This window comes from Paraburkholderia piptadeniae (genome assembly GCF_900007165.1).
GTDB classification, from domain to species: domain Bacteria; phylum Pseudomonadota; class Gammaproteobacteria; order Burkholderiales; family Burkholderiaceae; genus Paraburkholderia; species Paraburkholderia piptadeniae.
The window spans coordinates 56,234-113,630 of sequence record NZ_CYGY02000017.1 but is presented as its reverse complement, the minus strand read 5'-3'; the positions used below and the strand labels follow the sequence as shown (position 1 = coordinate 113,630).

Sequence of the window (57,397 nt, the reverse complement as noted above, 5' to 3'; positions counted from 1 at the left end):
CACCTGCTTCCATTTCAGCTTGCCGAAGCGCTTCTGCGCCTCCCACATCCCGGCGACGGTGCCCGGCACCGCCACCGCACGATGCCCGACGAGGCTCAGGCCAGGGATCACATTGCCCTTCTCGTCGAGATACATGTCGCGCGTCGCGCGCTGCGGCGCTGTCTCGCGGTAGTCGAGAAAGTACGGCTTGCCGTCCACGTACAGCGTCATGAACCCCCCACCGCCGATATTGCCCGCGTCCGGATACGTGACGGCGAGCGTGAACGCGATCGCGACGGCCGCATCGACGGCATTGCCCCCCGCCGCAAGAATCTGCTGCGCGGTATCGGCGGCATAGCGGTCGGGCACGGCGACGGCCGAGGCGTCGAGCACCGCCTTCGGTTGCGCCGTCTTTGCGTCGGCGACGGGCGCGGCGACGAAGCCGGCTGTCAGCACAGCCGTCAGCGACAGGGCCGTCGCGACACTCGCGGCACGCGCGAGGCGTGCGGAGCGCCGGATCACGTTCGCGCGGGTGTCGGAACAGGTCCGGGCGTCAGCATCGGCGCGGCTATAGGCGCGGTTATCGCCACGCTCATCGGCATCAAAAAGCGCGCGAAATGCGCGCAGCGTCGGAAAAGACATCCGAGAAACTCCGGGATCGGTGGACCTGTCTCGCGCGTGCGCGACGGCAGAGGCTTCTTCAAGGCTCAAGGCGAGGACAGATCGCATCATGCGGCTGGACCAGCCGCCGCGTCACCCGGGCGAAGCACGCCCGGGTCCGGGACAGAATAACGGAAACGCGGCGCCGGCCGGAAAGACGGCGCCCAGCGCGAAGCGAAGGCCACGCGAATCAGATCGTGCACGGCCAGCACGCGATGGCGCGCGTCGCATCCTAAGCGCCCGCCGCCTGTGGCGCCAACGCGATTTACCTCCTGTTACAGCACCCGTTGCTTCCCCAAAAAGCGCCGATCCCTCGCGATGTGGACCGCGCGCCGCACCACGCAAGCCTGAAGAATGTCGTCGAATGTGTCGTCAGGTAGAATTGACAGACCAACGGACGCATATAGTGTCCAGGACCGACTTTTTCCTTCTCGCATGAACAACGAACGCAAAGACGCCGAGCGCAACGACGCGCCGGTTTCCAACTTCATCCGCAATATCATCGACGACGACAACCGCTCCGGAAAGTGGGGCCAGCGGGTGGAAACGCGCTTCCCGCCGGAGCCGAACGGCTATCTGCACATCGGCCATGCGAAGAGCATCTGCCTGAACTTCGGCATCGCGCAGAGCTACGGCGGCGTCTGCCATCTGCGCTTCGACGATACCAACCCGGAAAAGGAAAGCTTCGAGTACGTCGAGTCGATCATCGACGCCGTGAAATGGCTCGGCTTCGAATGGAACAAGGAAGGCAACGAGCACCTCTACTTCGCGAGCGACTACTACGACAAGCTCTACGAGTTCGCCGAACTGCTGATCACGCGCGGCAAGGCGTATGTCGATAGCCAGACGGCGGAAGAGATGCGCGTGAACCGCGGCTCCGCGACGGAAGTCGGCAAGCCGTCGCCGTTCCGCGAACGCAGCGTCGAAGAGAACCTCGACCTGTTCCGCCGCATGAAGGCAGGCGAGTTCAAGGAAGGCGAGCACGTGCTGCGCGCGAAGATCGACATGTCGTCGCCGAACTTCAACATGCGCGACCCGGTGATCTACCGCATCCGCTTCGCGCATCACTACCGGACAGGCGACAAGTGGTGCGTGTACCCGATGTACGACTACACGCACTGCATCTCGGACGCGCTCGAAAACATCACGCACTCGCTGTGCACGCTCGAGTTCGAAGACCACCGGCCGCTCTACGACTGGATCCTCAACGAGCTCGCTGACGCCGGCATCTTCACGCGTCCGCTGCCGCAGCAAATCGAGTTTTCGCGTCTGAACCTCACGTACGCGATCACGAGCAAGCGCAAGCTGCTGCAACTCGTCAACGAAGGCCACGTGGACGGCTGGGACGATCCGCGCATGCCGACCATCGTCGGCGTGCGCCGGCGCGGCTTCACGCCGGACGGCATCAAGCTGTTCTGCGAGCGCATCGGCATCACGAAGGTCGATTCGTGGATCGACATGAGCGTGTTCGAAGGCGCGCTGCGCGACGATCTCGACGAAAAGGCGCCGCGCGCGACGTGCGTGCTCGATCCGCTCAAGCTGATCATCGACAACTATCCGGAAGGCCAGACGGAAGCGTGCAACGCGCCCGTCCATCCGCATCATCCCGATCGCGGCGTGCGCACGTTCCCGTTCTCGCGCGAACTGTGGATCGAGCGAGAAGACTTCAACGAGGCCGCGCCGAAGGGCTACTTCCGCCTGTTCCCGGGCAACCGCGTGCGGCTGAAGTACGGCTATGTCGTCGAATGCACGGGCGCGGACAAGGACGAGAACGGCAACGTGATCGCCGTGCACTGCAACTACTTCCCCGACAGCCGCTCGGGCACGGAAGGCGCGAACAACTACAAGGTCAAGGGCAATATCCACTGGATCAGCGCCAGCGAGGCCGTGCCCGTCGAAGTGCGCATCTACGATCGCCTCTTCAAGGAAGCACAGCCCGACGCGGGCGGTCGCGACTTCCTCGAAGCGCTCAACCCGGATTCGAAGCGGATCGTCAATGCGTACGTCGAGCCGGGCCTGCGCGACGTCGAGCCGGAGCAGCGCTATCAGTTCGAGCGTCACGGCTACTTCGTCGCGGACCGCTACGACACACAGCCGGGCAAACCCGTATTCAATCGCATCGTCAGTCTGCGCGACAGTTGGGGAAAGCCGGCGTAAGCCACATGTCTGGCCACCCGTCGCGCGTGTCGATGATCCGGCACTGCCCAGCATGCTGCGCCCGGCGCGCACGCATGCCGGCAAGCTGACGCTGCGCACGACGACACGCGGCGAGCGTCACGTTGCAGCCGGGTGATCGCCGCCGGCCCAGGGGGAACGATGAAGGTTGCAATCAAGAAAAAGCTGGTGGCGATCGGGACCGTGGCAGCCGTGGCGCTGGCGTCGCTCGCACCGTCCGCGCACGCTGACGAACTCACGGGCACGCTCAAGAAAATTCACGACGACGGCACGATCGTGCTCGGCGTGCGCGAAGCGTCGATCCCGTTCTCCTATGCGAACGGCGACCGCACGATCGGCTATTCGCAGACGATCGCACTCGCCATCGTCGACGAAATCAGGAAGACGCTCGGCGTGCCGAACCTGCGCGTGCGCGAAGTCACGATCACGTCGGCGAACCGCTTTCTGATGCTGGTCAACAATCAGATCGACCTCGAATGCGGCTCGACCACGCACACGCGCGAGCGCGAAAACGTCGCCGCGTTTTCGAACAGTTTCTTCCAGTACGCAGTGCGGATGATCGCGCGCCGAAACGCGGGCATCACCGATTTCGCCGATCTCGCGGGCAAGCCGGTCGTCACGACGGCGGGCACGTCGGACGAACGCCTCGTGCGTCAGCTGAACAGCGACAAGCAGTTGAACATGCGCATCGCGAGCGTCAAGGATCATTCGGATGCATTCGCCGCCGTGAAGTCCGACCGCGCGGTCGCTTTCGTGATGGACGAACCGATCCTCTATGGCTTTCGCGCCACCGACCCGCGCCCCGACGACTTCATCGTGACGGGCACGCCGCTCGGTTACGAAAGCTACGCATGCATGTTCCGCAAGGGTGACGAGCCATTCCGCGAGCTGGTGAACCGCGTGATCGCGAAGATGCAGACATCGGGCGAGGCCGAGCGCCTGTACAACGTCTGGTTCACGCAGCCGATTCCGCCGCGCGGCATCAACCTCAACTATCCGCTGTCGGCGGAAATGCGTTCGCTGTTCGCGCATCCGAACGACAAGGCGCTCGACTGACGCGCTCCTGCGTGAAATGACTGGTGTGTGCCTGAAGACGCGGTTATGCCGCGTCGAGTGTCTGGTGCAGTTCGGCGAGCGATAGCGTCGTCTGAAAGAGCCGCGTGAGGCTGCGGCTCGCGTAGTGCTCGACTTCATCGGGCGCGCACCAGCGGAACGCGTCCATCTCGGGGATCATCGTGCCGTCGAAGCGGCGCGGAAACATCGACGTGCACGTGCAACGCGTGAGGTCGAGTTCGTCGGCGCGGGCGCGTGCTGCGAACAGATGCAGATCCTTGTCGCGCCGGTAGACGAAAAGGCCGAGATCCTTCAGACGCCCGGCCGCCACGACGATGCCCGTCTCCTCTTCCAGTTCGCGCAGCGCGGCAACGTGCGGCGCTTCGCCCTCTTCGCCCTGGCCTTTCGGAATGTCCCAGTGACTGGTTTCCGTGGCGTGCGCCAGCAGCACTCGACCGTCCGGGTCGAGCAGCACGACGCCGCACGAAACAGTGCGCGCGCTCAATGCTTCTTCTGCAGCACCCACGAGCCGCTGCCTTCGCGGCAGTACTGCGGGTTGAGGTTCATCGACTGCCCCTTCGCGCTCAGCACGACGCGCAGCGAGCGGCAGGTGCGGTCGCCCGTTTTCGAGGTGGCGTCGGGCGTGATCTGCGCATCGATCTTCGTGCTGTTGCGCAGGCCGTCGTTGTTCCATGCGGCCGTTTCGCTGTCCTGCTTCTTGTTGAGCGCGTCGATGGCGGCCGCTCTCAACGAGTCGATATCGGCCTGCTTCATGTACGACATCGGCGTGTCGTTCAGAAAACCCAGATTGGCAGCGTACGCGCCGACTGCGCTCGCGAGCAGCAGCCCGCCCAGGGAAAGGTGAAACGCGGCTCGGGTTCGCATCGACATGAAGAGTCTCCGGAGAAGATCAGATTCGGCAGCAATTGGCGGCCATGCTAGCGGCGCGCGATCTGGACCTCAAAAGCATAGCACGCGCGGATAGCTCGCCGCCGACACGCACGCTGCATGCGGACGGCCATAGGCTCGATCTGATCGAGCTTCGCGCGTAAGCGATAACGAGATGGCGTTTTCGGCGTCGCGCCTATGCCAGTCAACGTCTTGAGCGCAATTTTAGGACACGTCTCATAGGCGCTGGAGCGGGCGATCCCTAACATGAGCCGCATCAAATCCCGCAGCCGTTTCCGCTTACGCGTCGAGACTCACGCTCATGGACCTCTTGTTCGCTCTCCAGTTTTTTGCCGCGATGCTGACGCTGATCTGCGTCGCGCTCGGCATCATCGTGATGCGCATCGAACCCGCGCCGATGCCGATTGTCGTGCGCATCCAAGGCATGCGCCGCAGCAAGTGGCCGTGCGTGGTGACGCGGGCAGGCCTGGTATGTCTGCTCGCATCGTTCGCGTTGCTGGTCGGCGGCTGCTATTTGCTGCTGACGAGATGAGCGTCGGCGTGCTGCTCGGGCGCATCGGGCTGATAGCCATCCGTCAGCGTCTTAAGAAACGCGACCACATCCTTGATCTCTGACTCATCCAGTGCCGGCTTGTCGCCCGGCTTGCGATCGAACGGCGGATCGGTATTCAGATTCGCCCAATACTTCTTCGGCAGATCGTCGAACTTCTGTACCTTCCCCTTCACGACCGGATAGAACTTCTCCGGATTCGTATCGCGTTGCGCGTAAAAGCGGACCACGTCTTCGAGCGAGTGATAAATCCCGTTGTGGAAGAAAGTCTTGCGTAACGCGACGTTGCGCAGCGTGGGCGTACGGAAGATTCCGCAGTACTCGTCGCGTCCCTTCAGATCCGTACGCTCGGGACCACACGCGCCCAGATCGTAGAAATGCGAATCGCGGTTCGCCGGGAGCGCGCGATTGCGCGGCACGCCGATCGCGATCAGGCCAAAGTCGGTGAACGCGGGCGGTGCGCCGTCGAGTGCGCGCTGGCTCAGATGACAACTCGCGCAGTTGCCCTTCTTTTCGTCGTTGAAGAGTTGCAGGCCGTGCATTTCGGCCTTCGTCAGCTGCGCCTTGCCCGCGAGATATGCGTCGTACTTGCTCGAATACGGGTAGAACAGTTCCGGCGTCTGCTCGAAGACTTCGAGCGCCTGCAGCACGGCCTTGAACGTCGCTTCGTCGCTGTCGAAGACATGCTCGCCGAACGCGTCGCGGAACTGGTTCGCATACGGCGCGGCCTTCACGGCCGCCGCCACTTTCTGCGGATTACTGCCCATTTCGAACGACGACGTCAGCGGAAAACGCGCCTGCGCATGCGCGCTGTTCACGCGGCCATCCCACATCAGGCCGCCCGTCGGCCCGGCGTCGACGCTCTCGTCGCCTTCGTCGTCCGAATCGTGGTAGTGCTCGGTGAACGCCGGCACGTTCTGCAGATACTTGATGTTCGGCGCGGCGCGCAAACCCTGCTGACGCATGTCGTGGCCGCCCAGTTGCACGGAGAGCGCATTCGGCGGGCCGAACGCATGCTGCGGAGTATGACACGACACGCATGCAAGTTTGCCCGAGCCCGATAGCGACGGATCGAAGAATAGCTGCTTGCCGACAGCCGTCATTTTCCTGACGGACTCGAACACCTGGGCGCGCGTCTGACCGCCTGCGGGCACGGCAGCAGCGCCATCCGCAGACGACACTTTCTGCGTGTGCGCGCCGCTCGCGTTCTCCACCGCTCCCGCTGTCTTGGTCGACCCGGCCGCGCCGTCCGCCGATGTCCCGCGCGCATCGCACGCCGCCAGCATCACGGACAGGCAAGCCACGCCGATCCATCCGGCACGCCGCGCCCCTTCCTTCGACAACCACTCTTTTCGAATCCCCGTCACATCGCGCCACATGGTCTTGTTACCTGCTCGTTAAATCGACGGGACGAGCGTATTTCACGGTCATGTCGCTCAAATGACATAAAGCCGACGCTGCATGAAAAATGAAAAGCAAAACAGAAGTTATATGTAAGAAATTAATCGTTCTGTCAAAAACGCTTGCGACACTCTCGCCGCCGGGCGTCCGACAAGGACTCGCCGCCGGTCCCCCTACGCGAGAGAGAGAAACCATGAACAAAAAACTGATCTGCGCGACGCCTATTGCGCTCGCCGCAGCTGTCGGGCTGTACGCATGTGGCGGTAATTCGGATTCCACACCGACGCTTTCGTCGGTCAAGAACGTCGTGGTCATCTACGCGGAAAACCGCAGCTTCGACAACCTCTACGGGAATTTTCCGGGCGCCAACGGTCTGCAGAACGTGACGGCCGCGAACTCGCGCCAGCTCGACCGCGACGGCTCCGTGCTCGCGACGCTGCCGCAGGTCTGGGGCGGCCTGACGATCGCGGGCGTGACGCCCGTCATCACGCAGGCGATGACGGCGAACCTGCCGAACGCACCGTTCGCGATCGACGATCCGAACGGCTTCAACGTGCCGCTCAACGTCACGACGCGCGACCTGTATCACCGTTTCTACGAGAACCAGATGCAGATCCATGGCGGCAAGAACGACATGTTCGCCGCATGGGCCGATTCGGGTGGCCTCGTGATGGGCCACTACACGGCCAACGCCGACAAGCTGCCGCTCTACAAGCTCGCGCAGCAATACACGCTCGCCGACAACTTCTTCATGGGCGCGTTCGGCGGCTCGTTCCTCAATCACCAGTGGCTGGTCTGCGCGTGCACGCCGTTCTATGCGAACGCGAATACGAGCCCGGCGAAAGGCTCGATCTCGGCAGTCAATGCGGACGGCGTGAGCCTGACGCTCGCGGCGACGTCCGCAGCATCGGCGCTGACAGACAAGCCGACCTTCGTCAACTCGGGCAACCTCACGCCGGATTTCTACGCGATCAACACGATGCAGCCGCCGTATCAGCCGAGCGGCAACAAGGCGGCTACTGGCGGCGACGCGACGCTCGCCGATCCCTCCAGCGCGACGACGCTGCCGCCGCAGACCAGCCAGCACATCGGCGATCTGCTGAACAACGCGGGCATCTCGTGGGCGTGGTACGGCGGCGCATGGGGCCAGGCGCTGAGCGCCGCACAAAACGGCACGTCGGGCGTGATCTACGGCGCGAACAACAGCGCGCCTAACTTCCAGCCGCATCACCAGCCGTTCAACTACTTCGCCGATCTCGCACCGGGCACCGACAACCGCGCGAAGCACCTGCTCGACGGCGGCGTGAACGGTACGGAGTTCATCAAGGCCATCGACGCCGGCACGCTGCCGCAAGTGACGTTCTACAAGCCACAGGGCAACCTGAACGAGCACGCGGGCTACACCGACGTCGCGCAAGGCGATCAGCACATCGCCGACGTGATCGCGCATCTGCAGAAGAGCCCGCAGTGGAACAATATGGTCGTGATCGTCACATACGACGAGAACGGCGGCTTCTGGGACCACGTCGCGCCGCCGAAGGGCGACCGCTGGGGTCCGGGCTCGCGGATTCCCGCGATCATCGTGTCGCCGTACGCGAAGAAAGGCTTCGTCGATCATACGCAATACGACACGACGTCGATCCTGCGCTTCATCACGCATCGCTTCAATCTGCCGACTCTGCCGGGTCTGACGGCGCGCGACAACGCGCTCGTCGCCAGCGGTGGCCAGGCGATGGGCGACCTGACGAACGCGCTCGACATCAAGAACTAATCACGCAGGCAGGCCCGTCACCGGTAACGGGCAACGCAACAGTCGCGCACTCATCCACGTTCGGTGCGCAACGCTTCGGGGCAGCTTCGGCTGCCCTTTTTTGTGGGCGCTCATTGCTCGCGATGGATGCGGTGCGTGAAGGGACTGAACTTTGGGAGAGAATTGGCGCCGAACGTCGCAAGGACTCGATGGCCCCCCCACGAGGAATCGAACCTCGATTTCAGGTTTAGAAGACCCGTGTTCTATCCGTTGAACTATGGGGAGGCGAAACCGGAATTTTAACCTGGCCAACGACGGCGGGTTGAGGGCCAGGCGTGCATCGGATGCATCGCGCGACGCGAACCCGATCATGCGCGCGCCAAGCGGCACACGCGTTGTCGGCAGTGCGCTTCGACACACGGAATGTTGCGAAACGACGCGTCACCCGAATACAAAAAGGCCCGGCGTCACCGCCGGGCCCGCGATTATAACCGATCGCTTTAGCCGATCGCAGCGGTCGTCAGACCGGCTGCGGGTGGGTCATGAACCAGCCGAGAAACGCAACGCCCGCGATCACGCAGTAGACGCCGAACGACGCCAGCCGCCCGCGCCCTTCGAAATAGCGCATCAGGAAGCGCACGCTCAGATACGCGGCGACGGCCGTCAGCACGCCGCCGAGCAACGCGTCGGCGAGCTGGCCGGGCGCATGGAAGAGCTTCGGCAGTTCGAGCACGCCCGCCGCGAAGATGATCGGCGTGCCGAGCAGGAACGAGAATTCGGCCGCCTTCTCCGCGGTGAGTCCCGCGCCGTTGCCGGCGATCATCGTCAGGCCGCTGCGCGAAAAACCAGGGATCAGCGCGCCGATCTGCGCAAGGCCGACCAGAAACGCCTGCTTGAACGTCAGCTTCTCGGGCGGACGATGCGCGCGCGAGCGCTGCAGCCGGTCGCCGAGCCACAGCAGAATGCCGTTGACGATCAGCGCGATCGCCACGATCCGAAGATCGTGGAAGATGCGTTCGAGCCGCTTTTCGAGCACGAGACCCACCAGACCCGCCGGAATCGTCCCGATGATGAGCGCCCACATCATATGGCCTTCGTCATTGCGGCGGCCCGACAGCGACGCGAAAAAGCCGCTGAAAAGGGCAATCCAGCGCTCACGGAAGTACCACAGCAGTGCGAACGCGGTGCCGAGATGCAGCGCGACGAGGAACGGCAGCAGTTGAGGCGCATGCTTGTCGATGTGCATGCCGAAGACAGCGGGAACGAGCAGCGTGTGACCAAGACTGCTCACGGGAAACAGTTCCGTGACGCCCTGCAGCACGCTCAAAAAGATCAAAAACGACAGGCTCACTCGTCGGTCCTTTTGAAAAGTTGGGAAGAAAACGGCACGCCGGAGTAAGTGTCCGGTGTGCGAAGGCGGGTCCGATTATGCCGGTGCGACCTGGTCGCGCCAAGGACAAAAGTTCGCCTTTACGCGAACTTCGCCGCGCCGCAACAACTTCGAAAGGCATATTACGGCAATGAAAGCAAAAAGGCCCGCCTGGAAGGCGGGCCCGTGTGCGGAGGCTGCGTGGACCGTCGGTTCGTGCCGACGGCTCAACGTGGAATCTCGTCGCCCCGTTTCAGCGTGTAAATTTATAGAAGAAATAGATCGTACTGCCCGTAAACATGCCGAACAGTGCCACGCTCATTGCCATTGCGAGATCCATCGCCCCTCCCGAAAACCGAGTGTTCGCAACCGACGGCTGCCCGTCGCAATACACATTATTGATTGCACCGACTGTGCGGTAACACCCGCAATTTCCCCAGAAGGGTTTCCCCGTAGCCCAAAGGGGCGCAAAATCGGCGTTCGCCGCGCCGCTGTGTCGGAACCGTGCACGCCGACTCCTGTCTCAACCGCTTTCTATCGCCCATTGCCATGCCTCAATTCCAGCAACAGGACATCACCGAGATCGTCAGGGACGGCTCCCTGCTCCGCTTCGCGCCGCAGGCGGGCGGCCGCCTGCTGTCGTGGGACATCGACGGCCAGTCGGTGATCTTCTGGCCCGAGCGCGCCGACTGGAGCCAGCCGGCGCGTGTGCGCGGCGGCAATCCGCTGCTCTTTCCGTTTCTCGGACGGCATTTCGTCGACGGCCAGATCGGCCGCTGGAAAGACGCGCAAGGCACCGTGCGCGATCTGCCCATGCACGGCTTCGCGCGCGATCTGCCATTCGAGGCGACCGTCGACGAAACCGCCCGCTCGATCAGCATGACGCTGACCGACAGCGATGCGACGCGCGCGGGCTATCCGTTCAGCTTCCGCTTCGAAGCGGAGTACACGCTCGTCGACGCGCACACGCTCGACGTCGATTTCGTCACGACCAACACGGGCGCCGCCGGCAGCGCGCCGCTGCCCTACTACGCCGGCCATCACTTCTATTTCACGCTGCCGCATGCGCAGCGCGGCGAGACCGTGCTCGAGCTGCCGCGCACGATGCGCCGGCATCAGGAGCCGGACGGCTCGCTCAGCGCGGGCGAAGCGGGCCAGCCGGATTACCGGCTCGACGATCCGGGCATTCTGGACCGCTTCCATTGCCTCGACGGCGCGCCTGACCATCTCGTGCGCGTGGTTGCGCTCGGCCTGAACCGCAGCATCACGATCGATCTGCAACGCCCAGCCTCCGTGCCCTGGTTCGCCGTCACGACGTGGACCGAAAAGCCCGAATCGGATTTCTTCTGCGTCGAGCCGTGGCTGGGTCTGCCCGATGCGATCCACAATCATCAGGGCCTGCGCTGGCTGGAGCCAGGCGAGACGGAAACGGCCTCGCTGCGTATCGTTGTCGGCACGCTGCCCTGAGCGCGCCACGCTACGGCGCGGCCCGTTCTTCGCGCCGCGCTGCGGCCGAAAATGCGGCATGCCTTGCAAACCCGTTAGAATTGTGCGTTTTTGCATCTGCCGCGTGATCGGGATCGTGCGCGGCGGCGTCTTGCGAGGTCCAATGTTGACAACAAGAATCAGACGGCTGGTCTGCGTGTCGATGATCGCAGCACTGGCCGCATGCGGCTCGGCCCCCGTGGGTCCGGGCTACTATCGCGTCGAACGGGGCGACACGCTGTACAAGATCGCGCGCAGCAACCGCACGTCGGTACAGAGCATCGCACGCTGGAACAACCTGTCGAACCCCGACTCGCTCGAGGTCGGCCGGGTGCTGCGCGTCGCGCCGCCGCCCGGAACGGCAACGGCGGGCACGGGCTCGACAGGTTCGGCAAAGAGCAGTGGCAGCGCGGCGGCTTCGGCAGGCTCGCCATCGACGTCGACGCGCAGCGCCGCCGACGAGACGCCTTCGACACCCGCGTCGTCGATTTCGCTGATCTGGCCGGCGAGCGGCAATGTGATCCGCAGCTTCGACGGCACGAACTCGAAGGGCATCGACATCGCGAACGTCGCGGGCACGCCCGTGTTCGCCGCGGCGGGCGGCACGGTCGTCTATGCGAGCAATGGTCTGCGCGGCTACGGCAACCTGCTGATCATCAAGCACAACGCGGACTATCTGACGGCGTACGCCCATAATCGCACGCTGCTCGTGAAGGAAGGCGAGACGGTGCAGCAAGGCCAGAAGGTCGCCGAGATGGGCGACTCCGACAACGACCGCGTGATGCTGCATTTCGAGCTGCGCTACGACGGCCGCTCGATCGATCCGACGCGCTCGCTGCCGCAGCGCTGAGCACGCAGGCGTGCATGCGATGCAGCGCATAACGCGTCGCGCGCAAGCATGGGGCTCACGTGGCATACGGGTTACGGGTTAAGGGCCAGGCGCCAAGACCCACGTCAAAGACGCGTAACCGCGCGCACCGCGCAAGGGAACCCGGCGGCCCTTGCGCGGCTCCATCAGTCAGCCAGGCACGCGGGCACGTTCCGTGCCACGCGCGCCGGCACCGCGCGAATGCGCGCAACGATACAGAGAGGACATTCCGATGAAAAACGCCCTTGAGGCAATTCGAGCGGTGGCGGCCGGCGCCGCGATCGTCGCGTTGGCCGGCCTTGCGGGCTGCGCCAGCTCCGGCTCGACAACGCTTACCTATCTGCCGAACGGCGACACCGGCTTCGCGATCAACTGCAGCGGCAGCGACGCGAGCCAGAACTGGGGCGAGTGCTACAAGCGCGCCGGCGAAACATGCGGCGCGTATGGCTACGACGTGATCTCTAAGGACGTCGACAACGGCGCGACGGCGGGCGGCTCGCTCGGCGGCGTGCTCGGCGCGAACGTGAAGAACCGTTCGATGGTGGTTCGCTGCAAGCAGTAGCGGCTAATGCGTTAGCCGTCACTATATTGTTGTCTGATGTTTATAGCGCATGGCAAAAAAAGGCCCGGCGCAAAGGCCGGGCAAACGGGGGTTCGGCGCATATCGGCAAAGGACCGGTTCACCATGCGCCGAGACGAAATCTAGCAACGCGCCTATAGCCACGCAATCGATTAATTGTGCGAATAGTGTGAGTCGGCGCACGGTTTGAAGTCGAACTGAATGAAGCGGCACTCAGTTTGGAAACCGAATCAACTCAATTCCCTTAGTCGGATGGTTAGTCCGCGCAATGGCCAATTGGCCGCAAACCCACGCATAGCGGGCCTTTCAGAAGTTCATAAAAATAACGCGTGCGAATCGGCCGACATTGGCGCATTGCGCGGATTCACGCATTTCACTTCGATGATGACATGCATGAGACTTGGTGCGCCAACGCACCCTTCCGTTGCGATTCTTTGCGGGATTTTTGTCAGATTTATTGAATGAAGTTCGAGCGCCATTAGGCCATTCTCGTCGTTTATCGGAGCGGTATTAAAGCGCAAACGTCCGGCGATTAACCGGCTTGTTGACGTCGCGGTTCGAGCATCGCGCGAAACTGGCGTCGATATTGCACGGCACTTCATGACGGCAAGGAAAAGCCGCGCGGCCAAAAGGTCGATCGTCGCCTATGGTTTATAGTTACGCCCGCCCGTGTCGGCGCTCGCCGCCCGCATGCCCCGTCACACCATGCTGTTCAACGATCGCCATGACTTCCTCCGATACGCCACAAAGCCCGCTCTACCAGAAACTGCTCGGTGAAACCGCGAAGATCGGCTGGACGGAACTCGAACGCTTCTTCGCGCGCGGCATGCTGCTGCGCGTCGCGCGCGATCTCGATCTCGTGAGCGTCGCCGAGGCGATCGCCAACGACGATACGACGCAGGTCACGCAATGGCTTTCGGCGGGCCTCGTCGAGCGCGTGCAGTCGGAAACGGCCGCCGACTTCGCCGCACGCGATCCGGACTTGTGGGCCGTCGTCGTGTCGCCGTGGGTTTGCGTGCAGGAACGCGGTTGAACGATCGCGCGAACGATCGCGCCGAAGACGCTCCGTCCGCGTCCGCCGTGCCCGTGCGCTGGCATCGGCGCGTGCTGACGCTCGCGTTCCCGATCGTCCTCGCCAATCTGACCCAGCCGATTCTCGGCGCCGTCGATACCGCCGTCGCCGGGCATCTGGACAGCGCGTCGTATCTTGGCGGCGTGGCCCTGGGCGGACTCTTCTTCAACTTCGTGTTCTGGGGATTCGGCTTTCTGCGCATGGGCACGACGGGGCTCGTCGCGCAGTCGTTCGGCGCCGACGATCAGGCCGGCCTGCGCATGAACATCGTGCGCGCACTGCTGCTCGCATTCGCGATCGGCGTGGTCGTGCTGGCCCTGCAGGTGCCGCTGATCGACTTCGCGGTGCGCACGATCGGCGGCAGCGATGAAGTGCAGCGCCATGCGCGCACCTACTGTCACGCGCGCATCTGGGCCGCGCCGCTCGCGCTCGCGAACTATGTCGTGCTCGGCTGGCTACTCGGCACGCAGCGCGTGCGGGTCGCGCTCGTCACGCAGGTGTTCATCAACGCCGTGAACATCGTTGCCGTGCTGCTGTACGTGTACGCGTTCCATTGGGGCGTCGCGGGCATCGGCGCGGCGACCGCGACAGCCGACGCGCTCGGCCTCGCGTTCGGCGCCGTGCTGCTGTGGCAGATGCGTCCGCGTGGCCTGCCGCCGCTCGAACGCGCGGCGCTGCTCGATCGCGATGCGTTGACGCGCATGGTCGCGATCAACCGCGATATCTTCGTGCGCACGATGTGCCTGCTCGGCACGTTCGGCTGGTTGGCGCATCTCGGCGCGCGGCAAGGCGACGCCACGCTCGCCGCGAATGCGCTGCTGCTCAACTTTCAGACCTTCATGGCGTACGGGCTCGACGGCTTCGCGCACGCGGCCGAGGCCCTGGTCGGCGCGGCGATCGGCGCGCGCAATCGCGATGCGTTCCGCCACGCTGTCAAGGTGGCGATGCTCTGGTCGGCGCTCGGCGCATTGTGCTTCGCGATCGTCTACTGGGCGGCGGGAGCATCGATCGTCGAAGGGCTCACCGACCAGCCCGCCGTGCGCGCGACGGCGGAAGCCTTCCTGCCATGGACAGCGCTTTCGCCCGTCGTTTCGGTGTGGGGCTTTCTGCTCGACGGCGTGTTCATCGGCGCGACGCGCACGCGCGAACTGATGACGTCGATGATCGTGTCGCTGGGCGTGTTTCTCGCGGCGTCATGGGCGCTCGTCGGCACGCACGGCAACCATGGCCTCTGGGCTGCGCTGCTGCTCTTCATGGCCGCTCGCGGCCTCACGCTGGCACGCTTGCTGCCGCGTCTCGCGCACGACGTCGGCCCGGATAGCGGGCCAGACACAGCGGGCCGTCACGGCTAAGCGGCGTCTGCCTCAGGTCGATGCAAGTCGCGCTCCCGGAGCGCGCGCTTCATTTCGGTGCGGCGGGCGCGTCGATCATCGCGGGCGGGCGATCGTCGGTCGGCACGCCGTGATAGTCCGCCGGGTCCTTCGGCGGCACGCGATGATGAATGGTCGTATCGTCGGCACACGCCGACAGGGCGAACAGCGAAAACAGCGAGGCAGCCAGCAGGAAGCGGTTCATAAACATGTCGAACGGGTGTGAACATCGACGAATGACGTTGGGGCCACGAGTCTACCCGCAAAGCGCATTCTGCGTCGCGCAAGCGGTCTTCATCCGCTTTGCGCCAACTGGCGGCGGTTGTTCTACTATGTAGCCATGGTTGCAGTCGCCGAAGGAGACAGCCATGGATGCCGAATCGATCGCAGGCCTGATTGGACTCGCCGTGGGATTGCTGGTGCTCGTCGCACTGTCGGTTTTCGAATCGCGCACCTATCGCCGCGAACATCACGGCGAAGGGATGATGCACCACTGGCTCGCCGAGCATCACGTCTTCGACAAGATGCGCCGCAGGCACTGAGCTCTACGCGCCGCGCTTGCGGCGCGCGTTTTATGTTCGCCTGAATTTTCGCCGGGCGCGTGCGTCGGTCTGACGGGCGCACGGCGTCTGCACACGCGCGTCGGCGCTTGCCGAGCGCGGCGTTTATGCACGTTCGACGCGCTTTCCTCCCGCATTTCGCCCCTCTCTCCCGTCGTCTCCGCTACTAGCCGGGCATATGCCTTGCTGGTTTGTAAGGCATGAAACGCGCATCGTGCGCGTTCGACAACCGGCCGGCGCGCGTCGTCATGCTGCTTTCGCGCGCGTCGAGCGGTCTCCATTCGTGGCCCGGCCATATAAGGAGAGATAACGTGACCCTCGGAACCATTCTGTTGATCGTCGTGATCCTGCTCCTGATCGGCGCCCTCCCAAGCTGGCCCTATAGCAGCGGGTGGGGCTACCGTCCGACGGGGCTCGTCGGCGTGGTGCTGATCGTCGTGATCGTGCTGCTGTTGATGGGACAGATATGACCGTCAGGCGGGAGCGATCGATGCGAAGTGGTCCGTCGCCATCCCGGTCGCCTAGTCCGCTTTGCTTTGTGGGCTCGTTGCGGTCGAGATTGACGGGCGAACACCAAAACGGATAGAATCTCTGGCTCGCGTCGGAGCGTAGCGCAGCCTGGTAGCGCATCTGATTTGGGATCAGAGGGTCGTAGGTTCGAATCCTATCGCTCCGACCACCAATAAAGCTGTCGAAAAAACCCGTGTCACCTTTGGTGCCACGGGTTTTTTCTTTTCGGCGTTGTCTGCACGCGACGCTCCAGGCCGCCAGGCACGCGGCCGATGCCCGCCAACCGCATTCCCGAAACCACCGCTCCATAAAACAAAACTCCCCTCACCCCGCGTTGTCCATACTGTCGATATCAGCCGATACGAGCCCTGGAGACATCGCAATGAACCTGATCCTCTGGCGTCACGCCGAAGCCGAAGACGTCGCGTCGAGCGACCTTGCCCGCCAGTTGACGGCGCGCGGCCGCAAGCAGGCGCAGGCGTCCGCGAAATGGCTGCGCGCGCGCCTTCCCGACGATGCCGTCATCCTCGCGAGCCCCGCCACGCGCACGGTGCAGACGGCCGAATCGCTGACCGACCAATACCGGGTCGTGCGCGAAATCGCGCCGGACGCCAGCGCCACCGATGTCCTCGCGGCCGCCGGCTGGCCCGACGGCATCGCGCCCACCGTCGTCGTCGTCGGCCATCAACCGACGCTTGGCCATGTCGCCGCGCGCCTGCTCGCCGATAGCGGCGCGAGCTGGTCGATCAAGAAATCGGCGATCTGGTGGCTCGAAAGCCGCAACCGCGGCAACGACGAACAGGCCGTCCTGCGCGCGATGATCGGCCCCGACTTTCTGTGATCCGCGCCGCGTGCCGGAAAAACAGCGAATGACCGTCGAAGGCGCCGCGAAAGCGTCGGCCTTACGACACGTCATCGAATCGTCATAGCATTGCCACGTGAGCGTCACCGGGCATTACTACATTGGCGTCGAAGCGAATTTCACATTTTCGACCAGGAACGCCAATGCGAGAACTGCCGACGCCAACCCTGCCCTTCGCATCGATCCTCGAGCCGCGGCGCCGTCTGCCGCGCACGGAAGAAACGGTCACCGCCCAGCATCGTCTGCAAGTGTCGTGGGCGCGCACCGACGAGGAGCTTCGTGAAGCGCAGCGTCTGCGTTACCGCGTCTTCGCCGAGGAAATGGGCGCGCGCCTGTCCGGTCCCGCCGGCCTCGACGTCGATTCGTTCGACGCTTACTGCGATCACCTGATCGTCCGCGATCTCGACACGCTCAAGGTGGTCGGCACCTACCGCGTGCTGCCGCCACACCAGGCAGCGCGCATCGGTCGCCTGTACGCCGAGGGCGAGTTCGATATCTCGCGCCTCACGCACCTGCGCTCGAAGATGGTCGAAGTGGGCCGCTCGTGCGTGCACCCCGACTATCGCAGCGGCTCGGTGATCATGTCGCTGTGGGCGGGGCTCGGCTCGTACATGCAGCACAACGGCTACGAAACGATGCTCGGCTGCGCGAGCGTCGCGATGGCCGACGGCGGCCACTTCGCGGCGAACCTGTACACGTCGCTGCAAGACGATGCGCTGACCGCGCCGGAATATCGCGCGTTCCCGCACACGCCGCTGCCTGTCGACGAATTGCAGACGGGCGCGAAGGTCGCGCCGCCGCCGCTCGTCAAAGGCTATCTGCGCCTTGGCGCGAAGATCTGCGGCGCGCCGGCATGGGACCCCGACTTCAATACGGCTGACTTCCTGACGCTGTTCCGCCTGTCGGAGATCAACTCGCGCTACGCCCGCCACTTCCTCGGCGACGCGCTGCCGCGCTGAACGCCTTCGCGAGCGTATTGCGCGATTCGTGCCGCGAAATACGCAATACGCGGCCATCGCGCCGCGTTCGCCGCATCGCAGCGATACATTGAAGCGATAAAACAAAAGAGCCCGGTATCGACCGGGCTCTCTTGCTTGCAGCATGATGAGATGTGATGCACGCAACTTCCGCATCGAAAGCGCGTGCAGCGTGAGCGGTCAATCGTCCGTATAGACGACGCGATACGGCGTGCGAATCTTCTCCCACTCCGCTGCTTCCTGGATCAGGCTGTAGTCGGTCAGCGGATTGTTCGCGACCCATGAATTGGGAAGGCGCACTTCGTAGCCGCCGTTTGCTTGCGCGACGTGGATCTCCGGCAAGCCAGCGTCGGCACGGCGGCGGCAAAAAAGCGCCGCGAGCCGCAGACAGAACAGCAGCTTCCATTCGAGATCGCGCGTCTGCGCAAGCTTGCCGAGCTTGCCCGCATGACCGACGACGAGCGCCGCAAGGCGTGCCTGATCGGTGCGCGAGAAGCCGGGCATGTCCGCGTTGCTCGCGATATACGCCGAGTGCTTGTGATACGCACTGTGCGAAATCGACAGCCCGATTTCATGCAGCGCGGCGGCCCAACCGAGGAACATCCGGTTCTCTTCGCGCACTTCCGCGTCGGGCTCGTCGAGCTGATCGTAGAAGTTCACGGCCAGTTCGCCGATACGGCTCGCCTGCGCGCGATCGACGCCGTAGCGCCGCATGAAGCCTTCGACCGTGATCGTGCGCATGTCCTGATGCTGCGAGCGGCCGAGCAGGTCATACAGCACGCCCAGGCGCAATGCGCCGTCCGTCGTATCGACGTAGTCGACGCCGAGTTCGTCGAACACGGCGATCATGATCGAAAGCCCGCCCGCCAGCACGGGCACACGGTCCGGCTTCAACGCGACGAGCTTGAGCCGGTTGACGTTCTCCGCCTTGATCAGCGCGCGCTTCAGGCGCTCGAGGCCGCCGCGCGATATGCCATGCGTGACGCCCGGATCGTTGAAGCCGTTGGCTTCGACGAGTTCAGCCAACGCACGCGCCGTGCCCGACGAACCGATGCCCTGGTCCCAGCCCGTCGCCTTGTAGTCCGCCGAAATGATCTGGATTTCGCGCGAGGCCGCGAGTTCGGCCTGACGCATCGTGTATTCGTCGACGTTGCCCGACGGGAAGAACTGCCGGCTATGGCTCACGCAGCCGATATACAGGCTCTCCATCCTGATCGGCGTGTAGTGCGAACCGATGATGAATTCCGTCGAGCCGCCGCCAATGTCGACGACGAGCCGCTTGCCCGCGTTCGCCGGCACCGAATGCGCGGCGCCCGCGTAGATCAGGCGCGCTTCTTCGCGGCCTGCAATGACTTCGATGGGAAAACCGAGCGCCGCTTCCGCTTCGCCGAGAAATTCCTGTGCGTTCTTCGCGACGCGCAACGTATTGGTCGCGACGGCGCGCACATGATCGGGATGGAAATCGCGCAGACGCTCGCCGAAGCGCTTCAGCGCATCCCAGCCGCGCACCTGCGAAGCACGGTCGAGCATTTTCTCGCGCGACAGGCCGGCTCCGAGCCGCACCGGTTCGCGCAGCGCGTCCACCTGGTAGATCTGGCTGCCCGCATCGGTTTCTTCGACGCGGCCCACGATCAGGCGGAAGCTGTTCGAGCCGAGATCGACGGCGGCGAGTAGTGGCGGAGTATTGACCATCGGGAAGGGGGACCTCATGCGCGCAGATGCTGCGCCCCTGGCGGGCACATTTGTCACCGCGTTGTTCAAAGTCGCCATTTTAAGCGTACTGGACATCGCGCCGTCACCTCCGCCGTTGTCGTGCGCTATCGTCACATATAGTTACGTCATATTTACGACACGCGGAGTCAAAAGCGTAAAATTACGAAAACCTCAATTCACGCACCTGTCATCATACTGTGAGAATTTCCGAGCGTCCTTTCGAGTCACCTCCCGATCTCTCATTCTCACCGCCGATGTCCAACCGCTACCCTCTTTTGAATCGCGAGCTGGGCATTCTGGGATTCAACGAGCGTGTGCTCGCACAGGCCGCGGACCCGGCTGTACCTCTTCTGGAGCGCTTGCGCTTCATCTGCATCACCAGCAGCAACCTCGATGAATTCTTCGAAGTCCGCATGGCAGGTCTTCAGGAACAGATGCGCGACAACCCCGGCGCGCTGTCACCTGACGGCATGTCGCTGCAGCATGTGTACGATCTCGTCGTCGAGCGCGCGCAGAAGCTGGTGCATCGTCAGTACACGATGCTGCAGGACACCGTGCTGCCCGCGCTCGAAGACGAAGGCATCTACTTTCACGGCACGGAAGCATGGAACGAAGCGCAGACGCACTGGGCGCGCGACTACTTCTTCGATGAACTGCTGCCCGTCCTGACGCCGATCGGCCTGGACCCCGCGCACCCTTTTCCGCGCGTGCTGAACAAGAGCCTGAACTTCGTCGTCGAGCTGGAAGGCAAGGATGCGTTCGGACGCCAGGCCGTGATGGGCATCGTGCAGGCGCCGCGCGCGCTGCCGCGCCTCGTGCGCATGCCGCAGGAACTGTCCGGCTATCCGCATGGCTTCGTGCTCCTCAGCTCGCTGCTGCAACGCTTTGTCGGCGAGCTGTTTCCGAATCTCGTCGTGCGCAGTTGCAACCAGTTCCGCATCACGCGCAACAGCGAGCTGTTCGTCGATGAAGACGAAATCACGAACCTGCGCGTCGCGCTGCAGGGCGAACTGCCCGCGCGCCATCTGGGCAATGCGGTGCGGCTCGAAGTATCGGCGGAAACGCCCGCGCATCTCGTGCGGCGTCTCCTCGACGAAAGCGGCCTCTCGCAGAAGGACTGCTATTACGTCGATGGCCCCGTGAATCTCGTGCGTCTGATGCAATTGCCCGAGATGGTCGACCGGCCCGATCTGAAGTTCGTCCCGCATATTCCCGCCACGCCGCCGCAAATCGCCAACAGCGCGAGCCTCTTCGACGTGATCGATCAGGGCGACGTGCTGCTGCATCATCCGTACGAGAGCTTCCAGCCGGTGCTCGAATTGCTCTTGCAGGCCGCGAAGGACCCGAACGTCGTCGCGATCAAGCAGACCATCTATCGCACGGGCACCGATTCGCCGCTGATGGATGCGCTGATGCAGGCTGCGCGCAACGGCAAGGAAGTGACGGTGGTCGTCGAACTGCTCGCGCGCTTTGACGAAGAGACGAACATCAACTGGGCGTCGCAGCTCGAAGCCGTCGGCGCGCATGTCGTGTACGGCGTGGTCGGCCACAAGTGCCACGCGAAGATGATGCTGATCGTGCGGCGCGTGTCGGAAGGCGGCAAGTCGATTCTGAAGCGCTACGCGCATCTGGGCACGGGCAACTATCATCCGCGCACGGCACGGCTCTATACCGACTTCGGGCTGATGACGGCCGACCAGAAAATCTGCGAAGACGTGCACCACGTGTTTCAGCAACTGACGGGCATCGGTGGCGAGTTGCCGCTGCATGAGCTGTGGCAGTCGCCGTTCACGCTGCATCCGAAGCTCGTCGACGCGATTCGTGCCGAGGCCGAGCATGCGCGAGCGGGCAAACGCGCGCGCATCGTCGCGAAGATGAATGCGCTGCTGGAGCCGACCGTCATCGCGGAACTGTACGAAGCCTCGCAAGCGGGCGTGAAGATCGATCTGATCGTGCGCGGCGTGTGCTCGCTGCAACCGGGCGTCGAAGGGCTGTCGGAGAACATCACGGTACGCTCGATCGTCGGCAGGTTCCTCGAACATCACCGCATCTTCTACTTCCACGACGACGGCCGCGAACAGGTCTATCTGTCGAGCGCCGACTGGATGGACCGCAACTTCTTCCGCCGCGTCGAAGTCGCGTTCCCGATCAACGACCGGCGCCTGAAGCGTCGTGTGATTGCGGAAGGCCTGTCGGCATTCCTCGGCGACAACCAGGCCGCGTGGCTGATGCAAAGCGACGGCCACTATCGCCGGCGCCGTCCGGGCAAGTCGTCGCGCAATGCGCAGATGAGTCTCCTGACGAAGTTCTGCTCATAAGCGCCGTGCTCCGCAATCAGGCAGACACGCAAAAAAGCCCGCAATGGCGGGCTCTTTCGTTTCAACGAGCGTGTTGCTGCTGGACGTTCGACTGAGTCTCAAGCGGCCGTCGTATGGAGCATCGCCGTGCGCGCGGCCGGAAAGCGCACAGTGAACGTGCTGCCGCGCCCTTCTTCGCTCTTCACTTCGAGCTGCGCGTCGTGCCGTTGCAGCACGTGCTTGACGATCGCGAGCCCGAGGCCCGTGCCGCCCGTGTCCCGCGAACGGCTGCGATCGACGCGATAGAAACGCTCCGTCAAACGCGGAATATCCGCAGCGGGAATGCCGAGGCCGCTGTCGGCGACGATGAAAGTCGCCTGTCCGCCTTGCGCACGCCAGCTCACGTTGATCGAACCGCCATCGGGCGTATAGCGGATCGCATTCGTGACGAGATTGCCGAACGCGCTGAGAATTTCCGTTTCGACGCCCGTGACCGTGAGCGCTTCGTCGGCATCGAACGAGATCCGATGGCGTCCCGCCGACAGGCTTTCCGCATCTTCCCGCAGATGCCTGACCACCGCGCGCATATCGACCATCTGGTTGCTAGGCGGCTTGTTGTCGCCTTCGAGCGTCGCGAGCACGAGCAGATCGCTGACGATGTGCTGCATCCGCTGCGCCTGCTGCATCATCAGGTCGAGGTAGCGCGCGCGTTCCTCGTCGTCGAGCGGAATATCGCGCATCGTTTCGAGAAAACCGGCGAGCACCGTCAGCGGCGTCTTCAGTTCGTGCGAGACGTTTGCGACGAAATCGCGGCGCATCGCGTCGGTGCGCTCGAGCTCGGTGATGTCCTGCGACAGCACGAGCTTGCGGTTCTCGCCATACGGGAACACCTGCACGGAGAGCACGTTCTGCCGCTTGTCGCCCATGCCGCGCATGATCAGCATCTCGTCATATTGATGCGAGTTCAGGTAGCGGACAAAATCGGGATGACGCACGAGATGCGTGATGTGCTGACGCAAGTCGCGCTTGGCGTCGAGACCGAAGTGCTGCTCGGAGATCGCGTTGCACCACTCGATCTGGTCGTGATCGTCGAGCATCGCTACGCCGTTCGGCGATGCCTGGATCGCCTGAATGAAGCGCGAATGCTGCTGCTCGACCTGGCGCACCTGCGCGTGCCAGCGCTTCGCGAGCTTGTGCAGACGGTAGTAGATTTCGCCCCAGATGCCTGGCGCGCTCGGCACTTCGCCATAGACGGGCGCATCGAGCAACCGCCACAGCCGCTGCTTGTGGAACGTGCTGAAGATGCCCTGCGCGAGCAGCGCGATTACGGCGAGGCTCAGCGCCGCCTTCGTGTTGACGAATACGCCGACCGCCACGCACAGAACAGCGAGGAGCACGAGCGATACCAGGGAGCGCGCCCAGATGATGTTCATGTGTTCCTGCGACGTTAGAGACCTAACCTTGAGACATCAGAGACAACAAAGCGCGCTGCGGTGATGCCTCGCAGCGCGCTTCGTGTTGCCGGCCAGTGTACCTTATGCGCTCTTGGCCAGACGATAGCCGCTGCCACGCACCGTCTCGATCATCGCATCGCAACCCGCGGGCTTGAGCGCCGCGCGCAGCCGCTTGATATGCACGTCGACGGTGCGCTCTTCGACGAACACGTGATCGCCCCACACCTGATCGAGCAATTGCGTGCGGCTGTGCACGCGCTCCGGATGCGTCATGAAGAAATGCAGCAGGCGGAATTCCGTCGGACCGAGATCGAGCTTGATCTCGTTGCCTTCCGCATGCGCCGCGACACGGTGCGTCGCCGGATCGAGCTTCAGACCGTTGATCGCGACGACGTCTTCCGTCAGTTGCGGCGCGCGACGGCGCAGCACCGCCTTGATGCGCGCCATCAGTTCCTTCGGCGAAAACGGCTTCGTGACGTAATCGTCGGCGCCGATCTCGAGGCCGAGCACCTTGTCCTGCTCGTCGCCGCGCGCGGTCAGCATGATGATCGGGATGTGCTTCGTGCGCTCGTTGTTGCGCAGGTCGCGCGCGAACGCGATGCCCGATTTGCCCGGCAGCATCCAGTCGAGCAGCACGAGATCGGGAAGCACATCGCTGATCAGGTTCTGCGCCTGTTCGGCGTTGTACGCACGAATCGGACAATGGCCCGCGTGTTGCAAATTGACCGAGATCAGCTCGGAAATCGCGGGTTCATCTTCGATAACGAGAATACTGCTGGGCATCGGCGCCTCTTGATAAACGTAATGCTATGGGAACGGTTTGCCGGATTCGATCGACTGCGTATCAAAGGCACATTTCAGCTGAGCGCTTCGCGCTCGAGCGCGTCGCGCCCCTTGTGGCGCACGTCAGTGCCCTTCACGACATAGATGATGAATTCGGCGATGTTCTTCGCGTGGTCGCCGATCCGCTCGATCGCCTTCGCGATGAAGAGGAAATCGAGGCCCACGGAAATCAGCCGCGGATCTTCCGTCATGTACGAAATCAGCTTGCGGACGAAACCGCGGAATTCCTCGTCGATCGCCTTGTCGTCGCGCACGATCTGCGCGGCGGCCACGGTGTCGAGGCGCGCGAACGCGTCGAGCGCGCGGCGCAGGATGCTCACGGCCATCTCGCCCGACAGCTTGATTTCGGCGATGTTGATCGTGCGCGACGCGCCATCTTCCGCGAGGCGCTTCGTGCGCTTCGCGATCTTTTCGGCTTCGTCGCCGGCGCGCTCGAGATTCGTGATCGTCTTCGAAATCGCCATCAGCAGACGCAGGTCGCGTGCGGCCGGCTGACGGCGCGCGATGATGTTGCTGCACTCTTCGTCGATCTCGACTTCCATCGTGTTCAGGCGGTCTTCGGCTGCGATCACCTGATCGGCGATGCCCGTGTCGAATTCGTTCAACGCGTTCATCGCGGCGACGATCTGCGCCTCGACGAGGCCGCCCATTTCGAGCACCTTCGAGGACACCAGATTCAGATCGGCGTCGAACTGGCTGGACAGGTGTTTATCCGTCATGTCGTACTCCCTAAGCTCGTGCGCGTGCGCTTAGCCGAAGCGGCCCGTGATGTAGTCTTCCGTTTCCTTGCGGACGGGCTTGATGAAGATCTTCTCGGTGTCGCCGAATTCGATCAGCTCGCCGAGGTACATATATGCAGTGTAGTCCGAGCAGCGCGCGGCCTGCTGCATGTTGTGCGTGACGATCACCACCGTATAGTCGCTCTTCAGTTCGGCGATCAGCTCTTCGATGCGGCCCGTCGAAATCGGGTCGAGCGCCGAGCACGGCTCGTCGAGCAACAGCACTTCAGGACGGATTGCAATGCCGCGCGCAATGCACAGGCGCTGCTGCTGGCCGCCCGACAGGCCGTAGCCGCTCTGGCCGAGCTTGTCCTTCACTTCGTTCCACAGCGCGGCCTTCGTCAGCGCCCACTCGACGCGGTCGTCCATCTCCGAGCGCGACAGCGTTTCGAACATCTTCACGCCGAATGCGATGTTGTCGTAGATCGACATCGGGAACGGCGTCGGCTTCTGGAACACCATGCCGATGCGCGCGCGCAAGAGCGAGATGTCGCGCTTCGACGTGAGCAGGTTTTCGCCGTCCATCAGGATTTCGCCTTCGGCGCGCTGCTCCGGATAGAGCGCGTACATCTTGTTGAACGTGCGCAGCAGCGTGGACTTGCCGCAGCCCGACGGGCCAATGAACGCGGTCACCTTGCCTTCGGGAATCTGCAGGTTGATGTTCTTCAGCGCGTGATACTTGCCGTAGAAGAAGTTCAGGTTGTTGACTTCGATTTTCGGTTGCGCGGGCGCTGCCGCATGACCGCTCTGGGCCGGGTCGAAACCAGCGGGTGACGCCGGGCGCTCGATGGGGTTCAGGTGACTTTCTGCCATGTTCATCGGATCGCTCCGCCCTTACTTTTTCGAAAAGATCGTACGCGCGAGGATGTTGAGCCCCAACACCCCGAGCGTGATCAGGAATACGCCAGCCCACGCGAGCGACTGCCACTGCGCAAACGGGCTCATCGCGAACTTGAAGATCGTAACCGGCAGGTTCGCAACCGGCTGATTCATGTCCACTGTGAAGAATTGATTCGACAGCGCCGTGAAGAGCAGCGGCGCCGTTTCGCCGGCGATACGCGCGATGGCGAGCAGCACGCCCGTGACGATACCCGCCACCGACGCCTTCAGCGTGATCGACAGCACCATCTTCCATTTCGGCGTGCCGAGCGCGAAGGCCGCTTCACGCAGCGCGTTCGGCACCAGCTTCAGCATGTTCTCGGTCGTGCGGATCACGATGGGAATCTGCAGCAGCGCCAGCGCGATCACGCCCGCCCAGCCGCTGAAGTGGCCCATCTTCGCGACGACGAGCGCATACACGAACAGACCGACGACGATCGACGGCGCCGACAGCAGAATGTCGTTGATGAAGCGCGTGACGCTCGCGAGCCAGCTCTTCTGGCCGTATTCGGCGAGATACACGCCCGCCATGATGCCGATCGGCGTGCCGACGAACGTCGCGAGCACGACGAGCAGCAGGCTGCCGACGATCGCGTTCGCAAGACCGCCGCCGTCCGTGTTCGGCGGAGGCGTCGATTGCGTGAAGAGTTCGACGGACAGGCCGCCGATGCCCAGACGCAGCGTCGTATAAAGAATCCACACGAGCCAGATGATGCCGAACGCCATCGCCGCGAGCGACAGCGTCAGCGCGACCACATTGACGGCCTTGCGGCGGCTTTGCAGCTTGTTGCGCATCGCTTCGAGCGCCGCGATGTCGGTGCTGCCCGGCATATTCAACGAGGGCTGGGTCATTTCGCGCCCTCCCCTTTCTCGAGGCGAAGCAGCATGATTTTCGAAATCGCCAGCACGATGAAGGTAATCACAAACAGGATCAGGCCGAGTTCCATCAGCGCCGCCGTATGGAGCCCGGGGCTCGCTTCCGCGAATTCGTTCGCGAGCGCCGACGTGATGCTGTTACCCGGCGAAAACAGCGAAACGTTATCGAGCAGGTTCGTATTGCCGATCACGAACGTGACGGCCATCGTCTCGCCGAGCGCGCGGCCGAGTCCGAGCATCACGCCGCCGATCACACCCGTCTTCGTGAACGGCAGGACGATCTTCCACATCACTTCCCACGTCGTGCAGCCGATGCCGTATGCCGATTCCTTCAGCAGCACGGGCGTGACTTCGAACACGTCGCGCATCACCGAAGCGATGTATGGAATGACCATGATCGCGAGAATGACACCCGCGCACAGGATGCCAATGCCGATCGGCGCACCCTTGAAGAGGGCACCGATGACCGGCATGCCGGAGAGCAGCGAGCCGAGCGGCTTTTCGAACCACGTCGCGAAGATAGGCGCAAAGACGAGCAGACCCCACATGCCGTAGACGATCGACGGAATCGCGGCGAGCAGCTCGATCGCGATGCCGAGCGGCCGACGCAGCCAGGCGGGCGACAGTTCAGTCAGAAAGAGCGCAATGCCGAAGCTCACAGGCACTGCGATGATGAGTGCGATGATCGACGTCGCAATCGTGCCGTAGATGGGCACCAGCGCGCCGAACTGCTCCGAAGGCGGGTCCCAGTCTGAGGTCCACAGGAAGGCGAGACCGAATTTCTGGATCGTCGGCATCGAAGCGACGATCAGCGACACGATAATGCCGCCGAGCAGCAGTAACGTAACGATGGCGGAAAGCCGTGCGAGGCCGCCGAAAATAATGTCGCCGGCTCGGCTGGGCGCCTTTTGCGCCGTGCTGCCGGGCGGAGTCGACCGGGCCGCGTCAGAAGAGAGAGGGAGGTCGGACATGGGAGCTGATAAACCTGTTTCCGCGTTTCCGGTTGCCGCATGGCGTATGCCAGACGGCCAGTACTACGGCCGCCGGGCTTCATCGAAGCCGGGCGGCCGGCCGCGCGCAACATGCACATCACATGCGCGCGGTAGATGCTGCTACGAGGTGAGGATTACTCGGCGAGCGACTTGCCCGATGCGTCCTTGACCTTTGACTTCCATTGCGTCTTGATTTCCGACACGACCGATTCCGGCAGCGAGATGTAGTCCAGATCGTTTGCAGCCTGGCCGCCGTTCTTGAACGCCCAGTCGAAGAACTTCAGCGTTTCCGCGCCTTGCGGACCCTTTTCCTGCGTCGTGTGCAGCAGCACGAACGTCGCGCCGACGATCGGCCATGCGTTCTTGCCCGGCTCGTTCGTCAGAATCTGGTAGAACGACTTCGACCAGTCAGCACCCGCTGCCGCTGCCTTGAACGTTTCCGTCTTCGGCTCGACAACTGCGCCCGTCGAGTTCTTCATGTCGACGTAGATCATGTGGTTCTGCTTCGCATACGCCCACTCGACGTAGCCGATCGCGCCCGGCAGACGCTGCACGAATGCCGCGACGCCGTCGTTGCCCTTGCCGCCCGTCCCCGTCGGCCAGTTGACCGTCGTGCCTTCGCCGACCTTCGACTTCCACTCGGTGTTGACCTTCGACAGGTAGTTCGTCCAGATGAAGCTCGTGCCCGAGCCGTCAGCGCGGCGGACCACGGCGATGTCCGTATCCGGCAGCTTCGCCTTCGGGTTCAGCGCGGCGATAGCCGGGTCGTTCCACTTCTTGATCTTGCCGAGGTAGATGTCGCCGAGCACTTCGCCCGACAGCGTGATTTCGCCAGCCTTCACGCCCGGAACGTTGACCACGGGCACCACGCCGCCGACGACCGTCGGGAACTGGAACAGGCCGTCCTTGGCCAGTTCGTCGTCCTTCAGCGGAGCGTCCGAGCCTGCGAAGTCGACCGTCTTCGCGACGATCTGCTTGATGCCGCCCGACGAGCCAATGCCCTGGTAGTTGACCTTGCCGCCGCCCGTCTTCTGATAAGCGTCAGCCCACTTCGTGTAGATCGGTGCTGCAAAGGTGCTGCCCGCGCCAGTGATGTCGGCGGCTTGCGCTGCGATCGCGAAGAGAGCGCCAGCCATGCCAGCGAACGCGGTTTGCATCAGTTTCATGTTTTCTCCGGTTGGTATGAGCGTGTGACACGACACCGCGAAGAATAGTGGCCGATTATGACGGTACTGTGACTATCCGTGACTTTACCGTGACAGTCTTATTACGTACCCGAAAGGCGTTATGCCAGGGTTTCCACTGCCAAAACGGATGCGCCGCGAATGGGCGATTTCTGGCTCGAAATTGGCGAGCGACAACGTTTGCGCATTCGGCGTATCGATTGCGGCGCCGCCCCGCGGTTTACCGACAGGCGGACACAAAAAAGGGCGGCATGTGGCCGCCCTTCCGGTTGAAACGCTGCGGCCGGAAATCAGGCGGTCGCCTGCTTCACCACTTCGGCGATCGTTTCGGCGTGGTACAAGGCATCTTTCTCGCGCGCGGCCTCGACCATCACACGCAGCACGGGTTCGGTGCCCGACGCACGGATCAGCACGCGGCCGCTGCCGTCGAGCGCGCCCTCCGCGGCGCTGATCGCGCGGCGAATCGCCTCGCTGCCCTTCCAGTCCGCGCCCGGCTGCATGCGCACGTTGATCAGCTTCTGCGGGAAGAGCTTGACGCCTTCCAGCAGCTGCTCGAGCGAACGGCCGCTGCGCTGCATCGCGGCCAGCACGAGCAGAGCGGACACGATACCGTCGCCCGTCGAATGCCGATCCAGTGACAGAATGTGACCGGAGCCTTCCGCGCCCAGTTCCCAGCGATGCTCACGCAGCTTTTCGAGCACGTAGCGGTCGCCGACGGCGGCGCGAACGAACTGCACGCCCGCCTTCTTCAGCGCCACTTCGACGGCCATGTTGGTCATCAGCGTGCCGACTGCCCCTTCGACCTTGCCTTGCGTCGCGATCCGGTCCTTCACCAGCACGTACAGCAGTTCGTCGCCGTTGTAGAGGCGGCCGTTCGCGTCGACAACCTGCACGCGGTCCGCGTCGCCGTCGAGCGCAATGCCGATATCCGCCTTGTTCGCGCGCACGGCGCGCACGAGCGCATCGGGCGCGGTTGCGCCGACGCCGTCGTTGATATTGAAGCCATTCGGCGAGACGCCGATCGTGATCACATCCGCGCCGAGCTCATGGAACACGTGCGGCGCGACGTCGTACGCGGCGCCGTGCGCGCAGTCGATCACCAGCTTCATGCCGCGCAGATCGAACGCCTGCGGGAACGTGCTCTTGCAGAATTCGACGTAGCGGCCAGCCGCATCGTCGAGACGCCGCGCCTTGCCGAGACGCTCGGACGGCGCGCATTCGAGCGGCTTGTCCAGTTGCTCTTCGATCAGCGACTCGACTTCATCCGGCAGCTTGTTGCCGTCGGCGGAGAAGAACTTGATGCCGTTGTCGTAATAAGGGTTGTGCGATGCGCTGATCACGACGCCCGCCGCGAGACGCAGCGCGCGCGTGAGATACGCGACGCCGGGCGTCGGCATCGGGCCGGCCAGCATCACGTCGACACCCGCCGCCGCGAAGCCCGACTCCAGCGCTGCTTCGAGCATGTAGCCCGACACGCGCGTGTCCTTGCCGATCAGCACCGTGGGACGCGTGCCCGTTTTCGCCCACCTGTCGGCGCCCGCAAGCACCTTGCCGGCCGCATAGCCGAGCCGCAACACGAAGTCTGGCGTGATCGGCGCGTCGCCGACCTTGCCCCGTATGCCATCCGTTCCGAAATATCGACGTCCCATAGTGTTCTGTTCCTTCCAGGCGTGGAGATCAGGCGCGACGCGCCGCATCGCGCGTTGCTGCCCAAACTTTCAGTGCATCTACCGTCTGCGCGACATCATGCACGCGGATAATCGCGGCGCCCCGTTCCGCTGCGCACACGGCAGCGGCGACGCTCGCCGCTACCCGCTCCGGCGCGGGCCGGTTCACGACTGTGCCGAGCATCGACTTGCGCGACATGCCGGCGAGAATGGGCAGCGGCGTGCCGACGGTCGGCGCCAGCCGCGGCAGATGCGCGAGCAGCGCGTAATTATGATCGACCGTCTTCCCAAATCCGAATCCCGGATCAACGCTGATGCGATTTTTTGCAACACCAGCGTCCAGCATCGTTTTGACGCGCTCGTCGAGGAACGCGCGGATATCGGCCACGACGTCGTCGTAGACGGGCTCGCTCGCCTGCATCGTTTGCGGGTCGCCCAGCATATGCATCACGCACAGACCGCACTGGCTGTCGCGGATAGCGTCGATCGCGCCGGGCATCCGAAAGCCCCAGATATCATTGATCAAATCAGCGCCTGCCGCCAGCGCATGGCGCATCACTTCAGGCTTGTAGGTATCGACGGAAAGCGGGACGTTCGCGTTGCGCAACTGCTCGACGAGCGGGATCACGCGCTCCAGCTCCTCGTCGAGCGGTACGGGCGGCGCCCCTGGGCGCGTCGACTCGCCGCCGATGTCAACGATATCGGCGCCGTCGAGCAGCATGCACTCGGCCTGGCGCAGCGCCTCGCCGCGCAGCACGTATCGGCCGCCGTCGGAAAAGGAATCGGGTGTGACGTTCAGGATGCCCATCACGAGCGGGCGTTCGAACGACAGCGTGAATCGGCCGCATTGAAGCGGTTCGGGGATCGAAAAAAGCGGGGAATCGGCGTTTGACACGAGACGTACTACGAAGAAGTTGGTGGGGATCGCGACAGAACCGCAATGCGCGTAGCAGCATTAGAAATGAAAACGGGCCGGTGTGCAGCACACCGGCCCGTATAAACCACTCAACCCGTCATCAAGCAGGAGCAGTCGCGCTGCCCGGCTTTACTTCCGCGCCCGGGCTGCTACCACCCGACGATGCGTCGCCGGGAGACGGCGTGCTCTTCGGCGAGCGCGGCGGACGGCCAGCCATGATGTCGTTGATCTGATCGGCGTCGATCGTTTCCCACTCCATCAGCGCGGCGGTCATCGCTTCGACCTTGTCGCGGTTCTCTTCCAGCAAACGCTTCGCGAGGTTGTACTGCTCGTCGAGCACGCGGCGGATTTCCGCGTCGACCTTCTGTTGCGTCGCTTCCGAAATCGAACGCGTGAAACCGCGGCCAAATGGCGACTGGTCGTTCTCATCGTCGACATAGACCATCGGTCCGAGCGCGTCGGTCATGCCAAAGCGGGCGACCATTGCGCGGGCGGTGGACGTCGCCTTGTTGAAGTCGTCCGATGCACCCGTGCTGATCAGGTTCAGGAACAACTCTTCCGCGACACGGCCGCCGAACAGAATGGCAAGGCGATCCAGCAGATAGTCCTTCGAATACGTTTCGTTGTCGTGCTCCGGCAACTGCCACGTCACGCCCAGCGCGCGGCCGCGCGGAATGATCGTGACCTTGTGCACGGGGTCGGCCTTCGGCAGCAGCTTTGCGATCACCGCGTGGCCCGACTCGTGGTAAGCCGTCGCGCGCTTCGCGTCTTCGCGGATCACCGCTGACTTGCGCTCCGGACCCATGAAAATCTTGTCCTTCGCGTCTTCGAAATCCTGCATCTCGACAATGCGCTTGCCACGACGCGCAGCGAACAGCGCCGCTTCATTCACGAGGTTCGCCAGATCGGCACCCGAGAAGCCCGGCGTGCCGCGCGCGATTACCGCTGCGTCGACGTCGTTCGCGATCGGCACCTTGCGCAGGTGCACCTTCATGATGTGCTCGCGCCCACGGATATCGGGCAAGCCGACATACACCTGGCGGTCGAAACGGCCCGGACGCAGCAGCGCCTTGTCCAGCACGTCCGAACGGTTCGTCGCGGCGATAACGATCACACCCGAGTTCGCCTCGAAGCCGTCCATTTCCACCAGCATCTGATTCAGCGTCTGTTCGCGTTCGTCATTGCCGCCGCCCATGCCGGCGCCGCGATGACGGCCGACCGCGTCGATTTCGTCGATGAACACGATACAGGGCGCGTGCTTCTTCGCCTGCTCGAACATGTCGCGCACGCGGGCCGCGCCGACGCCGACGAACATTTCGACGAAGTCCGAACCCGAAATGCTGAAGAACGGCACCTTTGCTTCGCCAGCGATGGCGCGTGCCAGCAGCGTCTTACCCGTTCCCGGCGGGCCGACCAGAAGCACCCCGCGCGGGATGCGGCCGCCCAGTTTCTGGAACTTCTGCGGGTCGCGCAGGAAGTCGACCAGTTCGGAGACTTCTTCCTTGGCCTCGTCACAGCCGGCGACATCTGAGAAATTGATCGCGTTGTTGTTCTCATCGATCAGACGCGCCCGGGATTTACCGAACGAGAAGGCTCCGCCTTTCCCGCCTCCCTGCATCTGCCTCATCATGTAGAACCAGAACCCGATGATCAGGATTGTCGGCCCAAGGTAGTACAGCGCAGACACCAGCGCGTTCGGCTCGTCATCCGCCTTGCCGCTGACCTGCACGCCATACTTCATCAGGTCGCCGACCATCCAGATGTCACCCGGCGACACGATCTGATATTTCTGACCGTCCGCCGGCGTCACCGTGAGGTTGCGCCCCTGGACGATCACGCTCTTGACCTTGCCGCTTTTCGCGTCGTCCATGAACTGAGAATAAGAAACGCCTTCCTGGACGCGGGGCTTGTCGAACTGCTTGAACACCGTAAACAGCACCAGTGCGATTACAAGCCACACTGCTGCTTTCGAAAACATGTTGTTGTTCAAAGCACCACTCCTTCACTCATAGACAAGCGCCTACATTTGCCTTGCGGCACCACTCAGGCATTCTAATCCCTTCCGGGGACCCCTGCCATAAGCATTCGCTACCGCATAAATAGCGTACCGCGCAATCTCAGCGCTCTTATTTTCCGGCGTACCGGCATGCGGGCTCACATATCACTGGACCCTTTTTCAACGTGGCCGTTTCAGATGCTTGCCCAGAATAAACGTCTCGGACGACTTGTCCCGGGACGCTTTCGGCTTGCGCGCGGCCACCGTCCTAAACTGGTGCTTGAACTTTTCGACAATCTGGCTATAACCGCTGCCGTGAAAACATTTGACTAAAAGGGCACCATCGGGTTTCAGGTGGTTTTGGGCGAATTCCAGTGCGAGGTCGCATACATGCTCGATTCGCGCTGCGTCCGCCACCGCCACTCCAGACAGGTTGGGTGCCATATCCGAAATTACAAGATCAACGGCGCGATCTCCGACAACTTCTTCCAGTTGCTGGAGGACATCGTCCTCGCGGAAGTCGCCCTGGATGAAGTGCACGTCCGCGATCGGCTCCATCGGCAGCAGATCGAGCGCGATGATCGTGCCGTCGATCCCGCCTTCGCGCTGCGCGTCGCGGTGCTTGCCCTGCGCGAGCTTGTTGCGCACATACTGGCTCCAGCTGCCGGGCGCCGCGCCCAGATCGACGATGATCTGGCCGGGGCGAATCAGCTTGTCCTGCTCGTCGATTTCCTTCAGCTTGTAGGCCGCGCGGGCGCGATAACCCTCCCGCTGCGCCATTTTCACGTACGGATCGTTGATGTGGTCGTGCAGCCACGACTGGTTGAAGCGGTTTTTTGCCATTAAACGTTGAACTCTTGCTACGTGATGCCGCGCTTTTAGCGGATAATACGCGTTTAATTCGCGCGGCTGCTACCTAGGCCGTCTTCCGCGCCCGTGGTTCTGCTTGCCGCCGTCCTGTTCATGCTGACGCCGGTGCCGTGTTCATCGCAGTTTTCTGCGCAGTTTCTTTTTTCTCGCGCGCGCCCCGCTTATTCGTGGACCGACAGGTTCAAGCTGCGGGCGATGCCATTTTAGTCGAGTCTTCCACTTTCCATGCCAGCCCTCAAAGTTTCTTCCGAACAACGCGCCGAATTGCGCTCCCAGGCTCATGCGCTCAAGCCGGTCGTGATCATCGGCGCCGAAGGGCTGACCGACGCCGTGCTGGCCGAAATCAAGGTCAATCTGAAGGCGCATCAGCTCATCAAGATCCGCGTAGTCGGCGACGAGCGCGAAGAGCGCATCGCGGTCTACGAAGAGATCTGCGATCGGCTGAATGCGGCTCCCATCCAGCATATCGGCAAGCTGCTCGTCATCTGGAAGCCCGAATCGGCGCCGGCCGAACGCGCGCCTGCTGCGAAATCGAAGCGCGCAGCGCTGCCGAGCGCGCGCGAGGCCGTCTCGGAAGAGCCGGCGAAGAAAGGCCGCGCACCGCGCGTCGTCAAGGTCGTCAAGGCGACCGACAACCCGATGCGCCGTCCGAAGCCGCAGAAAGTAGTCGTGCGCGGCAACGAGCGCGTAACGGCGGGCGGCAACATCAAGAAAGCAAAGAAACGCCAGACGAGCGCGAAGCGCATGCATCAGACGAAGTAAATCTGGGGTGGCGCGGCGATCCGGATCGACATTTGGGACCGCGCTATTCGAACCAGAATCACCAGAATCGCAGGCCGTCGCCTCATGCGGCGATCGGCCGCGCCCCATGGGGGACTTGCGAAATTAAATCAGCCTGCGGGCCGAATGCGCCTTTTACGAACGCAGCTTATCCAGCCGTCCTGCCCGCTACGCGCCGGGCACCCTGCTCTGCCGCGAGATTCGCGCCCGCCGGCAGCTTCCACGCGAGCACGATGCCCAACAGACTCTCGATCAGATAGAACACGCTCGACACGCCGTGCAGCATGCCGAACCGGCTTGCATACACGGAGTGGCCGACGTCCGTGCCCGCCTCCTGCGCAGCGATGCGCAACGCATTCATAAACGGCTGCAGCGCGAAGTAGCCAAACAGCACGCATACCAGCATGCCGGCGATCAGCCAGCGCAGACGCCGATACGCATCGCCGCCGCGCCGGATCAGCACATTGCACAGCGCGAGCAGCAACACGCCACATACCACGCCAATCATGCCTTCGATCCGGAACAGCTGCGCCGCGACCGCGCCCGCCGTCATGCGATCGAGCGACGTGAACAGCACGGGCGCCACTGCATAGCCGATGGTCAGCAGACTGCCGACCCAAACGACCGTCAGCAGCCTGAACAGACGATGCGGCATCGAAGACACGGCAGCAGCCTCAGACGTAGCGGACCGCGATGATTTCGTACTCGCGCACGCCGCTCGGCGCCTGCACCGCAGCGACATCGCCTTCCGACTTGCCGATCAGCGCGCGAGCGATCGGCGAGCTGACGGAGATAAGACCGTGCTCGAGATCGGCTTCGTCGTCGCCGACGATCTGATAAGTCACCTCATCGCCCGAATCCAGATCTTCCAGATCGACCGTCGTGGCAAACACGACGCGGCCATCGGCCTCGAGCGCGGCGGGATCGATGACTTGCGCCGCCGCCAGCTTCGATTCGATTTCGGCGATACGGCCTTCGATAAAGCCCTGCTTTTCTTTCGCAGCGTCGTACTCGGCGTTTTCCGACAAGTCACCTTGCGCGCGCGCTTCCGCGATCGAATTGATGACGGCAGGACGCTCGACCGATTTCAGTCGCTGCAATTCGCCGCGCAGCTGATCTGCGCCGCGCTTCGTCAATGGAATAGTGCTCATAAACAGCTCTTGTGGCAAAAAACAGCCATAAAAAAAATCACCGCGGTTAAGTGCATCCCGTACCGGCGCTGGAGCGTGGCGCAAAGCCCGATCTGGCACCTCAGGGACGCCGCTTAACCGCGGCACTTACTTCTTTGACAAAACTCTGAAGCCTTAGTTTAGGCGAGCATGGAGTCCTTGTAAATCATAGACTTCCAGGTCCTTCAGATAACGCAGACCTTCGACGGCCGCACGCGCGCCCGACATTGTCGTGTAGTACGTGACCTTGTTCGCCTGCGCGCTCATGCGAATCGAACGCGAATCGGCAATCGCGGCGCGCGTTTCGTCGACGGTCGTGAAGACGAGCGCGATCTCGCCGTTCTTGATCATGTCGACGATGTGCGGACGGCCGTCCTTCACCTTGTTGACGACGCGCACGGGTACGCCCGCAGCTTCGATCGCCGCCGCCGTGCCCTTCGTCGCGACGAGCGGATAGCCCAGCTCATGCAGCATGCGCGCGACCTCGACGGCCTTCGGCTTGTCGGCGTCCATCACGGTCAACAGCACCGTGCCCGATTCCGGCAGACGCGAACCCGCCGCGAGCTGCGACTTGAAGAGCGCTTCGCCGAACGTACGGCCGACGCCCATCACTTCGCCCGTCGAGCGCATTTCCGGTCCGAGCACCGGGTCCACGGTCGGGAATTTGACGAACGGGAACACCGCTTCCTTCACGCTGAAGTACGGCGGCTCGACTTCCTTCGTCACGCCCTGCTGCGCGAGCTTCTGGCCGACCATCGCGCGCGCCGCGATCTTCGCGAGCGGCAGGCTCGTCGCCTTCGACACGTACGGCACCGTACGCGAAGCGCGCGGATTCACTTCGAGCACGTAGATGATGTCCTGCTTCGAGCCATCCGCTTGCGGGACCTGCTGGATTGCGAACTGCACGTTCATCAGGCCGACCACGTTGAGCGCCTTCGCCATCGCGCCTGTCTGGCGCTTCAGCTCGTCAACCGTCTCCTTCGACAGCGAGTACGGCGGCAGCGAGCACGCCGAGTCGCCCGAGTGCACACCCGCTTGCTCGATGTGCTCCATCACGCCGCCGATGAACACCGTGTCGCCGTCCGAGATGCAGTCGACATCGCATTCGATCGCGTCGTTCAGGAAGCGGTCGAGCAGCACGGGCGAATCGTTCGACACCTTGACGGCTTCGCGCATGTAGCGCTCGAGATCGCGCGGCTCGTGGACGATCTCCATCGCACGGCCGCCGAGCACGTACGACGGACGCACGACGAGCGGATAGCCGATTTCGTCGGCGAGCTTCAGCGCTTCGTCTTCCGCGCGTGCGGTGCGATTGGGCGGCTGACGCAGATTCAGGTCTTGCAGCAGCTTCTGGAAACGCTCGCGGTCTTCCGCGGCGTCGATCATGTCCGGCGACGTGCCGACGATGGGCACACCGTTCGCTTCGAGATCGAGCGCGAGCTTCAGCGGCGTCTGGCCGCCGTACTGGACGATCACGCCGAGCGGCTTTTCCTTGTCGACGATTTCGAGCACGTCTTCGAGCGTCAGCGGCTCGAAGTACAGACGGTCCGACGTGTCGTAGTCGGTCGAAACGGTCTCGGGGTTGCAGTTGACCATGATCGTTTCGTAGCCGTCTTCGCGCATCGCGAGCGCGGCGTGCACGCAGCAGTAGTCGAACTCGATGCCCTGGCCGATCCGGTTCGGGCCGCCGCCCAGCACCATGATCTTCTTCTTGTTCGTCGGGTTCGCTTCGCACTCTTCCTCGTAGGTCGAGTACATGTATGCGGTCTTCGTCGCGAACTCGGCCGCGCAGGTGTCCACGCGCTTGTACACCGGGCGCACGTTCAGTTCGATGCGGCGCTTGCGCACGTCGTCGCCCGTCGCGCCGAGCAACTTCGCGAGTCGGCGATCCGAAAAGCCGCTCTGCTTCAGATAGCGCAACTCTTCCTTCGACAGGCTCGCGAGCGTGCGGCCTTCGAGCGCCTTTTCCTTGCGGACGATTTCTTCGATCTGCGCGAGGAACCACGGATCGATCGACGTCTCCTCGAACACTTCCTGTTGCGTGAGGCCCAGGCGGAACGCGTCGCCTACGTACCAGATGCGATCGGGACCGGCTTCGCCGATCTCGCGGATCACTTCGTCGCGGCTCGCGGTCTTTTCGTCGAGACCGTCGACGCCGACTTCCAGACCGCGCAGCGCCTTCTGGAACGATTCCTGGAACGTGCGGCCGATCGCCATCACTTCGCCGACCGACTTCATCTGCGTGGTCAGACGCGGATCGGCTTCGCGGAACTTCTCGAACGCGAAGCGCGGAATCTTCGTGACGACGTAGTCGATGGTCGGTTCGAACGAAGCCGGCGTCTGGCCGCCCGTGATTTCGTTCTTCAGTTCATCGAGCGTGTAGCCGACGGCCAACTTCGCCGCGACCTTCGCGATCGGGAAACCGGTCGCCTTCGATGCGAGCGCCGACGAACGCGACACACGCGGGTTCATTTCGATCACGATCATCCGCCCGTCTTTCGGATTGATCGAGAACTGCACGTTCGAGCCGCCCGTGTCCACGCCGATCTCGCGCAGCACCGCGAGCGATGCGTTACGCAGGATCTGATATTCCTTGTCGGTGAGCGTCTGCGCGGGCGCGACGGTGATCGAGTCGCCCGTGTGGATGCCCATCGGGTCGAGGTTCTCGATCGAGCACACGATGATGCAGTTGTCCTTCTTGTCGCGGACCACTTCCATCTCGTACTCTTTCCAGCCGAGCAGCGATTCTTCGATCAGCAGCTCGCGCGTCGGCGACAGATCGAGACCGCGCTTGCAGATCTCTTCGAATTCCTCGCGGTTGTACGCGATGCCGCCGCCAGATCCGCCCAGCGTGAACGACGGACGAATGACGATGGGATAGCCACTGCCGCCCGTGAACGCGGCGATCTCCGCGTGCACCTGCATCGCCTCATCCATCGAATGCGCGATGCCCGACTTCGCCGAGCCGAGGCCGATCTTCGTCATCGCTTCCTTGAACTTCTGGCGGTCTTCGGCCTTGTCGATCGCTTCCGGCGATGCGCCGATCAGCTCGACGTTGTACTTCTCCAGCACGCCATGGTGATGCAGATCGAGCGCGCAGTTGAGCGCCGTCTGGCCGCCCATCGTCGGCAGGATCGCGTCCGGGCGCTCCTTCGCGATGATGCGCTCGACCACTTCCCACGTGATCGGCTCGATGTACGTGACGTCGGCCGTATTCGGGTCGGTCATGATTGTCGCCGGATTGCTGTTGACGAGAATGACCTTGTAGCCTTCCTCACGCAGCGCCTTGCACGCCTGCGCGCCCGAGTAGTCGAACTCGCACGCCTGGCCGATGATGATCGGACCTGCGCCGATGATGAGGATGCTCTTGATATCTGTCCGCTTGGGCATAACGCTCTCGCTAATGTATTCCTGAGTTCTTTCCGTTGGCGCGCCGGCGGTGTGCCGTTCGGACCGTGTGCCGAACGGCGTCGCGGGGCGCGCTCTTTTCTATCGCTGCTCGCGAGCGGCTGCTGCCGGCGCTGCGCTCGACTCTTACGCCGCCGCCGACTTGTTGCCCTTCTGCTGGTCCATCAACGCAGTGAAGCGGTCGAACAGATAAGCGATATCGTGCGGACCGGGCGACGCTTCCGGGTGGCCCTGGAAGCAGAACGCCGGCTTGTCCGTCAGCGCGAAACCTTGCAGCGTGCCGTCGAACAGCGACACGTGCGTGACCTTCGCGTTTGCGGGCAGCGTATCGGCGTCGACCGCGAAGCCGTGGTTCTGCGACGTGATCACGACGCGGCCGTCGTCGAGATCCTTCACCGGGTGGTTTGCGCCGTGGTGGCCCGTCTTCATCTTCATCGTCTTCGCGCCGACGGCGAGACCCATGATCTGATGGCCGAGGCAGATGCCGAACGTCGGAATGCCGCGCTCGATGAACTCGCGCGTCGCGGCGATCGCGTAATCGCACGGTTCCGGATCACCGGGACCATTCGACAGGAAGATGCCGTCCGGGTTGAGCGCGAGCGCATCGGCCGCCGTTGCTTGCGCCGGTAGCACCGTGACCTGGCAGCCGCGCTCCGCGAGCATCCGGAGGATGTTGTATTTCACGCCGTAGTCGAACGCGACGACACGGTAGCGCGGCGTGTTCTGCATGCCGTAGCCGCTGCCGAGACACCATTCCGTCTGCTTCCACTCGTACGGCTTTTGCGTCGACACGACTTTCGCGAGGTCCATGCCCGCGAGGCCCGGGAACGAGCGCGCGAGTTCGATTGCCTTCGCTTCGTCATCCGAACCTGCGAGAATCGCACCATTTTGCGCGCCCTTGTCGCGCAGCACGCGCGTGAGCTTGCGGGTGTCGATACCGGCGATTGCGACGACGCCTTCGGCCTTCAGGTAATCCGGGAGCGAGCGCTCCATGCGGAAATTCGACGCGAGAACGGGCAGATCACGGATGATCAGGCCAGCGGCATGGACTTTCGTGGCTTCGACGTCTTCGGCGTTCACACCGACGTTGCCGATGTGCGGATACGTCAGCGTGACGATCTGGCGCGCGTAGCTGGGGTCGGTCAGGATTTCCTGATAGCCGGTGATGGCCGTATTGAAAACGACTTCGCCGATCGTGTGACCGGGCGCGCCGATCGAGTAGCCGCGAAAGACCGTGCCGTCGGCGAGCGCGAGAAGAGCGGGAGAAAATGACGGCAACACGGGAGACTCCTTGGGGGAACACCCTGTTGCCGACCTGTCTATCCGACCGTGCGGGCCGCGGCGAGGCGCATCGGACGATGCGCGCGCAGGCTCGCTCGCGTGTCGCTGTTCGTGGCGTCGCGTCAGGCACTGCAGAGCGTGCAATCTGCCCATTGTGTAGGCGGACTGGCTGGCTGCGGGCCGCTGGCGACGGTAGCCGGTGTGTTCACGAAAAACCTGCCCGGAACTACAACGGGTTGACTACGAAACGCGGCGGATGAACGGTGTAGGAGAGGTAGGCGCTAGGGTGCGGGTTGATAAGCTCAAACCTTGTAATTATAGCCTGAAATGACCCTTCTCTTCAAATCCGAGATGGGCGACGACTGGACCGACGCGGCCCCGACAGGCGCGGCAGGCACGAAGGACTTGCGATCCACGCGGCCTGCATGGCCGTTTCATTCGATATCAGAATACGCCTGTAAGCCTTGCGGCTGGTGCTCGCCGTGGATGTGCGAAGGGCTTTTCGCGAGCACGCGGCTCGGCAGCACGTACCAGACGGCGCTCGCAAGCTGAAGCGCAACGAGAATGCCCCACGCGGTCAGATGCGCGACGGGCGGATAGTGGCCGCCGACGGGCGTCCAGATCGACAGAACCGCGCCCACGCCGATCTGAAAGCCGAAGATCAGCAGAAAAATAATGAGCGTCAGCGTCGTATTCCCACGGCCTATCAGATGCGGCGGAAAATGGCGCGCGAGCACCGCGTAGCTCAGAATGCCCACGCCGCCGAAAATCCCATACGCCGCCCACAGCAGACCCGCCGGCAGCGGCGCACGCAACATGATCAACAATTGCGTGACGACGAAGAGCGCCATGCCGACGCCGCAAAACGCATACAGCGACAGCCCGCGCCGCTCCATACTACGCGCCGCCGCGCCGAAGCCCACGCAACCCGCCATCATCGCGAAACCCAGCACCGACACGAGCGCCGCCGCGTCATGCGGCTGAAAGCCCGATACGTCGCGCAACCAGGCGCCGACCCACAACGACTGCATCGCGTAGAACACGCCTTGCGTGACAACCGAGAACGATCCGATCTTCCAGAACGCCGCGCTGCGCAGAATGTGCCACGTGCCCTTGAACTGCCCGACGAGACTCGCCTGATGGTGCGCTTCCTTCCTTTCGGGCGCGAACATCCACAGCAGCGCCGCCACGACGATCGTCAGGACGACGAGCGCGAAACATACGGCACGCCAGCTTGCAAACGTCAGCACCCACGTCAACGGCGAGCCGACGACGACGCCGCCCAGACCGCCGACGGCCATCACAAGCCCGTTCATCAGCGGCAGGCGCGAGACCGGAAAGTGCTGCGCGAGCGCCTTGAAGGCCGCGCCCAGGCATACCGACACGCCGACGCCGATTAGCAGCCGCCCCACCATCATCGCGCCGACACCGTGCGCCGCCCCGAACACGCCAATGCCGGCGGCGGCGAAGAGCAACATGCCAGCCGTCACGCGACGCGGGCCGTAATGATCGAGCAGGACGCCCGCCGGCAATTGAGCGCCCGCGAAGCCGAGGAAATAGAGACTGGTCAAAAGCCCCAGATTGGCGGCCGTGAGCCCCAACTCACGCGTGATCAGCGGCGCGAAGCCGAGGTTCACGCCCCGAAACACATACGAGACGAAGTAACCGGCGGAGAACAGCAGGAAGACACGAAGTGGCGTCGATGACATGAGGCATCAGCAGGATGGTCCGGCGGACCCGAGCGTGAACGATAGCGGCAATAGCGCCCATCGTGGCGCAAGACCGCGCGGCCCGTGCGGGAAACGCCGGCGGCTGTCAGTCGAAATGAAAAGCGGAAATGAAAAACGCCGTCACCTCAGGTGACGGCGTTCAGGAAAACGAGGAGAGATCGGAGCGCACTTCACGCGCTGCCCCCGCAGCGCACGTTCGGTCGTCCTCGGAAAGGCCGCTTGTTGTCTACTTGCCCTTCTTCGCGCTGGCCGAGACTTTGTGGCGGCTCGAAGTCTCGCCCTTCGACGCCTTGCCGGTCGCTTCCGTCGAGACCTTCGTCATCTTGCCCTTGGCGGCGGCTGGCTTGCTGGACTTGCCGACCGGCTCCGAAACCCTGACGACGCCCGAGTGGCCGCGACCCCGCTTCTTATCGTATCGCGACTCGGAGCGCGAGTCCGCAATCTGGGCGCCCGTCCGCTCGACGCCGCCGACAGGCACCGTCGCCAGCTTCTGCGGACCCGGCTCGGCGGGCATCGCCTTGCCGACGGGCACGTGCAGCACGATGACCTGGCCCGGCATCGCGACGTCGCGTCGCGTACGGTTCCATGCTTTGAGCTGACCGATCGACACGTCGTAGCGGTCCGCGATCATCGCCATCGACTGCTTGCGACGCACGCGGATCAGCATCTTGCGCGTGTCGGGCACGTCCGGCTCCATCGCGAGCACGGCGCTTTCGGCGACGTCGGCGCTGATGTCCTCGTCGTCATCGTCGGCGCGCGGTACGACGATCGTCGAGCCCGGCTTCAGGCGCATGCCCGCCGGAATCTTGTTGACGGCCATCAGCGTGTCGGCATCGACGCCGATCTTCTCGGCGATCGCCGCCGGACGCGAGCGTTCCGTGACCGTGTAGGTCGTCCACGACGACAGCGAGCCCGAGTACGACTTCAAATTGCGCTCGAAGGCGCTGGCGTTGTCGAACGGCAGCAGGATCTGCGGCTGCGTCGCGCCGAGGATGACCGGCTTCTTGAACGACGGGTTCAGTGAACGGAACTCGTCGGGCGTCATGTTCGCGAGCTTCGCCGCCGTATCGACGTCGATGTCATGCGACGTCGTGACCGTCACGAAGTACGGGTGGTTCGGAATGGACGGCAGCGTGAGCCCGAACACCTGCGGATTCGTCACGATATTCTTGACGGCTTGCAGCTTGGGCACGTAGTTGCGCGTTTCCAGCGGCATGCGCAGGCTTTGATAGTCTGTCGGCAGACCGGCCGCCTCGTTGCGTGCGATCGCGCGCTGCACGTTGCCCTCGCCCCAGTTGTACGCGGCGAGCGCCAGATACCAGTCGCCGAACATATCGTGCAGACGCGACAGATAGTCGAGCGCCGCGCTGGTGGACGCGAGCACGTCGCGGCGCTCGTCCTGCCACATGTTCTGCTTCAGGTTGTACGTGCGGCCCGTGCCGGGCACGAACTGCCACATGCCCGCGGCCTTCGCAACCGACAATGCCTGCGGGTTGTACGCGGACTCGATGAACGGCAACAGCGCCAGCTCGGTCGGCATGTGGCGCGCTTCCAGTTCTTCGACGATGTGATACAGGTACTTCTGCGACCGCTCGGTCATGCGCTGGACGTAGTCAGGACGCTGCGCATACCAGTTCGCCTGCATGTCGACGAGGTCGCTTTGCAGGTCGGGAATCTGAAAACCACGGCGGATACGGCCCCAGAGATCGGAGTCCTCGCTCGTCAACTGGTCGACGGAACTCTGGTCGACGTTGATCGTTTCTTTGGCGGTGGCGGTCTTGCGAAGGGTGTCGGCTACGGCTTGCTGGCTAGCTGGATTGGAAGCAGTTGAAAGGCTGTTCGTCGTTGGCCCCTGGCTCGCACAAGCGGTGAGCGTCAGGACCAATAACGCGCTGAAGATAAATCTCATGAACGTCTCGGCTTCCAAAGGGCTGGAATTTGCAGCCGATAGTACGAAAGTGCGCCTTTTCCGTCAATCGGAAAAAGGTGAAAAACGCCGCGAAATCTGAAGCTTGGCGTTTTTTTCTATGATTCGGATGAACATGCCCCCAAGAATTGCCTGGTTAGCGGAACCTGTTCTTCCACTCGCGCATCAGCGTGAATGCGGCCAGCCGGTCAGGCACCGATTCGTGCAATTGTTCGGCGAGCGTCGCCTGGACGGCCGGCTCGCCGGCGCGCAAAAACGGGTTGACGGCGCGTTCGTGAGCGATCGTCGTAGGGAGCGTCGGGACGTGTCGCGCGCGCAGGGCCGCCGCCTCGTCGCGCCAGGCTTGCAGCTTCGCGTTGTCAGGCTCGCACGCGAGCGCGAAGCGGATGTTCGACAGGGTGTATTCGTGCGCGCAATGGACTTCCGTTTCGCCCGGCAACGAAGCGAGCGCGTCGAGCGACGTCAGCATCTGCGCCGGCGTGCCTTCGAACAGCCGACCGCAGCCGCAGGCGAACAGCGTGTCGCCGCAGAACACGTGCGGCGTGCCGCGCGGGTCGGCGGGCTGGAAGTACGCGATATGGCCGCTCGTATGACCCGGGACGTCGAGAATCGTGAAGTCGAGTGGCGGCGTGTCGATGTGCACCGCGTCGCCGTGTTTGAGCCGCGTGGTCAGCCAGCGAATCGCTTCTCCCGCGGGACCGTAGACGGGTACGGCCTGGCCATTCAGCAGATCGGCCACTCCGCCGACGTGGTCGGCATGATGGTGGGTGAGTAAAATAGCGCTCAGCCGCCATCCCCGTTTTGCCAGATAAGACTTCACCGGGGCGGCATCGCCCGGATCGACGACCACGGCATGACGGCCGTCCGACACGACCCAGATGTAATTGTCATCGAATGCCGGGACGGGCACGTACTCGAGCGAATTCATAGGCGACGCATTCTTCAACATGTCTGACCGATCGATTATAGACTGGCCTGCCTGGACCACCTCCCCTCCCGGACGCTATGTGCTGGAGTGGGAGCAGGCGCAGCTCGACCTCGTCGTGTCCGACGTGTTCGGCTATCACGCGCTGCAACTCGGGCTGCCGCAACTCGATGCGCTGCGCGAGAATCGCATGCCCTGCCGAGGACTCGTGCTCGACGCAGAAAGCGGCGCGAGCGCGCCGTACACGTTTCCGCGCGGCGTCGCGGGCGGCCTGCCCGAGCGCCACGCGCCGCCCGGGCGCAGTTCCGTCTGGTGCGATCTGCTCGATCTGCCGTTCGAGGCGCAAAGCGTCGATCTGATCGTGATGCCTCACACGCTGGAGTTCACGCGCGATCCGCACCGTCTGCTGCGCGAAGCCGAGCGCGTGCTGATGCCGGAAGGCCAGCTGATCATCCTCGGCTTCAATTCGCTGTCGCTGTGGGGCGCGAGGCAGTCGGTCGGCAAGGTGACGGGACGTCCGTTTGTGCCCGCCGCGCACGATCTGATCGCCTTCACCCGCCTGAAGGACTGGATCAAGCTGCTCGGCTTCGATCTTGATCGCGGACGCTTCGGCTGCTATCGTCCGCCCCTCGTCAGCGAAAAATGGCTCTCGCGCTATCAGTTCATGGAAGCCGCGGGCGACCGCTGGTGGCCGATCTTCGGCGCCGTCTACATGGTCACGGCGATCAAGCGCGTGCGCGGCATGCGCCTCGTCGGTCCGCTGAAAGTCAAGAAACCCGTGCTGGCCCCCGGCCTCACACCCGCCGCCACACCCAACGCACGCAATAAACATCAATGAGTTCTGACCTGATCGAAATCTTCACCGACGGCGCCTGCAAGGGAAACCCCGGCCCCGGCGGCTGGGGCGCATTGCTGCGCTATGGCACGCAGGAAAAGGAACTGTTCGGAGGCGAAGCGAACACAACGAACAACCGGATGGAGCTGATGGCCGTGATCGCTGCGCTCGAAGCGTTGAAGCGCCCATGCAAGGCAATCGTGCACACGGACTCGCAATACGTGCAGAAAGGTATCAGCGAATGGATTCACGGCTGGAAAAAGAAGAACTGGATGACGGCCGCGAAGGCGCCCGTCAAGAACGCCGATCTGTGGAAGCGGCTCGATGCGCTCACGCAGGAGCACGAACTCGAGTGGCGCTGGGTGAGAGGCCACTCGGGTCATCCCGAGAACGAACGCGCCGATGCGCTCGCCAATCGCGGCGTCGCGATGCTCGCCGATCTGTAACGGCTCTCACGGCAATCTTGCCTTTCGAGGCATCCAACCAACCAGGCAGGGCAACTCCGACATGCGCCAAATCATCCTCGATACGGAAACCACCGGACTGAATGCAAAGAGCGGCGACCGCATCATCGAAATCGGCTGCGTCGAGCTGGTGAACCGCCGGCTGACGGGCAACAACCTGCACTTCTATGTCAACCCGGAGCGCGACAGCGATCCGGGCGCGCTGGCCGTCCATGGCCTGACAACGGAATTCCTGAGCGACAAGCCCAAGTTCGCGGAGATCGCAGACGCGCTGCGCGATTTCGTCACGGACGCGGAGATCATCATCCACAACGCGCCGTTCGATATCGGCTTTCTCGATGCGGAGTTCGCGCTGCTCGGCCTGCCGCCGTTCAGCGAGCATTGCGGCGAAGTGATCGATACGCTCGTGCGTGCCAAGTCGATGTTCCCGGGCAAGCGCAATTCGCTCGACGCGCTGTGCGACCGCTTCGGCGTCAGCAATGCGCACCGCACGCTGCACGGCGCGTTGCTCGACTCGGAACTGCTCGCCGAGGTCTATCTCGCGATGACACGCGGCCAGGAAAGCCTCGTGATCGACATGATCGGCGAAGCGGCGTCTGGTGTTGCGGGCGGCACGAAGCGCGTGAAGCTCGATGAGGTCGAGCTCGTCGTGCTCGCCGCCACCGACGATGAACTCACCGAACACGAAGCGCTACTCGACGGTCTCGACAAATCGCTGAAGGGGACGAGCGTGTGGCGCACGCAACCGGCGGCGGAAGATGCATCCGCAACCGCCGATGCGCAAATCGCTTAAAAAGTGCTTGTCGAAGTCTGAAAGACCTGACATAATGCACAGCTCTTCGGGTGGTTAGCTCAGCGGTAGAGCACTGCCTTCACACGGCAGGGGTCACTGGTTCGATCCCAGTACTACCCACCAGATTCGAAGAAAAGAAGGCCCGGACGGAAACGCCCGGGCCTTTTTCTTTTCGCGTTCGATTTTTCTCTTTCGATGCTTCGTGCTGCTACGCAGCCGCCCCAATGCCGCGCGCCATGCCCGACGCCGCAAACACCATCACGATCAGCAGAATGGACTGCCAGTGGCCGATGCGCGCAAAGCGCCTCGCGCCTGTGAGGTCCGGCGTATCGCCTTGTTTGACCGCGATGCGCCAGCGGATCAGCGCCATCATCGGCATCGCTTCGAGAATGAGGATCAGCACGAGCGCCGTCATCTTGATGTGGAAAAGCGGCTCATGCAGGTAGTAATCGGCGCCCTTCTCGAAGCCGCCGAAGACGCGCATCAAACCGGTGACGATCAGAACGATGGCCGTGATGCCCCAACCGGTGTCCGCGAGAAAGACGCGTGGCAGATCGGCGGGACCGGACAGGCGACGCAGCGCCCGCGTGCGCCCGATGATCGACGCGAGCGCGAATCCGTAGCCCAGCAGATGAATAGCGGCAAGCAACCAGCGGATCAGCATGGACACCTCCATGATCGATGCAAAGCGGCCGTTGATGCTTCGGGAAAACGACGGAGCCCGACTCGCGAGAGGCGCGCTCGGGAAAGCTCAGGCCTGGCGCAGGCTTGCGTCGAGCGCTCGGGCGGCCACACGATCGCCTTCAGACGAAAGCGGTGTGCGAAACACCGTCTGCCGGTTATGACCGGCGGCGGCGGGCGAATCCCACATTAGCTCGACCTTGGGACGGAGCAGGCCGCCGACACCCGCGCGCTCGAGCGTCGCGTGACCGTTCGCGACAGGCGGCACCGTCGCGGGCTGTGCGCCTGGCAGGTCGACGGACGCGACGGATGGCATCGCGCGCCGCACGCCGGAACCGCCCGAGGCCACATCGAGCCAGCGCAGCGACAGCTCGCGCGCATCGTATTGGCCAAGCTTGCGGCTTTCGGCCCAGACGATCGCCGTACGCGTGACGGCGTCGATCGAGATCGCGAAGCGGCCGATCGCGAACCGGCGCGCAGCGATATTCGTGCGCCACAGCGCGCGCGGCCGGCAGATCCAGACGACGACGGCGTACAACGTGGGCGCCGCGATCAGCCAGCCGTTCGTCGCGGCGACGGTGTTGAACGCGCGCCGCCAGCCGGCCGCCCAGACAAACGCGCCGACCGACCAGACGGCAAACAGCAGACCGAGAAACGCAAAGAGACGCAGCGCCTGACGCAGCCACTGCGGCAACGGATGAAACGGCCGCTCGGCGCGCGGCTTCGCGCCCGGCAGGAAGATCAGAAGAAACAGGAAGACGAGATTGATGCACGCCCATGGCGACGATGCCATCGCCTGAAGCGCGGTCAGCGGCGCCATCTCGCCCATCGAGAAGAGCCAGCGAGCCAGTATCACGAGACCGATGGCGCGAAGCGCGAACATCGTGCCGGCGCCAGGCACTGCGCTCGCACGCGTCTGTTTCGTTCTCGCCAAAGCACTCTCCTCATGTGGACGCGCCGCGCCGGATTTGCGGCACGGCCATTATAGGGATATTACGGATTCGTCTCACGGTTGCAGCCCCGGAACGCGTGCTTTCGAACCATTCGCCCTCATGCTACACACCGGCGTGCGGCATAAATGCAACAACGCCCCGCATGTTCGGCACATGCGGGGCGCTGATACTGATTCACAAGGACCGCCACTGAACCCGGCTCGAAGTCCGGACGGCCCTCGATGGCGGCGATCAGCCTGCGTTGACTTCGCGCAGCACTGTGCGGCGCTTCGCACGCAGCATCTCTTCGTACGTCTTCAGATAGTTCTGCGCCATCACCTTCGACGAGAAGCGGTCTTCGAACGCCTTGCGGACCGCTGCGCGCGGCAGCTGGTCTAGACGCTTGAGTGCTGCGACAGCGCTGATTTCGTCTTCGACGACGAAGCCCGACACACCGTTTTCAATCACTTCCGGCACCGAGCCGCGCTTGAACGCGATCACGGGCGTGCCGCAAGCCATCGCCTCGATCATCACCAGACCGAACGGCTCCGGCCAGTCGATCGGGAACACCAGTGCATGAGCGTTGCCGAGGAACTCACGCTTTTCGGCTTCGCCGATTTCGCCGATGTACTCGACGTGCGGGAGCGCCATCAGCGGCTTGATCACTTCCTCGTAATAGGCGCGGTCGGCCTTGTCGATCTTGGCGGCGACCTTGAGCTTCATGCCTGCCTGGCCGGCGATGCGGATCGCGCGGTCAAGGCCCTTCTCCGGCGAGACGCGGCCGAGGAATGCGAGGTAGTCCGGCTCGACGTTGGGGATTGGCGTGAGCACGTTTTCCGGCAGACCGTGATAGACGGTCGACAGCCAGTTGGCCTGTTGCAGCGGCTGGCGCTGATTATCCGAGATCGACACGACGGGCACATCGCTGAACGTGTTGAAGACGGGCTGCAGTTCCGGCAGATCGAGACGGCCGTGCATCGTCGTCAGGAACGGCACCGGCTGGCGTGCGAACAGCGAGAACGGATAGTAGTCGATGTGGAAATGCAGCACGTCGAATTCGTCCGCGCGGCGGCGCACTTCTTCGAGCAGCAGCATGTGCGGCGCCATCACGTCGCGGATCGTCGGGTCCAGACGCAAAGCCTGCGGCCAGAATGCTTCGAGCTTCGCGGAGGTTTGCGAATCGCCACTTGCAAAGAGCGTCACGTCGTGTCCCAGCTCGACGAGCGCTTCCGTGAGATACGACACAACGCGCTCGGTGCCGCCATAGAGCTTGGGAGGAACCGCCTCGTGCAACGGAGCGATTTGAGCGATTCGCATAATGAAAAACTCCTCGTAAAAGATCAGGCAAAAAGACTGCAGTTTGGTAAAAGCGACTTCGCTTGCTCGCCAGGGCGCTCGGTTCTGCAGGCAGCATCGAGCTGCATACAACACGAGCCTGATTCTTTCGAGAAATTCCTGCGATGGATCGCTTGGTAAGACGCCAGCTTGGTCAATGTCAAAGTCTGTGCTCTAGCCATAAACGCGGCTCATGAACGGACGTTGACAAACTGTCAGATATTTCCTGACTGGACCGAGCATGCATTATCGATGCCCGCTCGTCCGACCGGCCCCCGACATTTCAAAGTCTTTACGTTGTTACAGGCGCGAAACACTTCGCAAACCCTTGTTTTCTCAAGGCGTTTTACAGTGGGAACCTTGCATCGGCACTGACGCCGCAAGCCGTTTGACGACGGTCATCGATGAACCGTCGACGTGGCGGAGCAACCGCCTCGCCGGCTTCGTATGCAATCTGTAATTATATCTTGAAAATTCTCGCCGATGGCGTGAACCTCTTGACCCGCAACGGGTCCAGCCTGGGAAAGCTTACCGGTACTTGTCGCAAAAATAATCGCGCCCTCATTGGTCTTACCGCCATGCGAAATGGCTTTTGCATGTTTACAATGCGGGGCCTACGCTGGTTGTTACGAGCCGCGCCAGGCACAGCCGTTGCACGATTTGAACCCGACCCAAACGACCCACTGAACAATTGGAACATCTGACAATCGCCCAGCGCAACGCCCATAACGCAAAGCTCTCCGGCTATGCGAGCCGGCCGCTTGCGTTCCTCTTCCGCTTTATCCGCCGCCATCCGGTCGCCCATCTGGTCGTCCTGTGCAGCGTATTCGCGGCCGTGGGCTGTGCGCTCGCTTCGCAATACGCGATCAAGCATCTGATCGACGTGCTCGGCGAAGGCCGTCATCATCCGGGGCCGCTGTGGGGCGCGTTCGCGATCCTCGTCGGCCTGATCGCCGCCGACAACCTGCTGTGGCGCGTCGGCGGATGGGTTGCCGCGCATACGTTCGTCGCGGTCACAGGCGACCTGCGCAAGGACCTCTTCCAGTACCTGAGCGGCCATTCGCCGACCTATTACGCCGAGAAGCAGCCTGGAATGCTCGCGAGCCGGATCACCGCGACGTCGAACGCGGTCTATACGGCCGAGAACACGACCGCGTGGAACGTGCTGCCGCCGTGTATCGCCGTGGCGGGCGCGATCGTGATGATCATTTCCGTCAATCCGCTGATGGCGCTCGGCCTGCTGAGCTGCTCGGCGATTCTCTCCGTCGTGCTGTTCAAGCTGGCGGGTCGCGGCTCGGCGAGGCATCACAACTTCGCGACGAGGGCGGCCGCCGTCGACGGCGAGCTCGTCGACGTGATCGGCAACATGGGCCTCGTGCGCGCGTTCGGCATGACGTTCCGCGAACAGAAGCGCTTTGGCGCGACCGTGAAGTCGGAAATGGACGCGCGTCAGCAAAGCCTGCTTTACCTCGAGAAACTGCGCCTGCTGCACGCGGTGATCACCGCGCTGCTGTCGGCGGGACTGCTGGGCTGGGCGCTGTGGCTGTGGGACCAGGGCAAGGCGACCTCTGGCGACATCGTGCTCGTCAGCTCGCTGGGCTTCACGATTCTGCACGGCACGCGCGATCTGGCCGTCGCGCTCGTCGACGTGACGCAGCACGTCGCGCGCCTCGCCGAAGCCGTCAAGACGCTGCTCGAGCCGCACGGCATGCCGGATCGCAACGATGCAACGGAACTCGTGCCGCAAGGCGGACGCGTCAGATTCGAGAAGGTGACGTTCGCGTATCCGAAGCGGCGCCCGATTCTCGATCACTTCGATCTCGACATTCAGCCGGGCCAGCGTGTCGGCCTGATCGGCAAGTCGGGCGCGGGCAAGTCGACCGTGCTTGCGCTGCTGCAACGCTTCTACGAAACGCAGGGCGGACGGATCATGATCGACGGCCAGGATATCGCCGCGATCACGCAGGACAGCCTGCGCCACGCTCTCGCGCTCGTGCCGCAAGACATCTCACTGCTCCATCGCACGGTCTACGAGAACATCGCGTATGGGCGGCCGGAAGCTTCACGCGAAGACGTGATCGCCGCAGCGCGCGACGCCCGCTGCACGGACTTCATCGAAGCGATGCCGGAAGGCTTCGACACGATCGTCGGCGATCGCGGCGTGAAGCTCTCGGGCGGCCAGCGGCAACGCATCGCGATTGCGCGCGCGATCCTGAAGAACTCGCCGATCCTGCTGCTCGACGAAGCGACTTCTGCGCTCGACAGCGCATCCGAAGAAGCGATCCAGAAGGCGCTCGACCGGCTGATGGTGGGCCGCACGGTGATCGCAATCGCGCACCGCCTGTCGACGCTGCACAACTTCGACCGCATCATCGTGATGAGCGCGGGCAGGGTCATCGACGACGGCAGCCCCGAAGAGCTGCGCAACCGTCCGGGCCTGTATCGCGATCTGCTCGCCAAGCAGTACGGCAAGCAGTCGACGCTGCACGTCGGCGGCAAGAAGCTCGACGAGCAGCATGTGGCCTGAGGCACGTCGCCACTGCATTCTCTGAACGCCCGATAGAAAAAGCCGCTTCGAAGTTCGAAGCGGCTTTTTTGTGCCTGCACGGTGCGCATGGAAACATGGAAAACGCGAAGATCAACCCGTCGCGGCTTCGTTCGCCACCCTCTCCTCGTCGCCGGACACCTGCTGCAAATCGCGCATGAAGTTGTCGCGCCACACGGACACGTTGTTCTCGCGCAGCTGCGCAATCATGTCCTCGTAGCGCGCCTTGCGTTCGGCGAGCGGCATCGACAGCGCAGTGCCGAGCGCGTCGGCCATGCCGTCGACGTCGACGGGATTGACGATCAGCGCGCCCGTCAATTCGTGCGCCGCGCCCGCAAAACGCGACAGCACCAGCACGCCCGGATCTTCCGGGTCTTGCGCCGACACATACTCCTTCGCGACGAGATTCATCCCGTCGCGCAACGGCGTCACGTAGCCGACATGCGCCGTGCGGAACAGCGCCGCGAGCACAGGCCGTTCATATTGCCGATGGATATAGCGGATCGGCGTCCAGTCGAGCTCGGCAAAGCGGCCATTGATGCGCCCCGATTCGCCTTCGAGCTGCAAGCGGATTTCCTGATAGGCGTGCAGATCGGACCGCGTCGGCGGCGCGATCTGCAGGAACGACACCTTGTCGCGATACGCGGGCGCATGTTCGAGCAGCCGTTCGAACGCACGAAAACGCTCGACGAGCCCCTTCGAATAGTCGAGCCGGTCGACGCTCATGATCAGCTTGCGCGCATGCAGCGTCGCTTCGATCGTGCGCACAGGCTTGTCGTGCTCGCCCGCCTTGGCCAGCTCGGCGATCTCGTCGGGATACACGCCGATCGGATACGCCGCCGCGCGCAACGTGCGGCCGAACGCGTGGACGATGCTCGGTCCTTGCGCCGACGTATCGACGCTGCCGCTCGCCTCGTTGACGATGTAGTCGCAGAACGCGCGCAGATCGGGCTTCGTCTGGAAGCCGAGCAGATCGAATGAGCAAAGCGCCTCGACGAGCGCGCGGTGCGGCGGCACGGCAAGCAGCACCTGCGGCGCCGGAAACGGAATGTGCAGGAAGAAGCCGATGCGGTTCTTCACGCCTGCTGTGCGCAACGCCTGTGCGAACGGGATCAGGTGATAGTCGTGCACCCAGATGACGTCGTCGTCGCGCAAGAGCGGCACGAGTTGCTGCGCGAGCCACGTGTTCACGCGGCAATAGCCCTCGAAATCGTGCCGGTCGAATTGCAGCAGATCCGGCCGATAGTGGAACGCGGGCCACAGCGTCGCGTTCGAAAAGCCCCGGTAGTACTGGTCGTAGTCGCGACGCACGAGGCCGACGGTCGCGAACGTCACGGGGCCGCGCTCTTCCAGCCTGATTTCCGGCTGGCCGGAACCGAGCACGTCGCCGCTCCAGCCGAACCACATGCCGCCCGTTTCCTTCAGCGCGTCGTAGACGCCGACCGCGAGGCCGCCCGCTGCCGGGCCCCCTTCGGAGATCGGCGCGACGCGGTTCGATACGATGATCAGCCGGCTCATGACGCGTGGTTTCCGTGCGGGACAAAGGCCATCGAGCGATGATGAGCGGACGTCATCATGCGTTGCGCGCCGACGCGATGACTTCGGACAGCCACGCGAGCAGCGCGCTCACGGAGCCGATGCGCGCCGACGCGATCGTGTCGCCGCCACCGACCTTGATCGACAGGCCGCCGCGTTCGTTGACCACAGCGAAGCCCTTCTCGTCGGTGAGATCGTCGCCGGCGAACACGGGCGTGCGGCCCGTGAACGGCGGCTCTTCGAGAAACGCGCGCAACGCGCGGCCCTTGTCGACGTCCTTCGGCTTGATCTCATAGACCATCTTGCCCGGCTGAAGCACATAGGCGCCCGGATAGTCGGCGACGAGCCTTGACGTCGCTTCGCGCGCAACAGGCTCGCGATCGGGCGCGTTGCGATAGTGCAGCGCGAGCGCCGCGCCCTTGATCTCCAGCAGCATGCCGGGATTCGCGTTGACGATGTCCGCGAGCACCTGCTCCATGCGCAGCAGCCGTTCGTCGTTGAAACCGATGCGCTGCGTGTCGCCATTCGCATCGCGCCGCTCGGCGCCGTGCAAACCGGCGACGGGCAGATCGGGCATGCCAAGAAACTGGTCGATGCTGTCGATGCCGCGACCCGACACGATCGCCACGGCGCCGTTCGTCAGGCGCCGCAGCTCGGCGAGCAAGGCGATGGCCTCGGGTTGGACCAGCACGCCATCGGGCGTCGGTGCCAGATCGACGAGCGTGCCGTCGAAATCGAAGAAAAATGCCGTCTCCGTCGGAGACAGAAATACCGGAAGTGCTTGCATCGGTGTACGTTGCCTCTCAGCCGCTTGCAGCCGGAAAAGTGTGCGCATCTTACCGCGCATCGGTCGTTTTTTCGAGAAAGTAAGTTTGCGCGTCGCGCGGGCGAGCGATCCGGACCGTTTAGCCAACAGGACGGATTCAAAATCCGTCGATCCGGCTACAGGTGCCTTCCAGCACTCTGCGGCATATTGACCCGCTTTCTGCCTCGAAAGCCCACGGTACAACGGCACGCGCAAAATTGCGATAGAGTCCCAACGGCGCTGAGCCGGAATAACGGCATGCCACAGCGCGTAATACCGGCATGTTGCCGAATACGGCGCACCGTTTGCGTCGCAGTCGAAATGCTGTCCGCAACGCGTTGGTCGCTCTTCTCAATCGAGTCGTCGAAGCAGTCTTTGTTCCCGAAAGTCCTCGTGCCCCACTTGCCGCTCTTCGCTTCCCACGCTTTCCTCCGACGACGCCTCGCCGCGCTAAGCATCGCGCTCGTCGCGATGTTCGGCATCGCGGGCTGCTCGCATTCCGACGAGCCGTGGCATCTGACGGACGTGAGCGGCCATCTGCCGGACCTCGATTTCACGCTGACAGGCGACGACGGCCGGCCCGTCGCGGCAAGCTCGCTCAAGGGCGGCACGTCGCTCGTGTACTTCGGCTATACGCATTGCCCCGACGTATGCCCGGAAACGATGGGACGGCTGATGCAGGTCATCGGCAAGCTGGGGCCGGATGCGCAGAAGGTGCGCATCCTGTTCGTCACCGTCGATCCGGCGCGCGACACGCCGAAAGCGCTGCACGATTACGTCGGCGCATTCGATGCGCAGCATGCACGCGGACTCACAGGCACGCACGCGCAGTTCGAACAGCTGGCGAAGCACTACCGCATCGCGTATCAGATGGAGAAGCGCGATCCGAGCGGCAATTACGAGGTGACGCATAGTTCGGCCGTCTACATCTTCGACGCGCAAAATCACGCGCGCCTGCTCGCCACCGACCACGATACGCCCGACGTCATCGCCGAAGACGTGCGCCGTATCATCGAAGACCACTCATGATCTCTCACAGGTTCGCCATGACACAAAAAATCAAATCGCTTTCGAGAATCCACGCGCTCGCCTGCGCCGCCGCCATTGCATTCATTGCAACGGGCAGCATCGCCGCGCATGCAGCCGGCAGCAAGCAGGCCATCGCCGCGCAGAATGCGTGGGTACGCTGGCTGCCGAACAATCTGCCCGCGGCTGCGTATGTGACGCTCACTAATTCGAGCGACAAGCCCGTCGATCTCGTCGACATTTCGAGCACCGACTACGGCAGCGCGATGTTGCATCAGACGGTCTCCAACGGTTCGACGCAAAAGATGGTGATGGTCGACAAGCTGACGGTGCCCGCGCACGGCCAGGCATCGATCGCGCCCGGCGGCTATCACGTGATGCTCGAAGACGCAAAGCACAAGATCGCGCCGGGCGACACGGTGCATCTGAAGCTGCAGTTCTCCGACGGCGAAACGCTCGATGCGCCGTTCGCCGTCAAGTCCCCCGCGCAAGCGAAGTAACGCCATACGATGAACCTGCTCTACTGGCTCGAACCGTGGGAGCCGTCACCGACCGTCGTGATCGTCGTGCTGGTCGCCGCGCTGCTGTTCGCGCGCGGCGTGCGCAAGGCGAAGGTGTCGGTGGCGCGG

Annotated in this window: 53 protein-coding genes and 3 tRNA genes (2 of these 56 cut by a window edge); 24 read left to right on the top strand and 32 right to left on the bottom strand. The window is 63.3% G+C overall.

Annotated features, from left to right (window positions below):
* Positions 1-621 carry the 5' portion of a gamma-glutamyltransferase gene (gene ggt / locus BN2476_RS08030; RefSeq protein WP_087733621.1) on the bottom strand. Its footprint begins 1,233 nt before the window's first position, so the window shows 621 of its 1,854 coding nt (coding positions 1-621); it begins with the start codon at positions 619-621; its stop codon lies off the left edge, out of view.
* 453 nt (positions 622-1,074) lie between these two features.
* On the opposite strand from ggt, the gene BN2476_RS08025 reads away from it, so the two are divergent.
* Together BN2476_RS08025 and BN2476_RS08020 are read left to right on the top strand one after the other, a co-directional pair.
* On the top strand, positions 1,075-2,796 hold the full coding sequence (locus tag BN2476_RS08025) for a glutamine--tRNA ligase/YqeY domain fusion protein (RefSeq protein WP_087733620.1): 1,722 nt from the start codon (positions 1,075-1,077) through the stop codon (positions 2,794-2,796).
* Between the two features lie 159 nt (positions 2,797-2,955).
* On the top strand, positions 2,956-3,870 hold the full coding sequence (locus BN2476_RS08020) for a transporter substrate-binding domain-containing protein (protein ID WP_087733619.1): 915 nt from the start codon (positions 2,956-2,958) through the stop codon (positions 3,868-3,870).
* A 43-nt stretch (positions 3,871-3,913) separates the two neighbouring features.
* Here BN2476_RS08020 and BN2476_RS08015 read toward each other — a convergent pair whose 3' ends face one another.
* Together BN2476_RS08015 and BN2476_RS08010 are read right to left on the bottom strand one after the other, a co-directional pair.
* Positions 3,914-4,372 (bottom strand): NUDIX hydrolase, encoded by a 459-nt coding sequence (locus tag BN2476_RS08015; protein WP_087733618.1) that lies wholly within the window; start codon positions 4,370-4,372, stop codon positions 3,914-3,916.
* Complete coding sequence (locus tag BN2476_RS08010) at positions 4,369-4,758, bottom strand: RT0821/Lpp0805 family surface protein (protein WP_087733617.1); 390 nt, start codon at positions 4,756-4,758, stop codon at positions 4,369-4,371. The genes BN2476_RS08015 and BN2476_RS08010 overlap by 4 nt, the downstream gene beginning before the upstream one ends.
* Positions 4,759-5,077: 319 nt before the next feature.
* On the opposite strand from BN2476_RS08010, the gene BN2476_RS08005 reads away from it, so the two are divergent.
* A complete protein-coding gene (locus BN2476_RS08005; protein ID WP_087733616.1) occupies positions 5,078-5,308 on the top strand; it encodes a hypothetical protein in 231 nt (76 codons plus the stop codon).
* On the opposite strand, the gene BN2476_RS08000 is transcribed toward BN2476_RS08005, so the two are convergent.
* Entirely contained in the window at positions 5,287-6,705 is a 1,419-nt protein-coding gene (locus BN2476_RS08000) for a cytochrome-c peroxidase (protein WP_087733615.1), read from the bottom strand. The genes BN2476_RS08005 and BN2476_RS08000 overlap by 22 nt on opposite strands.
* A 215-nt stretch (positions 6,706-6,920) precedes the next feature.
* Here BN2476_RS08000 and BN2476_RS07995 point away from each other — a divergent pair, with 215 nt between their 5' ends.
* Positions 6,921-8,498 carry an acid phosphatase gene (locus BN2476_RS07995; RefSeq protein ID WP_087733614.1) on the top strand — a complete coding sequence of 526 codons (1,578 nt, stop codon included), beginning with the start codon at positions 6,921-6,923 and terminating at the stop codon, positions 8,496-8,498.
* Between the two features lie 189 nt (positions 8,499-8,687).
* Here the strand turns inward: BN2476_RS07995 and BN2476_RS07990 are convergent.
* Positions 8,688-8,762, bottom strand: a tRNA-Arg gene (locus BN2476_RS07990).
* A gap of 235 nt (positions 8,763-8,997) precedes the next feature.
* Positions 8,998-9,828: an undecaprenyl-diphosphate phosphatase gene (locus tag BN2476_RS07985; protein WP_087733613.1), complete on the bottom strand. Its 831-nt coding sequence runs from the start codon at positions 9,826-9,828 to the stop codon at positions 8,998-9,000.
* A gap of 567 nt (positions 9,829-10,395) precedes the next feature.
* Here BN2476_RS07985 and BN2476_RS07980 point away from each other — a divergent pair.
* From BN2476_RS07980 to BN2476_RS07970, 3 genes are all read left to right on the top strand, one after another.
* Entirely contained in the window at positions 10,396-11,313 is a 918-nt protein-coding gene (locus BN2476_RS07980; protein ID WP_087733612.1) for an aldose epimerase family protein, read from the top strand.
* A gap of 142 nt (positions 11,314-11,455) precedes the next feature.
* Positions 11,456-12,181 (top strand): peptidoglycan DD-metalloendopeptidase family protein, encoded by a 726-nt coding sequence (locus BN2476_RS07975; RefSeq protein ID WP_173819598.1) that lies wholly within the window; start codon positions 11,456-11,458, stop codon positions 12,179-12,181.
* A gap of 250 nt (positions 12,182-12,431) precedes the next feature.
* The gene (locus BN2476_RS07970; RefSeq protein WP_087733610.1) at positions 12,432-12,761 is read left to right on the top strand and encodes a hypothetical protein; all 330 of its coding nucleotides are present in this window, start codon (positions 12,432-12,434) and stop codon (positions 12,759-12,761) included.
* Positions 12,762-13,093: 332 nt separating this feature from the next.
* On the opposite strand, the gene BN2476_RS46410 is transcribed toward BN2476_RS07970, so the two are convergent.
* A complete protein-coding gene (locus BN2476_RS46410; protein WP_160111685.1) occupies positions 13,094-13,258 on the bottom strand; it encodes a hypothetical protein in 165 nt (54 codons plus the stop codon).
* Positions 13,259-13,503: 245 nt separating this feature from the next.
* On the opposite strand from BN2476_RS46410, the gene BN2476_RS07965 reads away from it, so the two are divergent.
* Positions 13,504-13,812 carry a DUF2288 domain-containing protein gene (locus tag BN2476_RS07965; RefSeq protein WP_087733609.1) on the top strand — a complete coding sequence of 103 codons (309 nt, stop codon included), beginning with the start codon at positions 13,504-13,506 and terminating at the stop codon, positions 13,810-13,812.
* Positions 13,809-15,203 (top strand): MATE family efflux transporter, encoded by a 1,395-nt coding sequence (locus BN2476_RS07960; RefSeq protein ID WP_087733608.1) that lies wholly within the window; start codon positions 13,809-13,811, stop codon positions 15,201-15,203. The genes BN2476_RS07965 and BN2476_RS07960 overlap by 4 nt, the downstream gene beginning before the upstream one ends.
* A gap of 49 nt (positions 15,204-15,252) precedes the next feature.
* Here BN2476_RS07960 and BN2476_RS47170 read toward each other — a convergent pair whose 3' ends face one another.
* Complete coding sequence (locus tag BN2476_RS47170; RefSeq protein ID WP_162849235.1) at positions 15,253-15,426, bottom strand: hypothetical protein; 174 nt, start codon at positions 15,424-15,426, stop codon at positions 15,253-15,255.
* 163 nt (positions 15,427-15,589) lie between these two features.
* On the opposite strand from BN2476_RS47170, the gene BN2476_RS47165 reads away from it, so the two are divergent.
* From BN2476_RS47165 to BN2476_RS07935, 5 genes are all read left to right on the top strand, one after another.
* The gene (locus BN2476_RS47165; RefSeq protein ID WP_162849234.1) at positions 15,590-15,763 is read left to right on the top strand and encodes a hypothetical protein; all 174 of its coding nucleotides are present in this window, start codon (positions 15,590-15,592) and stop codon (positions 15,761-15,763) included.
* Between the two features lie 329 nt (positions 15,764-16,092).
* Positions 16,093-16,251, top strand: a complete 159-nt coding sequence (locus tag BN2476_RS07950; protein WP_087733717.1) for a DUF3309 family protein — start codon at positions 16,093-16,095, stop codon at positions 16,249-16,251.
* 132 nt (positions 16,252-16,383) lie between these two features.
* A tRNA-Pro gene (locus BN2476_RS07945) sits at positions 16,384-16,460 on the top strand.
* A 213-nt stretch (positions 16,461-16,673) separates the two neighbouring features.
* Positions 16,674-17,132: a SixA phosphatase family protein gene (locus BN2476_RS07940; RefSeq protein ID WP_087733606.1), complete on the top strand. Its 459-nt coding sequence runs from the start codon at positions 16,674-16,676 to the stop codon at positions 17,130-17,132.
* Positions 17,133-17,296: 164 nt separating this feature from the next.
* On the top strand, positions 17,297-18,112 hold the full coding sequence (locus tag BN2476_RS07935; RefSeq protein ID WP_087733605.1) for a GNAT family N-acetyltransferase: 816 nt from the start codon (positions 17,297-17,299) through the stop codon (positions 18,110-18,112).
* 198 nt (positions 18,113-18,310) lie between these two features.
* Here the strand turns inward: BN2476_RS07935 and ppx are convergent, their stop codons facing one another.
* Positions 18,311-19,900 carry an exopolyphosphatase gene (gene ppx / locus BN2476_RS07930; protein WP_235850764.1) on the bottom strand — a complete coding sequence of 530 codons (1,590 nt, stop codon included), beginning with the start codon at positions 19,898-19,900 and terminating at the stop codon, positions 18,311-18,313.
* A gap of 197 nt (positions 19,901-20,097) precedes the next feature.
* Between ppx and ppk1 the strand changes: the two genes are divergently transcribed.
* Positions 20,098-22,161, top strand: coding sequence for a polyphosphate kinase 1 (gene ppk1, locus BN2476_RS07925; protein WP_087733604.1), 2,064 nt, complete (start codon positions 20,098-20,100; stop codon positions 22,159-22,161).
* 98 nt (positions 22,162-22,259) lie between these two features.
* Here ppk1 and phoR read toward each other — a convergent pair whose 3' ends face one another.
* The 11 genes from phoR to BN2476_RS07870 form a co-directional block, all read right to left on the bottom strand.
* The gene (gene phoR / locus BN2476_RS07920) at positions 22,260-23,573 is read right to left on the bottom strand and encodes a phosphate regulon sensor histidine kinase PhoR (RefSeq protein WP_087733603.1); all 1,314 of its coding nucleotides are present in this window, start codon (positions 23,571-23,573) and stop codon (positions 22,260-22,262) included.
* A 102-nt stretch (positions 23,574-23,675) separates the two neighbouring features.
* A complete protein-coding gene (gene phoB / locus BN2476_RS07915; protein WP_007748110.1) occupies positions 23,676-24,377 on the bottom strand; it encodes a phosphate regulon transcriptional regulator PhoB in 702 nt (233 codons plus the stop codon).
* A gap of 74 nt (positions 24,378-24,451) precedes the next feature.
* Positions 24,452-25,156, bottom strand: coding sequence for a phosphate signaling complex protein PhoU (gene phoU, locus BN2476_RS07910; RefSeq protein ID WP_087733602.1), 705 nt, complete (start codon positions 25,154-25,156; stop codon positions 24,452-24,454).
* Positions 25,157-25,186: 30 nt separating this feature from the next.
* Positions 25,187-26,035: a phosphate ABC transporter ATP-binding protein PstB gene (gene pstB / locus BN2476_RS07905; RefSeq protein ID WP_087733601.1), complete on the bottom strand. Its 849-nt coding sequence runs from the start codon at positions 26,033-26,035 to the stop codon at positions 25,187-25,189.
* A 15-nt stretch (positions 26,036-26,050) separates the two neighbouring features.
* Positions 26,051-26,947, bottom strand: coding sequence for a phosphate ABC transporter permease PstA (pstA, locus tag BN2476_RS07900; protein ID WP_087733600.1), 897 nt, complete (start codon positions 26,945-26,947; stop codon positions 26,051-26,053).
* Positions 26,944-27,942: a phosphate ABC transporter permease PstC gene (pstC, locus tag BN2476_RS07895; RefSeq protein WP_087733599.1), complete on the bottom strand. Its 999-nt coding sequence runs from the start codon at positions 27,940-27,942 to the stop codon at positions 26,944-26,946. Before pstC ends, pstA begins: the two co-directional genes overlap by 4 nt.
* A gap of 155 nt (positions 27,943-28,097) precedes the next feature.
* Positions 28,098-29,129, bottom strand: coding sequence for a phosphate ABC transporter substrate-binding protein PstS (gene pstS, locus BN2476_RS07890; RefSeq protein WP_087733598.1), 1,032 nt, complete (start codon positions 29,127-29,129; stop codon positions 28,098-28,100).
* 308 nt (positions 29,130-29,437) lie between these two features.
* Positions 29,438-30,796 (bottom strand): phosphoglucosamine mutase, encoded by a 1,359-nt coding sequence (gene glmM, locus BN2476_RS07885; RefSeq protein ID WP_087733715.1) that lies wholly within the window; start codon positions 30,794-30,796, stop codon positions 29,438-29,440.
* Between the two features lie 28 nt (positions 30,797-30,824).
* On the bottom strand, positions 30,825-31,709 hold the full coding sequence (gene folP, locus BN2476_RS07880) for a dihydropteroate synthase (protein WP_087733597.1): 885 nt from the start codon (positions 31,707-31,709) through the stop codon (positions 30,825-30,827).
* A 121-nt stretch (positions 31,710-31,830) separates the two neighbouring features.
* On the bottom strand, positions 31,831-33,720 hold the full coding sequence (gene ftsH, locus BN2476_RS07875) for an ATP-dependent zinc metalloprotease FtsH (RefSeq protein ID WP_087733596.1): 1,890 nt from the start codon (positions 33,718-33,720) through the stop codon (positions 31,831-31,833).
* A gap of 186 nt (positions 33,721-33,906) precedes the next feature.
* On the bottom strand, positions 33,907-34,569 hold the full coding sequence (locus tag BN2476_RS07870; RefSeq protein ID WP_087733595.1) for an RlmE family RNA methyltransferase: 663 nt from the start codon (positions 34,567-34,569) through the stop codon (positions 33,907-33,909).
* A 252-nt stretch (positions 34,570-34,821) separates the two neighbouring features.
* On the opposite strand from BN2476_RS07870, the gene BN2476_RS07865 reads away from it, so the two are divergent.
* The gene (locus BN2476_RS07865; RefSeq protein WP_087733594.1) at positions 34,822-35,358 is read left to right on the top strand and encodes a YhbY family RNA-binding protein; all 537 of its coding nucleotides are present in this window, start codon (positions 34,822-34,824) and stop codon (positions 35,356-35,358) included.
* A gap of 166 nt (positions 35,359-35,524) precedes the next feature.
* On the opposite strand, the gene BN2476_RS07860 is transcribed toward BN2476_RS07865, so the two are convergent.
* The 7 genes from BN2476_RS07860 to gloB all read right to left on the bottom strand — a co-directional run bounded on the left by BN2476_RS07860 (position 35,525) and on the right by gloB (position 45,819).
* Positions 35,525-36,031, bottom strand: coding sequence for a DUF4149 domain-containing protein (locus tag BN2476_RS07860; RefSeq protein ID WP_087733714.1), 507 nt, complete (start codon positions 36,029-36,031; stop codon positions 35,525-35,527).
* Positions 36,032-36,050: 19 nt separating this feature from the next.
* The gene (gene greA / locus BN2476_RS07855) at positions 36,051-36,527 is read right to left on the bottom strand and encodes a transcription elongation factor GreA (protein WP_087733593.1); all 477 of its coding nucleotides are present in this window, start codon (positions 36,525-36,527) and stop codon (positions 36,051-36,053) included.
* 153 nt (positions 36,528-36,680) lie between these two features.
* Positions 36,681-39,935 carry a carbamoyl-phosphate synthase large subunit gene (carB, locus tag BN2476_RS07850; RefSeq protein ID WP_087733592.1) on the bottom strand — a complete coding sequence of 1,085 codons (3,255 nt, stop codon included), beginning with the start codon at positions 39,933-39,935 and terminating at the stop codon, positions 36,681-36,683.
* A gap of 144 nt (positions 39,936-40,079) precedes the next feature.
* Positions 40,080-41,234: a glutamine-hydrolyzing carbamoyl-phosphate synthase small subunit gene (gene carA, locus BN2476_RS07845; protein WP_087733591.1), complete on the bottom strand. Its 1,155-nt coding sequence runs from the start codon at positions 41,232-41,234 to the stop codon at positions 40,080-40,082.
* Between the two features lie 434 nt (positions 41,235-41,668).
* Entirely contained in the window at positions 41,669-42,943 is a 1,275-nt protein-coding gene (locus tag BN2476_RS07840; protein ID WP_087733590.1) for an MFS transporter, read from the bottom strand.
* Between the two features lie 247 nt (positions 42,944-43,190).
* A complete protein-coding gene (locus tag BN2476_RS07835) occupies positions 43,191-44,873 on the bottom strand; it encodes a transglycosylase SLT domain-containing protein (protein WP_087733713.1) in 1,683 nt (560 codons plus the stop codon).
* A 154-nt stretch (positions 44,874-45,027) separates the two neighbouring features.
* Complete coding sequence (gloB, locus tag BN2476_RS07830; RefSeq protein WP_087733712.1) at positions 45,028-45,819, bottom strand: hydroxyacylglutathione hydrolase; 792 nt, start codon at positions 45,817-45,819, stop codon at positions 45,028-45,030.
* Positions 45,820-45,838: 19 nt separating this feature from the next.
* Between gloB and BN2476_RS07825 the strand changes: the two genes are divergently transcribed.
* The 4 genes from BN2476_RS07825 to BN2476_RS07810 all read left to right on the top strand — a co-directional run bounded on the left by BN2476_RS07825 (position 45,839) and on the right by BN2476_RS07810 (position 48,031).
* Positions 45,839-46,654, top strand: a complete 816-nt coding sequence (locus BN2476_RS07825; protein ID WP_087733589.1) for a class I SAM-dependent methyltransferase — start codon at positions 45,839-45,841, stop codon at positions 46,652-46,654.
* On the top strand, positions 46,651-47,097 hold the full coding sequence (gene rnhA, locus BN2476_RS07820; protein WP_087733588.1) for a ribonuclease HI: 447 nt from the start codon (positions 46,651-46,653) through the stop codon (positions 47,095-47,097). The genes BN2476_RS07825 and rnhA overlap by 4 nt, the downstream gene beginning before the upstream one ends.
* Positions 47,098-47,158: 61 nt before the next feature.
* Positions 47,159-47,908, top strand: coding sequence for a DNA polymerase III subunit epsilon (gene dnaQ / locus BN2476_RS07815; RefSeq protein WP_087733587.1), 750 nt, complete (start codon positions 47,159-47,161; stop codon positions 47,906-47,908).
* Positions 47,909-47,956: 48 nt separating this feature from the next.
* Positions 47,957-48,031, top strand: a tRNA-Val gene (locus tag BN2476_RS07810).
* An 85-nt stretch (positions 48,032-48,116) separates the two neighbouring features.
* Here BN2476_RS07810 and BN2476_RS07805 read toward each other — a convergent pair.
* The 3 genes from BN2476_RS07805 to BN2476_RS07795 form a co-directional block, all read right to left on the bottom strand.
* The gene (locus BN2476_RS07805; RefSeq protein ID WP_087733711.1) at positions 48,117-48,572 is read right to left on the bottom strand and encodes a DUF2214 family protein; all 456 of its coding nucleotides are present in this window, start codon (positions 48,570-48,572) and stop codon (positions 48,117-48,119) included.
* Positions 48,573-48,659: 87 nt separating this feature from the next.
* Positions 48,660-49,523, bottom strand: a complete 864-nt coding sequence (locus BN2476_RS07800) for a hypothetical protein (protein ID WP_087733586.1) — start codon at positions 49,521-49,523, stop codon at positions 48,660-48,662.
* 250 nt (positions 49,524-49,773) lie between these two features.
* Complete coding sequence (locus BN2476_RS07795; protein WP_087733585.1) at positions 49,774-50,838, bottom strand: glycosyltransferase family 4 protein; 1,065 nt, start codon at positions 50,836-50,838, stop codon at positions 49,774-49,776.
* Positions 50,839-51,547: 709 nt separating this feature from the next.
* Between BN2476_RS07795 and BN2476_RS07790 the strand changes: the two genes are divergently transcribed.
* Complete coding sequence (locus BN2476_RS07790; protein ID WP_087733584.1) at positions 51,548-53,383, top strand: ABC transporter ATP-binding protein; 1,836 nt, start codon at positions 51,548-51,550, stop codon at positions 53,381-53,383.
* Positions 53,384-53,494: 111 nt separating this feature from the next.
* Here the strand turns inward: BN2476_RS07790 and otsA are convergent, their stop codons facing one another.
* Positions 53,495-54,919: an alpha,alpha-trehalose-phosphate synthase (UDP-forming) gene (gene otsA, locus BN2476_RS07785; RefSeq protein ID WP_087733583.1), complete on the bottom strand. Its 1,425-nt coding sequence runs from the start codon at positions 54,917-54,919 to the stop codon at positions 53,495-53,497.
* 55 nt (positions 54,920-54,974) lie between these two features.
* Positions 54,975-55,724 (bottom strand): trehalose-phosphatase, encoded by a 750-nt coding sequence (gene otsB, locus BN2476_RS07780; protein ID WP_087733582.1) that lies wholly within the window; start codon positions 55,722-55,724, stop codon positions 54,975-54,977.
* 489 nt (positions 55,725-56,213) lie between these two features.
* Between otsB and BN2476_RS07775 the strand changes: the two genes are divergently transcribed.
* The 3 genes in view from BN2476_RS07775 to BN2476_RS07765 are tightly spaced (at most 17 nt apart) and all read left to right on the top strand, a layout consistent with a single transcriptional unit that may run on beyond the window.
* Entirely contained in the window at positions 56,214-56,771 is a 558-nt protein-coding gene (locus BN2476_RS07775) for an SCO family protein (RefSeq protein ID WP_235850763.1), read from the top strand.
* A gap of 17 nt (positions 56,772-56,788) precedes the next feature.
* Entirely contained in the window at positions 56,789-57,268 is a 480-nt protein-coding gene (locus BN2476_RS07770) for a copper chaperone PCu(A)C (RefSeq protein WP_087733580.1), read from the top strand.
* A 9-nt stretch (positions 57,269-57,277) separates the two neighbouring features.
* Positions 57,278-57,397: the start of a cytochrome c oxidase assembly protein gene (locus BN2476_RS07765; protein ID WP_087733579.1), read on the top strand. Its footprint extends 771 nt past the window's final position; the window shows 120 of its 891 coding nt (coding positions 1-120); it begins with the start codon at positions 57,278-57,280; the stop codon falls past the right edge of the window.

Coding starts and splice junctions, on each gene's coding strand:
- BN2476_RS08025 (WP_087733620.1), top strand. CDS start 1,075: ATGAACAACGAACGCAAAGACGCCGAGCGCAACGACGCGCCGGTTTCC.
- BN2476_RS08020 (WP_087733619.1), top strand. CDS start 2,956: ATGAAGGTTGCAATCAAGAAAAAGCTGGTGGCGATCGGGACCGTGGCA.
- BN2476_RS08010 (WP_087733617.1), bottom strand. CDS start 4,758: ATGTCGATGCGAACCCGAGCCGCGTTTCACCTTTCCCTGGGCGGGCTG.
- BN2476_RS08005 (WP_087733616.1), top strand. CDS start 5,078: ATGGACCTCTTGTTCGCTCTCCAGTTTTTTGCCGCGATGCTGACGCTG.
- BN2476_RS08000 (WP_087733615.1), bottom strand. CDS start 6,705: ATGTGGCGCGATGTGACGGGGATTCGAAAAGAGTGGTTGTCGAAGGAA.
- BN2476_RS07995 (WP_087733614.1), top strand. CDS start 6,921: ATGAACAAAAAACTGATCTGCGCGACGCCTATTGCGCTCGCCGCAGCT.
- BN2476_RS07980 (WP_087733612.1), top strand. CDS start 10,396: ATGCCTCAATTCCAGCAACAGGACATCACCGAGATCGTCAGGGACGGC.
- BN2476_RS07975 (WP_173819598.1), top strand. CDS start 11,456: ATGTTGACAACAAGAATCAGACGGCTGGTCTGCGTGTCGATGATCGCA.
- BN2476_RS07970 (WP_087733610.1), top strand. CDS start 12,432: ATGAAAAACGCCCTTGAGGCAATTCGAGCGGTGGCGGCCGGCGCCGCG.
- BN2476_RS46410 (WP_160111685.1), bottom strand. CDS start 13,258: ATGGCGCTCGAACTTCATTCAATAAATCTGACAAAAATCCCGCAAAGA.
- BN2476_RS07965 (WP_087733609.1), top strand. CDS start 13,504: ATGACTTCCTCCGATACGCCACAAAGCCCGCTCTACCAGAAACTGCTC.
- BN2476_RS47170 (WP_162849235.1), bottom strand. CDS start 15,426: ATGAACCGCTTCCTGCTGGCTGCCTCGCTGTTTTCGCTGTTCGCCCTG.
- BN2476_RS47165 (WP_162849234.1), top strand. CDS start 15,590: ATGGATGCCGAATCGATCGCAGGCCTGATTGGACTCGCCGTGGGATTG.
- BN2476_RS07940 (WP_087733606.1), top strand. CDS start 16,674: ATGAACCTGATCCTCTGGCGTCACGCCGAAGCCGAAGACGTCGCGTCG.
- BN2476_RS07935 (WP_087733605.1), top strand. CDS start 17,297: ATGCGAGAACTGCCGACGCCAACCCTGCCCTTCGCATCGATCCTCGAG.
- ppx (WP_235850764.1), bottom strand. CDS start 19,900: ATGGCGACTTTGAACAACGCGGTGACAAATGTGCCCGCCAGGGGCGCA.
- ppk1 (WP_087733604.1), top strand. CDS start 20,098: ATGTCCAACCGCTACCCTCTTTTGAATCGCGAGCTGGGCATTCTGGGA.
- phoR (WP_087733603.1), bottom strand. CDS start 23,573: ATGAACATCATCTGGGCGCGCTCCCTGGTATCGCTCGTGCTCCTCGCT.
- phoB (WP_007748110.1), bottom strand. CDS start 24,377: ATGCCCAGCAGTATTCTCGTTATCGAAGATGAACCCGCGATTTCCGAG.
- phoU (WP_087733602.1), bottom strand. CDS start 25,156: ATGACGGATAAACACCTGTCCAGCCAGTTCGACGCCGATCTGAATCTG.
- pstB (WP_087733601.1), bottom strand. CDS start 26,035: ATGAACATGGCAGAAAGTCACCTGAACCCCATCGAGCGCCCGGCGTCA.
- pstA (WP_087733600.1), bottom strand. CDS start 26,947: ATGACCCAGCCCTCGTTGAATATGCCGGGCAGCACCGACATCGCGGCG.
- pstC (WP_087733599.1), bottom strand. CDS start 27,942: ATGTCCGACCTCCCTCTCTCTTCTGACGCGGCCCGGTCGACTCCGCCC.
- pstS (WP_087733598.1), bottom strand. CDS start 29,129: ATGAAACTGATGCAAACCGCGTTCGCTGGCATGGCTGGCGCTCTCTTC.
- glmM (WP_087733715.1), bottom strand. CDS start 30,796: ATGGGACGTCGATATTTCGGAACGGATGGCATACGGGGCAAGGTCGGC.
- BN2476_RS07870 (WP_087733595.1), bottom strand. CDS start 34,569: ATGGCAAAAAACCGCTTCAACCAGTCGTGGCTGCACGACCACATCAAC.
- BN2476_RS07865 (WP_087733594.1), top strand. CDS start 34,822: ATGCCAGCCCTCAAAGTTTCTTCCGAACAACGCGCCGAATTGCGCTCC.
- BN2476_RS07860 (WP_087733714.1), bottom strand. CDS start 36,031: ATGCCGCATCGTCTGTTCAGGCTGCTGACGGTCGTTTGGGTCGGCAGT.
- greA (WP_087733593.1), bottom strand. CDS start 36,527: ATGAGCACTATTCCATTGACGAAGCGCGGCGCAGATCAGCTGCGCGGC.
- carB (WP_087733592.1), bottom strand. CDS start 39,935: ATGCCCAAGCGGACAGATATCAAGAGCATCCTCATCATCGGCGCAGGT.
- BN2476_RS07840 (WP_087733590.1), bottom strand. CDS start 42,943: ATGTCATCGACGCCACTTCGTGTCTTCCTGCTGTTCTCCGCCGGTTAC.
- BN2476_RS07835 (WP_087733713.1), bottom strand. CDS start 44,873: ATGAGATTTATCTTCAGCGCGTTATTGGTCCTGACGCTCACCGCTTGT.
- gloB (WP_087733712.1), bottom strand. CDS start 45,819: ATGAATTCGCTCGAGTACGTGCCCGTCCCGGCATTCGATGACAATTAC.
- BN2476_RS07825 (WP_087733589.1), top strand. CDS start 45,839: ATGTCTGACCGATCGATTATAGACTGGCCTGCCTGGACCACCTCCCCT.
- rnhA (WP_087733588.1), top strand. CDS start 46,651: ATGAGTTCTGACCTGATCGAAATCTTCACCGACGGCGCCTGCAAGGGA.
- dnaQ (WP_087733587.1), top strand. CDS start 47,159: ATGCGCCAAATCATCCTCGATACGGAAACCACCGGACTGAATGCAAAG.
- BN2476_RS07805 (WP_087733711.1), bottom strand. CDS start 48,572: ATGCTGATCCGCTGGTTGCTTGCCGCTATTCATCTGCTGGGCTACGGA.
- BN2476_RS07795 (WP_087733585.1), bottom strand. CDS start 50,838: ATGCGAATCGCTCAAATCGCTCCGTTGCACGAGGCGGTTCCTCCCAAG.
- otsA (WP_087733583.1), bottom strand. CDS start 54,919: ATGAGCCGGCTGATCATCGTATCGAACCGCGTCGCGCCGATCTCCGAA.
- otsB (WP_087733582.1), bottom strand. CDS start 55,724: ATGCAAGCACTTCCGGTATTTCTGTCTCCGACGGAGACGGCATTTTTC.
- BN2476_RS07775 (WP_235850763.1), top strand. CDS start 56,214: ATGTTCGGCATCGCGGGCTGCTCGCATTCCGACGAGCCGTGGCATCTG.
- BN2476_RS07770 (WP_087733580.1), top strand. CDS start 56,789: ATGACACAAAAAATCAAATCGCTTTCGAGAATCCACGCGCTCGCCTGC.